The sequence below is a fragment of the Bradyrhizobium sp. NBAIM08 genome (assembly GCF_020193935.1).
GTDB lineage: Bacteria > Pseudomonadota > Alphaproteobacteria > Rhizobiales > Xanthobacteraceae > Bradyrhizobium > Bradyrhizobium yuanmingense.
This window is the reverse complement of sequence record NZ_JADYVR010000003.1, coordinates 733,514-791,184: the sequence shown is the minus strand read 5'-3', so window position 1 is coordinate 791,184 and position 57,671 is coordinate 733,514. Positions and strand designations below refer to the sequence as shown.

The following is a 57,671-nucleotide window of genomic DNA, read 5'->3' as shown; positions in this document are numbered from 1 at the left end:
GCCGGCCGCGAAGTTTCGACGTGGACGCTGCCGTCGAACGCGCGATGGATGTGTTCTGGTCGCGCGGCTATCACGCCACGGCGCTGCCCGATCTCCTTCGCGCGACCAGGCTGTCGCGGGGCAGTCTCTACGCCGCTTTCGGCGACAAGCATTCGCTCTTCTTGCGCGCGCTCGATCGCTACATCGCGGATGCCTTGGCGCGGATGGATGTCGAATTCGATCCCCGGAACGATCCGGTCGACGGCCTGCGGGCCTACCTGGCCGGCTACGTCGAGCGCACCAGCGGAAGCAACGGCCGGCGCGGATGTCTCCTGGTGGCCACGGCGATGGAATTAGCTGGCGGAGATGCCGACGTCGGTCGACGCGTTGCGGGCTTCTTCAAGGCGATGGAGGCCAAAGTGACCGATGCACTGTCCCGCGCGAAAGCGGCGGGCAGGTTGGCCGATGGTGTTGAGCCCGCAACGGCCGCCCGGGTTCTCGTCTGTTTCGTTGAAGGGCTGCGCGTGGTCGGCAAGACGGCACCGGCACGGACCACATCGCAAGCGGCCGTCGACGCTCTCATCGGTCGTTTCGTCAGGTAAGCAACCCCGTGACGCCTCCGCTGATGGTGCGCCGATATTTGGACTGATCGGTCTTTAAAAAGGAGATCCGCCATGTCTGCCATCCAGATCGTGTGCGCGATCGCCGTTCCCCTGATCTGGGGTTATCAGTTCGTGGCCATCAAAGTGGGCGTTGCGGAGTTTCCACCGCTCTTCTTCCTCGCACTGCGCTTTCTGGCCATTGCGCTGCTGCTTGTTCCGTTCGTGGACAGGCCCACGCGTCAACAGCTCGGCCCTGTCGCAGCTATTTCGCTCTTCCTTGGTGGACTGAATTTCGGGCTCTTCTACGTTGGCCTCGGGCTCGGCTCGGGAAGCATATCGGCCGTCGCATACCAACTCGCCACGCCCTTCACGGTTCTGTTGGCCTGGCCGCTGCTGGCGGAGAGACCGTCACTTGCCACCTGCGCCGGAGTGATCCTTGCATTCGTCGGCGTGACCGTGCTGGCGGCGGAGCCGGGCCAGTCCACCAACCCGCTTCCGCTGCTGCTTGTAGTCGGAGCAGCTTTCGCCTTCGCGGTGTCCAACGTCTTGACGAAGCGTTATGGCCCCTTCGATCCCTTGATGTTGATGGGGTGGTCCTCGCTGCTCACGGTACCGCAGGTCATGTTGATGTCGCTGCTCCTTGAACATGGACAAGCGGCGAGCCTTGTGACGGCGGGCGAACTTGGCTGGCTGGCGCTCGCCTACACGATCTTCGCCGGGGGAATTGTCGGGTTTGGCCTCTGGTTCTGGCTGATCGCCCGTTGCTCGATGGTGCGCGTCGCGCCCTTCGGTCTGCTACTTCCGGTGTTTGCCTTGCTTTCGAGCGTACTGTTTCTCGGCGACCGGCTTACGCCCAAGCTGATCGTCGGCGGACTGCTCGCGATCTCCGGGGTCGCCATCACCCAGCTGAGACCGCGCCCCCGCCCCGTTTGATGTCCGGCCTGTCGGGCATTTGTATCGATTTGTTATCGATACTGCGTGAAGAGCACGCAGTAGTGGTCGCGGCCGGCGCGGCAAGCGGGGATAATTCATAGTTCGTCAAAGGTTTACGGCGAATTCTCCGGATCGAGCCGAAAAGAACGGCCCGTGCTGCTAGGCTATTGAATGCGGACTCAAACGACCAGCTATGTCGCACGGCTGTTCGCCGGCGATCTGTCGGCCTTCGGCGGCCCCGCAACGGACGAGGCCGTGGCCGGGCATATCCGCGCCGAGCAGATGTCGCTGGTGCTCGGCTATTCGGTCGGCATCATGCTGGCCAATGCCTGCAACGCCATCGTGCTCGCCATCGCGCTGTGGCAGTCGCCGGACAGGATGCCCGCCCTGATCTGGGCGGCGGCTGTCGCCGCCGCCGCGATCGGATTTGGCCTGCAATCCCACGTCGCGCGCCGCATCACCAAGCCGCAATTCGTCTCGCGTCGCGCGATGTACCGGCTGGTGCGCAACGCCTTCATCCTCGGAGCCGCCTGGGGCATCGTCCCGGTCGCCTTCTTCGCCGACGCTTCCAGCGGCGGCCAGCTCGTCATTACCTGCCTGTGCGCGGGCATGCTGGCCGGCGGCGCGCTCGCCTTCGCCACCATTCCGATCGCGGCGATCGCCTTCACGGCGCCGATCTTCCTCGGCATCGCCATCTGCCTCGGCCAGAACGGCGATCTCGCCTTTCTCCTCATCGCCTTTCTCGTCGTGGTCTACGGCAGCGTCCTTTTGCGCGGCGTGTTCGTCAATTCGTTCTCGTTCGCCCGGCGCATGATGCGGCAGATCGAGGCCGAGCGCACGGTGCGGCTCGATCCCCTGACCCACCTGCCCAACCGCGTCGCCTTCAACGAAACGCTCGATGCCGCGCTCAAGCGGCTGGCGCTATCGGGCGAGGAATTCGCGGTGCTCCTGCTCGATCTCGACCGCTTCAAGGAGGTCAACGACCAGTTCGGCCATCCCGCCGGCGACGAATTCCTGGTCCAGGTCGCCAGCCGCCTGCAACGCTGCACGCGCGCCGCCGAGCACGTCGCGCGGATCGGCGGCGACGAGTTCGCGCTGGTGATGGCCAATCTGACACGGCCCGAGGATGCGCTCGAGATCGCCGAACGCTTCGTCGCGGCCTTCAGCGAGGCGTTCCAGATCGAGGGTCGCCAGATCGTCGGCGCGATCAGCGTCGGCATCGTGCTGGCGCCACGCGACGGCAACACGCCGCTCGACCTCATGAAGAATGCCGATACCGCGCTCTACCGCGCCAAGAAGGTGGGGCCGGGCACAGTCTGCTTCTTCGAACAGGCCGACGACAAATCGTCCCGCGAGCGCAAGGCGCTGCAAGCGGACCTCGCAGGCGCGATTGCGCGCAACGAGCTGTTCCTGGTGTTCCAGCCGTTCCTCGATCTCGGCACCAACCGGATCACCGGCTTCGAGGCGCTATTGCGCTGGCAGCATCCTTCGCGCGGGCTGGTTCCGCCGAGTGAATTCATACCAGTCGCCGAAGAGACCGGGCTGATCCACGAGATCGGCGAATGGGTCATCCGCCGCGCCTGCGCGACGCTGGCGAATTGGCCCGAAGACATCAGGGTTGCCGTGAATTTCTCGGCCGCGCAATTTCACAACACGGCCATCCTCCAGACCATCGTGCAGGCGCTCGCCGAGGCCAGGATCGCCCCGCATCGGCTCGAGATCGAGATCACGGAATCGATGCTGCTGGCGAAATACGGTTCGGCCGCGACGGTCCTGAACGCGCTGCTGGAGCTCGGCGTCACCCTCGCGCTCGACGATTTCGGCACCGGCTTCTCCTCGCTGACTTACCTGCGCAAGCTGCCGTTCAGCCGCATCAAGATCGACCAGTCCTTCATCCGCGACATGCTGGTGCAGCCGGACTGCGCGGCCATCGTGAAATCGGTGATCTCGCTTGCGCGCGATTTGCGGATCGGCGTCGTGGCGGAGGGGGTCGAGACCGCCGACCAGCTCGAATATCTCAGGCAGATCAGTTGCGACGAGGTGCAGGGCTATCTCATCAGCCGGCCGGTGGCCGCGGACGGGGTGATGGCGCTGCTGGAGACGAAGAAGTACCGGGCGATTTACGCGGCGTAGGGCTCTACCGATTGGTCCTTGGTAGCCCGGATGGAGCGGAGCGCAATCCGGGACGAGTGTGCGCCGGAGCAACACCGCCCCGGATTTCGCTCCGCTCCATCCGGGCTACAGGGATTCCCCAGAGGAGAGAACCCTCACCCGCGCCTTCGGCGCGACCTCTCCCGCAAGCGGGAGAGGTGGAGCCCGCGGCGCCGTCTACTTGCTCCTAGGAGAGTCCCGCTCCGGCCTCCTTCAAACCGCATCCGCCCGCAGCAGCGTGTCCACCGTGATGGTGCCCCGCGCGCGGGAGACGCAGGCGCAGATCTTCTGGTTGCTCTGTTTCTGATGGTCGCTGAAGAAGACGTCGCGATGGTCGATCTCACCGTCGACATCGACCACGTCGATGGCGCAGAGGCCGCATTCGCCGCGCTTGCAATCGGATATCACCTCAAAGCCGCTGGCATTGAGCACGTCGAGCATCGAGCGCTCGCGCGGGATCTCGAGCTCGACACCGGAGTCTTTCAGGCGCACCCTGAACGTTTCGGTGGGCAGCGTGCCGCTGGAGCCGAAGGTCTCGTAGCGGAGATCGGGGAGCGGATGGCCGGCGCCGATCCAGGCATGGCGTGCGGCGTCGAGCATGCGCATCGGGCCGCAGAACAGCGCTAGCGTGCCTTGCGGCAATGAGGCGAACAGGGCGTCCATATCGAGCCGGCTGCCTTCGTCGCTGGCATGAACGACGAGGCGATCGCCAAGCATCGCGGCGAGATCGTCGAGATAGGCGGCCTCGCGGCGCGAGCGTACGGCATAATGCAGCGTGAGATCCGCCCCGCGCCGCGCCAGCACCTGCGCGGCGCCGAGGATCGGGGTGATGCCGATGCCGCCGGCAATCAGGCAGTAGTTCTCGCGCGCCCAGTCCACCGCAAGCAGCGAGGCGGGCTGGGTGATGTCGAGCCGCGCGCCCGGCTGCAAGGACCACATGTAGCGGGAGCCGCCGCGGGAATCATCGGCACGGCGCACAGCAATTCGGAGGCCGTGCGACGAGGCCTCGCCGACCAGCGAATAGGACCGCGTCTCCGGCAGGCCGTCGATGGTGACGCTGACATTGATGTGGCTGCCGACCGGATAGGCCGCGGCCTCGAACTGATCCGGCTTGATCAGGAATTCGCGGACGTTCGGGGTGAGATCGCGGGTGGCGATGAGCGTTGCGGGAGTCCAGGTCTCGATGAAGCGCATGGTGACTGCCCTCAATCGGTTGCGGTCTTGATCAGCGCGAGCGCCGGCAAGAGGTCGAGATGGGTGCGGTTGCGCAGCGCGAGCCGCAGGTTTCGCACCGCCAGCCGGGCATGCTCGCGCATGACGGCCTCGGCGCGCGCGCCTTCGCGGTTCTCGATGGCGTCGATCACGACGCGATGGTGCTCCTGGGCGATGATCAGGATCTGCTGTGCCTCCGGCAGCGCCGATTGCGCCATCACGAAGCCGCTTGGCGAGGCAAACGGCAGCGCCGAGGCGCGGTCGATCTGCCGGATCAGCGGGGGGCTGCGCGACAGTTCCGTGAGCTGGGCGTGGAAGCGCGCATTCAGCGCGACGTAGGACGAGAAGGCATCGACCGAGATCGGCACCTGCCCCAGCAGCTCGTCGATCGCAGCAAGGCACTCCTTCAGCGGCTCGAGCTCGCGCGCAGAGACGCCGCGCTCGGCGGCAAAGCGCGCCGCCAGGCCTTCCAGCGTGCCGCGCAGCTCGATGGAATCGGAGATGTCGCGCTCGGAAAACGCCTTCACCATGAAGCCGCCGGAGGGGATCGCCTCCAAGAGCCCCTCCTCCTCCAGCCGCACCAGCGCCATGCGCACCGGCGTGCGCGAGGCGCCTGTGGTCTCCACCGCCTGAAGCTCGGAGATGCGCTCGCCCGGCCGCAAGGCGCCCGACAGGATCTGGTCGCGCAGCGCGAGCTGCGCCTTCACGGTCTGCGAGATGGAGCGGTCGACCTCACGCTCGGCCATGTTCTACTCCGCGGCTTGAAGGTGCTTTGGGGCGTTCTCCTTCGCCACCATCCGATCGATCAGCTTGCGCGACCACATCGCGCCGGCGTCGATGTTGAGGTTGTAGAAGATGCGGTCGGGGTTTTCGTCCATCGCGCGCTGCTGCGCTTCGAGGATCAGCTCGTCCTCGCGGAAGATGCCGGAGACGCCCTCGCGGATCTCGGTGGTGAGGCGCTGCTCACCGAGACGATAGTTGCGGACGAAGGACCAGAAGTAATGACAGGTCTTCTCGGTCTCCGGCGTGATCGTGTTGAGCACGAAGCCGTTGACGCCCTGCGAGCGGTCGCCTTCCGGCGCACCGGTGCCCGTCGGCGCGACGCCGACGTCGATCGCGATGGTGCACGGCGCCTCGAAGCGGATGATCTGCCAGCGGTCGACGAGGCCGGGCTTGCCGAGCTGCTTGGCCCAGAACGGCGGCGGCTCGATGCCCCGCATCCAGCGCGTCACCGTCACCGTCTTCTCGCCATGGGTGACGTCGAACGGCGCCTCGGCGACGGCATCATTGCCGATGGAGGAGCCGTGCACGAAGGTCTCGTGGGTGAGATCCATGAGATTGTCGAGCACGAGGCGGTAGTCGCATTTGACGTGGATGGTCTTGCCGTCGCCGGCCCAGGCCGGGTCGTGATTCCAGTGCATGTCGGGGACGAGCGCGGGATCGGCGAGTGCGGGATCGCCCATCCAGAGCCAGACGTAGCGGTGACGCTCGACCACGGGATAGGCACGCACGCAGGCCGAGGGGTTGATGGTCTCCTGCGAGGGCATGAAGGTGCAGCGGCCCTGCGCGTTGTATTTGAGGCCATGATAGCCGCAGACGACGGTGTCGCCTTCGAGCCGGCCCTTGGACAGCGGCACCAGGCGATGCCAGCAGGCATCCTCCAGCGCGGTCACCGCGCCGTCGGCCTTGCGATACATCACGACATGCTTTCCGCAGATGGTCCGCGGCAGCAGCGCCGCCTTGACGTCGGCGTCCCACGCCGCGGCGTACCAGGCGTTCATGGGGAAGGGTTTTGTCATGTCTCACTCCCACGGCTTATGAATACGTTATGTATACAATAGCTGAGGGATGGAATTGTTCAAGATGGAATCAGCTCTACCTTAATACCTTTATCCTCGTGATTGTATACATAACGGGGGAATGACCGCGTCCGGCTCCGGCTCCGCTTACCCTCCCCTGGGGAGGGTAAGACAGCGGCGACCTCTCGGAACAACTTACGCCGCGAACACCTTGGCTAGGCCCGCCTGGGCTTCCTCCTGGATCCGTTTCAGGTGCTCGGGGCTGCGGAAGCTTTCGGCGTAGATCTTGTAGACGTCCTCGGTGCCGGACGGCCGCGCGGCGAACCAGCCGAAATCGGTTTCGACCTTGATGCCGCCGAAGGGCTGGCCGTTGCCGGGCGCCTTGCTCAGCGTCGCGCGAACGGGATCGCTGGCGAGGTCCTTGAGGCCGAGCTGCTCCGGCGTGAGGGACTTCAGGATGTTCTTCTGCGGCCCGGTGGCGGCGACGTCGATGCGCGCGTAATGCGGCATGCCGAATTCGGCGGTGAGATCATTGAAGATCTGGCTGGGATCGCGGCCGGTCTTGGCCATGATCTCGGCAGCGAGCAGGCCGAGGATGACGCCGTCCTTGTCGGTGGTCCACACCGCGCCGTCGCGGCGCAGGAACGAGGCCCCTGCACTCTCCTCGCCGCCGAAGCCGAAACCGCCGGTGACGAGGCCGTCGACGAACCATTTGAAGCCGACCGGCGTCTCCACCAGCTTGCGGCCGAGCTTCTTGGCGACGCGGTCGATGATCGAGCTCGACACCACGGTCTTGCCGATCGCGGCATCCCTGCCCCAATCAGGTCGGTGCGCGAACAGGTAGGAGATCGCGGTCGCCAGGTAATGGTTCGGATTCATCAACCCGCCGGTGCGCGTGACGATGCCGTGGCGGTCGGCGTCGGTGTCGTTGGCAAAGGCGACGTCGAAGCGGTCGCGCATGCCGATCAGGCTCGCCATCGCGTAGGGCGAGGAGCAGTCCATGCGGATCTTGCCGTCCCAGTCCACCGTCATGAAACGGAAGGTCGGATCGATCGCCTCGTTCACGACATTCGCGTTGAGGCCATAGCGCTCGATGATCGGATGCCAGTAATGCACGGCGGCGCCGCCGAGCGGATCGATGCCGATTTTGACGCCGGCGGATCTGACGAGGTCGAGATCGACGACATTGCCGAGATCGGCGACGTAAGGCGTGACGAAGTCGTAGGCGTGGACATTCGCGGCCTTGCGCGCCTTGGCATAGTCGATGCGCTTCACGTCCTCGAGCTCGCCGGCGAGATAGGCGTTGGCGCACTTCTCGACGGCAGCGGTCACGTCCGTATCGGCCGGGCCGCCATGAGGCGGATTGTATTTGTAGCCGCCGTCCTCGGGGGGATTGTGTGACGGCGTGATGACGACGCCGTCAGCAAGACCAGAGGTGCGGCCCTTGTTATAGGTGAGGATCGCATGCGAGATGACGGGCGTCGGCGTGTAGCCGCCATCCTTGTCGATCATGACCTCGACGCCGTTGGCTGCGAACACCTCGACGGCGCTTGTAAGCGCCGGCTCGGCCAGCGCATGGGTGTCGATGCCGATGAAGAGCGGGCCGGTGAGGCCCTTCTCCTTGCGGTAGTCGCAAATCGCCTGCGTGGTCGCGAGGATGTGGCCTTCGTTGAACGTGTTCTTGAACGAGGTGCCGCGATGGCCCGACGTGCCGAACGCCACGCGCTGTGCCGGATCGGACGCGTCCGGCTTGCCGGCGAAATAGGCCGTCACCAGCCGCGGAATATTGGTGAGCGCGTCCGGCGAGGCCTGCTTGCCCGCCGCGGGATGAACATCAGCCACTGGAATACCCTCGTCCTGTCGTGAGTGCGGGACACCATAGCATCGGCTAAGCCCCCGCCAAGGCCACAACACGCGCGAGGGGGAAGGCGTTCCTTGGAGGCGCTGCAGTCCCCATGAGCGGCCTTCGTGCTATGCTCGGCAGCACCGCCCTTTCGAATCGTCTGATGATCCCATCGCGCAAGCTGCTCGTACTGATCGCCAGCCTCATCCTGGCCGGTGCACCGGCGCGCGCCGCGGAGTTCTACACCGAGGACCTGCGCATCCCGATGGCGGAGGCCGGACCGCAGGGGCTGGAGGCCTTTCTGGTCCGACCAGTCGGGACCAAGCGCTATCCGCTGGCGCTGCTCAGCCATGGCTCGCCGCGCAAGTTCGAGGACCGCGCGACCATGTCGGCACACAAATACTATGGCATCGCGCTGGAATACGCCCGGCGCGGCTTTGCGGCGCTGGTGGTGATGCGGCGCGGCTACGGCACCTCGCCGGGCGGGCGCGTCGACAGCGTCGGCGGTTGCGCAAAGGCCGCGTACCTGCCGGCGGCGGCCGTCGCGGTTGCCGATCTGCGCGCCGCGATCGATGCGATGGCGCACCGGGGCGACGTGACGACATCGGGCATGATCGCGGCCGGCCATTCCGCAGGCGGCCTTGCAACGGTGGCGCTGAGCGCACAGGCGCCGGCGGGCCTCGTCGCCGCGATCAATTTTGCCGGCGGCCGCGGCTCGCGCAACCACGACGACGTCTGCAATCCGGATGGGCTGATGCAGGCCTTTGCCACCTTCGGCAAGACCTCGCGCGTGCCGATGCTGTGGGTCTATGCCAGCAACGATTCCTATTTCGGTCCCGACCTCGCGCGCCGGCTCCATGACGGGTTTCGCGCCGGCGGCGGCAATGCGAGGTTCGTGGCGGCACCGGCTTACGGCGAAGACGGGCATTATCTCTATTCGGTCGCGGGTCGGCCACAATGGACGCCGTATCTCGACGCCTTCCTGCGCGAGCGCGGACTCGGCCATGACCTCCTGAGCCTGCCCGATCCGCTGCCGCCGCCACGCCAGCTCAACGAGGCCGCGCGGGCCGAGTTCGCGCGCTATCTCGCCAGCCTGCTGCCGCACAAGGCCTTTGCGGTGTCGCCGAACGGCGGCTACGGCTGGCGCGCCGGACGTGCTACGACTGAGGAGGCCCGGCGCGACTCGCTGGCAGCCTGCATGAAATGGTCGCCCAGCTGCACGCTCTATGCGGTCGATGACCAGCTGGCGGAGCCGTCGCAGGCCAGATCCACCGACCAGAGCGCCCGCGCGCGACCGTGACGCACACACGCCTGAGGCCGGTTTGTTAACTCCGGCGCTCTATGACAAGCCCATGCTGCGGGATTGGGCACGCTTCATTCTCGGCGCGACGTGGAGGCACGTCGCGGTCGTCCTGCTCGTGTCGGCTCCGATCGGCGCACATGCGGCCGACGGCAGCAGCGAGCTCGGCGCCGGCGAAACGCCGTCGTCGCGGACCACGATTCGGAAGATCATCGAGAGGGAAACCAAGAGCACCAATCTGCCGGCCGATATCGCCGAGGCGGTCGTCTTCGTCGAAAGCGGCTACAACCCGGCGGTCATCGGCAGCGCGGGCGAAATCGGCCTGATGCAGGTGCGCCCCGAGACCGCGGCGATGCTGGGCTTCCGCGGCAGCAGCGCGGAGCTGGCCGAACCCGACGTCAACATCCATTACGGGGTGCTCTATCTCAGCCAAGCCTGGCGGCTTTCGGGCGGGGACCTCTGCCGCGCGCTGATGAAATACCGGGCGGGTCATGGCGAAGTGGAGATGAGCGCGCGGTCGCAGGTCTATTGCAACCGGGCCCGCAACCGGCTTGTCGCGATGAGCGCGATGCCGGGAGAGCGCGAAGCTGCGGCTGCTCCGGATCCGGCGTCCACGGTTGCAGCTGCCGTTGCGGTTGCGGCTGCGGCGCCCGTGAAACCGGCGAGCCGCCCGAAGATGCCGGTGCAGCCGAAGGCGGTCTATGCCCGCTATCGTCAAGGCACCGCGGCCGCCAGCCGCGCCTATTGGGCGGCCCATGAGGCCAGGGTCAGCCGGATCAAGGCGCGCATCGAAGCACGTTGGAAGCGCGTCGCATCGCGCTGACGGCGATGTTGCTATTGTCTGAGCATGATCTTGCCGGAAAACCGCTGCACGCTTTTCCGGATCTTGCGCTACAGCCGCTCGCTGAGCGCGAGCTTGTAGCCGACGCCGGTGACGGTCGCGATCACGGGCGTGCCGCTGCCGACGAGCTTGCGGCGCAGCCGCGCCACCAGCGCATCGACGGTGCGGATGTCGACTTCGGCCTGGCGGTTGCTGACCACCTCGATCAGATAGTCGCGGCTGAGCGGCCTGCCGTCGGCGCCGACGAGCGCCGCCAGCAGGTCGAATTCGGCGCGCGTCAGCGCCACCGGCTTGCCGTCGTTGCCGAGCAATTCGCGCCGGGTCAGGTCGATGATCCAGTCGCCGAACGCGATCGAATTGTGGTTGCGCGCCGCCTTGCGGTCGATCGAGCGACGCCGCAGCACGCTGCGCGCACGCGCGAGCAGATCGCGCAGGTTGATCGGCTTGGTGACGTAATGGTCGCCGGCGACCTCGAGGCCGAGGATGCGGTCGACGTCGGTGTCGCGCCGCGTCACGAAGATGATGCCCGCGTTGCTGGTGGCCTGGATCTCCTTGGCGAGCTCGAAGCCGTCCCCGTCAGGCAGTTGCACGTCGAGGAAGACGAGATCGGTGCGCGCGCGCAGCGCCTGACGGCACTCCGTGCAGGTGCCGGCGCCGACCACGTCGAAATTGTTGTCGCTGAAATAGTCGACCAGCATGGTCCGCGTCACCGGATCGTCCTCGACGACGATCAGCCGCTCGCGGCCGGGCGGACGAGCGGAAGCTACCGCCGTCCTGGCGGTCCCATGTGCCTGCGTCCCGACCTGCAGATTCAAGTCGCCGCGCAACGCGCCGTCATGTGAACGGGCATTCACAGCCTGTTCGAGCCCCCGAAATTGCCTGCCGCGATACTAGGCGCGTTGTGATGCGCAAACAATATTGGTCATGCTCTTGGCACATTAAGTATGAATTGGCCCACAATTCTCATTCCGCGCACCGTCGCGCCGGCAGTCTCCCGGTTTTCGGAAAAGCAGATCGTACTTCGGGCGGCGCTCTGCGGCTTGCTCCCCTGTGAGCTTCGCATCTACTGTGCCTCCAAAAGCCTGCACTCGGAGGTGGCGCATGGAGGTCATACTGCTCGGCACCGGCGGCCCGCGCCCGGACCCGCGCCGCATGGCGACGACCACGCTAATCAGGCTTGGCGAGGAGAACATCCTGTTCGACGCCGGCCGTGGCGTCATGGTGCAGCTTCACAAGGCCGGCGTGCCGCTCGGCGCCATCAACACGGTCTTCCTCACCCATCACCATTTCGACCACATCGGCGATCTCTACGATGTGATGTTGAATTCGTGGATGCACGGGCGCAAGGACGATCTCCGCATCTATGGGCCGCCGGACACTGAGCGGCTCGTCAACACGCTCATCATGCAGGTCTACGACAAGGACATCATCTGGCGGGACCAGGGCGAGCCGAGCTCGGCGGCTGGAAGCCGGTCGCCGCAACGGACATCATCCCAGGCCCCGTGCTCGACACCGGTCGCTGGAAGATCAGTGCCGAACTGGTCTCGCATGGCGATGGCCTCGACATGCCGCCGGCCTTTCTGGCGCGCTGGATCTGTCTCGGCTATCGCTTCGAAGCGGAAGGCAAGGTCATTGCTATTTCCGGCGACACCGTCCCCTGCCCCGGGCTCGAGCGGCTGGCCGAGGGAGCCGACCTGCTGGTGCAGTGCTGCTTCCTCGCCACGCCGGAGATCAACAACGAGCATTTGCGCCGGCTTGCGAAATACACGATCGCCTGCGGCGACACGGTCGGGAAGATCGCGGCCAGAGCCGGCGTCAAGAAGCTCGCGCTGACCATCACCGTCCGCGCACCGACGATGCCATGCTGAACGCATTGCTTGATGACGTCAGGCGGGACTATGCAGGACCGGTCGTGCTCGGCGAGGATCTCACGCGCATCGAGGTCTGATCATCATCGATCAACTCACCGCCTCAGGACGATCCGACCTCGATGCGGAACGACAATTGCTCTTCCGCGCCGGCTGCGATGTGCATCAGCCCCGGCTTGTCGGCGAACTCGCCATGGAAGCCGGCGGGACTTGCGTAGCCGCGCCAGGGCTCGATGCAGAGGAACGGCGCGCCTGACGGTTTCGACCAGACGCCGAGCTCGCGAAATCCGCGCCAGGACATTTTCAGCCATGGCCCGGTCGATCCACCGCCCGCCGCGGCATAGCGGACCGAAGTGCTCTCGATGCGGTCGAAGATGATGGCGTCGTCGACGAACAGGGAGTCCGACAAGGGAAGCGAGGTGCCTTTGACCGGGCTCGGCTCCGCTGCCGGCCGCAGCAATCCACCTTCGAGACGGCGGACCGGAGACGGTTCGGCGCTCGCGAAAGTCAGCGCATGGCTCTCCTTCGCCGCGCCGGGCTGCAGCGGCCAATTGAAGGCGGGATGACCGCCGAGCGAGGCCGGCAACGTCTCCTTGCCGGTGTTGGCGATCGTGAGCGTCAGATCGAGGCCGGACTCATCGATCGCATAGGCTGCCGTCAGCCGGAACGGGAACGGATAGAGCGCGCGCGTCGTCTCATTATCATCGAGCACCAGGGTGCAGCGGCTCTCGCCGCGTTCTGCCCACACGAAGCGGCTGTCGCGGGCGAAGCCGTGCTGCGTCATCCGATACGTCTTGCCCTGATGCCGCAATTCGTCGTTGGCAAGGCGCCCGACGATCGGAAACAGCAGCGGCGCGTGACGCGGCCATTCCGGCCCCGCCTGCCAAAGGAATTCGGTGCCGCCGCCCTTCAGCGAGCAGAGCTCGGCGCCGTGCGCCTTGACGGTCGCGGTGAGCGAGCCGCAGCGGAAGGAGTGGGTGTCATCGGTCATGGCCGACCTCTACACCCCGGCCTGGCACGCAGCAAGGCGACCGCCGGGCCATGCAGGCGGCGCCTCCGAGCCATGCCCGGCTGCGTCATATTTCTGTACCTAACGATTGCTCACGTGCGGCTCCTCCACCGCGAGCTCCCCGCGAACCCGGCCGGAACTCCATGAACCATCGTGGTCCCCAATTGAAATTCTTCATCAACGGCCGCTTTCTGTCGCAAAAGCTCACGGGCGTGCAGCGTTATGCCGCTGAAATGGTCAAGGCGATCGACGTGCTGCTCGCGTCGGAGCAGATTCCGGCCTCGCTGCGCAACGCAGACTGGCAATTGTTGAAGCCCGCGGATGCAAGCGAGGAACTTGATCTCGACCGGATCAAGATTCGCGCTGTCGGCCGGCTGCATGGGCACGCGTGGGATCAAATCGATCTCGCCCGCGCTGCCGCCGGAGGCCGCTTGATCAGCCTGGCCAATTCCGGACCCGTCTTCCATCGCGACCACATCGTCGTGATTCACGACGCCCAGGTCTTTCGCAGGCCCGACTTCTTCAACTGGCGCTATCTGACCGTCCATCGCACGATGGGGCGGATGCTCGCCCGGCACGCAAGCATCGCAACGGTGTCGGGATTTTCCCGCAAGGAGCTTGCGGACGTGCTGAATCTCTCGGCATCGCGCATTCCCGTCTTCCCCAACAGCGCCGAGCACTTTGCAGCCACGAAGCCCGATCCCGGCATCCTGGCCCGACTTGGCGTTCAGCCGCAGAAGTTCTTCCTCTTCGTGGGCTCGAAAACCAAGAACAAGAATCTGTCCGTCGCGATCCGCGCCATCCAGCTGCTCGACCGGGCAGACGTTCCCCTGGTCATCGTCGGCGGCGACAACAGCAAGGTCTTTCAGGATAATTCGGGCGAAGGGGCTTCCGGCCTGGTGCTGGCCGGCCGTCTGACCGACAGCGAGATTGCCGCGCTCTATGCGCACGCATCGGCCTTCGTGTTTCCCTCGCTCTACGAGGGGTTCGGCGTGCCGCCGCTCGAAGCCATGATCTTCGGCTGCCCGGTCATCGCCTCGAGGGCCGACGCCGTCGTGGAGACGTGCGGCGACGCGGCTGCGTATTTTGACGCCACGGATGCCGAGGCGTTGAAGCAGCTCATGCTCGAAAGATTGGCAATCGGCGCGATCTCGGACCAGGAACGCCGGCGGCAACAGGATCGCCTCGCACTCTATTCGTGGAAGAAATCGGCGAAGACGTTGCTCGATCACCTCGCAGTGCCGGCGAACGTCGCCAGCGCCGCGTGAAACACCACGCAGTTCGCCTATCGCGCGCATTGGTTTTTGCACAAACGATTTGCAACTCGCGGCTCTTTGCCTGGTTCCATGAAATTTCTTCTTCGTTCTTGCGATGATCGCAAGCACGAGCGCCTTGGCGCAACATCACCACATCGCTGCCCCAATATCGCTACGTATTCGAGGAACTGTATTTCGCACTAGCGAACACAGAACAGGGATACAGATGTCCGGCTCTCCAACGCGGCCCTACGCAAGGCAAACGATGAAAGTGCTGCACATCGCCGAAACGATCCGTGGCGGGATCGCGAGCTATCTGAACGAGTTGCATCCTCAGCAGCAGGCCAGCTTCGGTGCCGAGAACGTGCACTATGTTGTGCCGTCGGATCATCGGGGCGACCTTGGCGCGATCGATGACAACCAGATTACAACATTCGAACGATCCGGCCGCAGCGTCGCCGGCCTATTCCAGATGCTGCGTGCCAGCATGCAAGCGCTGGATGCCTTCAGACCGGACGTGGTGCATCTGCATTCTTCCTTTGCAGGGCTCGTGCTCCGACCCGCGCTGGCAGCCCGCTCGGGCGGACCGCGCGTCGTCTATTGTCCGCACGGCTGGGCATTTTCGCGCGAGACCGGCCGCTTCAGTCATAAGCTGACGAAGGCGGCGGAGAACCTGCTTGCGCGCACCTCGGACCGAATCATCTGCATCTCCGGCGACGAGTATAGCGAGGCCGTGCGCGCGGGAATTCCCGCCGACCGCCTCACCGTGGTCCACAACGGCATCTCGAAGAGCCGCACGCCGCAGCCCGTCGCGGCTGACTGGACCTCCAAGAAGGTCAAGGTGCTGTTCATCGGACGCCTGGACCGGCAGAAGGGGTTCGATCTGCTGATCGAAGCGGCACGCGCGCTCGAGGATGTGCTGGACGTCCGCATGATCGGCGCCTCCGTCGTCAACAAGTACGAAGGTCCGACCGTCCCGTCCAACGTGTCCCTGCTGGGCTGGCTCGACCGACCGACCATCGAGACCCAGCTCGAGGCCGCCGACCTCGTCGTGATTCCGTCACGTTGGGAAGCCTTTGGCCTCGTTGCGCTCGAAGCGATGCGCGCGGCCAAGCCCATCCTGGCATTCCGCAGCGGCGCTTTGCCCGAGATCGTCGTCGATGGCGTCACCGGTGTGCTCTGCGAGCCCGTCGCGGTTCAGCCGCTCATCGACGGCTTCCGGCGAGCGCTGGATCTCGACCTCAAGGTGCTGGGGCAGCGCGGCTACGACCGGTTCAAGCAGCTCTATGACGTCGAGAAGACGCATGCGCAGTTGCAGCAGGTCTATGTCGAGCTGCTTCAGGACGACCGGACGCCCGTCGAAGCGAAGGCGGCGCTGCAGTCGGATCTCTCCAAGAATTTCTGATGGCTGCACCGCTCCCACGCACCTTGGTTCGCGACAGTCTCCGCCTCGCGAGCCTCATCGCATCCATTCTCCTTCCGGTCTCGGTCTGCGCACAGCAGTCGCAACCGCTCGATGCCCGATTCCTGCTCGGGGTCGGCACGCATCAGGGGCTGGGCGGCCCGGTGAGCGCGCGCGGATACGTGCCTTCGGAAAACGTCGCCCAGATCAAGCAACTCGGTCTCAATTCCTTTCGCGATGATTTTCCCTGGTCCGAGTTCGAGGTTGGGGGACGCCGGATGGGCTTCACACCCCGACTTGGCAGGCTCGAAGCGCAGGTCAAGTCCGGCGTCGCGCGCCCGCTCCTGATCCTCGCCTTCGGCCATCATCTCGTTCCGAATTCCTCGCCACCGACGACCGACGAGGCGCGGCAGCGGTTCGCCGATTATGCGGCGGCGGCGGCGCAATCGGTGGTGGCGCAGCATCCGCTGTTCGAGCTCTGGAACGAATGGAACCTGGCGGCGAAGAAAGATCCTGCGTTCTCGCCGGAAAACTATCGGGCGCTTGCCGAGGTCACGCGGCCGGTAGTCAAGCGGGTGGCGCCAAATGCGCCGTTTTTGGTCGGCGCGCTTGGCGACGATCTGGGCTGGACATGGACCGAGAAGATGCTGCGGACCGGCATTCTTCAATATGCGGACGGCGCATCGATCCACCTCTACAATTTCTGCATGGGCCCGAGCAAACGCACCTCGGCCGAAATCATAGAGCGGCTCACGGCGTTTCACCGGCTCGTCGGCCAGGCCAGCGGAAATCCCGATTTTCCGATCTATGTCACCGAGACCGGGTGGACCACGGCTGCCACCAATAAATGCGGCGTCAGCGAACAAGCCCAGTCCGACAATACAGCACAGCTCATCTTGTGGGCATCGACCGCGGCGCGCTGGCTCAAAGGAATGTGGTTCTACGAACTCAAGGACAGTGGAAAGGACGCATCGGACCTGGAGCACAATTTCGGGCTCTACCGTTTCGACAACTCCCCGAAGCCGGTCGCCTGCGCGGCTCAGGGCGCCTGGGCTTTCATCCGCTCCAGCCTGAGCGCCGAGAAACGCGAGCTCGCCAGCGGCGTCGTGTCGATCAATGCAACGACGACGTCCGGCGCCAGAGTTGCGGTGTGGTCCGAGACTCCCGAGCGGCGTTACGAGGTCAGGATCAAGGGCGATCAGGACGGCGCAACCTTTGCGATGCCGTGCGACTCGGCCGCAAGACCTGCGTCCGGTGCCTGGATTCCGGTTTCGACCACGCCGATCCTCATTGCAGCGAGCAACGGTGCCATGCCCGCTTTGGAGATAAGGCCGGCGCGGTAAGCGCGATTTTGCAAAACATGAGGTTCAGTGATGAAAGTTCTTTTGACGTCCACGCTTTATCCCACGCCTCAGGCCCCGAAGATCGTCGGCGGTGCGGAGGTCTTCGCGCGGCGCTTCGCCGAAGGCTTGGTGCAGCGCGGAGATGAGGTCGAGGTGATCCGCAGCGCATCCGCGCCCGAGCAGGTTCGTGAAAGCTGCAACGGCATCAACGTCTATTCTGCGCCGGTGCGCAACTTCCATCTGCCCTTCTCGCTGCCGAAGAACATCGTTAAGCGCAGCATCTGGCATGCGGTCGACGACTGGCAGATGCAGGCCCCGCTGATCGCGGAACGTATCCGGGCCTTCAAGCCGGACGTGCTGCACTCCAACAATCTGTCCGGTCTCACCACCGCGATCTGGCGCGTTGCCGCTCAGCTCGGCGTCCCGGTGCTGCATACGCTTCACGACTATTATCTGACCTGCCCGCGCTGCTCGCGCTTCGACAAGGGACGCTCATGCGAGCACACCTGCACGAGCTGCGGGATCCTGACCTTCCATCGCAAGCGGGCGACGCACTGGCTGAGCGCCGTGGTCGGCGTGAGCGAGCGCGTGCTGTCCATTCACACCGACATGGGCATGTTCGCGGAGACGCCGATCCGAACCGTGATCCGCAACGCCTCGACCGAGCCGCCGCGCGAGCCCTACCCTCGCCCGGTCTGCACCACGGAAGTGACGTTCGGGTTCATCGGTCGGCTCACCGAGGAGAAGGGCATCGACAACCTGATGCATGCTCTCGCCATGCTGCCTCCCGACCGCATCCGGATGATGATCGCCGGCCGGGTCAGCGAGGAGGAGCAGCGTCGCCTCAGGGCGCTCGCGCCGCATGCGCGCATCGAGTTCATGGGCTTCGTGGCGCCGGACGATTTCTACCAGCAGGTCGACGTGGTGGTCGCGCCATCGATCTGGCACGACCCCGGTCCACTCGTCGTCGCAGATGCCAAGGCGGCCGGCAGGCCGCTGCTCGGAACGCGTTTCGGCGGCATGCCCGAAGTGATCGAGCACGGCGTGACCGGCTGGCTGACCGAAGCCGATCCGCGATCCCTGGCCGACAGCATGCTTGCAGTTGCCTCCGATCCGCACAAGATCGACGAGATCAGCCGGCGCCTGATCGCGGATACCAACAAATGGATATTTGCCGACGTGCTGTCATCCTACAAGAATCTGTACGAGCAATTGCGCGAGCAGCGGATGTCGCGCGTGCGCGCAGCAACGACTGAAGCGCCGCGGGCCGTCGGCAAGGAGCGCCTCATTCCGAGATGACACGCCTCTTCGCGATGGCGGGCTACCTCTATCAGAGCGCCGCGGCGATCATCCTGATCTTCGCGATCAGTCATCTGTTGCCCGCCGCCGACTACACCAATTTCTCGCTGGCACTGGCCTCGAGCCAGTTGCTCTGCGTCCTGATGTTCGAGTGGCTGCAGCTCGCCGGATTGCGTTTCCTGGCAGCAGCCGGGGAGAACGAGGCGGCGCGGCTGAGGTGGTCGCTTTTTGCCGCGGGCCTGTCGAGCGCGGGCGCGCTCGTCGTGGTCGGCGGCTGCGCATCTCTGGCCAGCGTGCTCCCGGCCGGGATCATCGCGCTGGGCCTCGGCATCTCCGTGCTTCAGGGCCTGACCGACCTCTATTTGCTGTCGGTCCGCCTGTCCGACCGGCTGGGTGTCGCCTCCTCTCTCCTGGCGTTTCGCGCCACCGCCCTTCTGACCGGAGCCGCCGCGGGTGCGGCGATTTGGGGAACGGCGGAAGCGGCGCTGCTCGGCGTCAGTGCGGGCCACGCCCTGGGCCTGCTCGCGGGGCTGGTGGCCTATCGCACCCCCCTGGAGCGCGTTCCGCTGCGGACGATGCTGGCCGACTGGAAGGATTTCTCCCGCTACGGCATGCTGGCCGCGGGTGCGTCCGTCATCCATCTCTCGGTGCCGGTGCTGCTCCGGTTCATCGTCATCGGCCGGCTGGGCGCGACGGGCGCCGGCGCCGGATTTTCGATCGCGCTCGACCTGCTGCAGCGCCCGTTCTGGGTCCTCAATGCAGCGATCCACACCGTGAGCTATCCCGATGTCGTGAAGGATTTCGAGCACGGAACCGTCATGAAGTCGGTGCAATCGACGCGGCGGATGTTCGAGTTCATGGTCTGCACGACCCTCGTGCTGCTCGGCGGTCTCGTCGGCTTCATTCCGGATGCAGCCCGTATCCTGGTGCCGCGTGAGAGCCTTGATGGCTTCCTGACGACGGCACCTGTTGTGGCCGTCTTCTATTTCCTGCACACGCATCTCCAGGCGACCGTCGCGGTCGTTCCGCACCTGGAGAAGCTCGCGACCAGGCTCGTAGTCGTTGCGGCCGGCCAGCTCGCGATCGTCGCGGCCGTCGCGCTGGCTGCGGCATGGGCCGGCCTGTCGCCGCAACAGGCGGTCGGCTGCGCTTGCCTCGCCACGCTCGCGACGATCGTGGTTGCGCTCGGTCCGACCCTGCGGTTCGAGGCATTCCCGCGCTGGTCACTGGTCGCGCAGGCGCTGGTGGCCGCCGTCCTGATCGGATCACTCGGGGCGATGCCGACCGAGCCCGCGACATGGCTTGCCGGCAAGATCTTGATCGCCGGAATCGCGACAGCCGTCATCGGTTGGCGCGGAGATTTTCTGATGTTGGCCCGCCGCGACTAATTCGCCGCACCGGCATGGATCGGAACGCAGCGTGCGAGCAACTGAGCCGTTGGGCCACCGCGCTGATTCAGTTCCTGGACGGAACCATTGCGCCTCCCCGGTCCAACCAAATGGCTATATCCGGGAAAATACGGACGCAACCAACGCGATAGAATATGTCAAATTACTCGCCCGTGAAAATGGCATCTGCCGACTCCCTGTGCAATCCGATGACGCAGACGAAGAGTCGCACCCCAGCGCCGCGTTCGTATGACACGCTCTCAAGCCGAAGCGTTGGATCGAACTCGCACCGCTTGCGCATATATTTAGCAGCGTGAATCGTGGAAATCTTGAAAGCGCCTTTCTCACGCCATCCTGCACGGGCACCGCATCAGCATTCTGCTGCAACACGAGTCGAGCTGTTCCTGCGCAAGGAACCGCATTTCACTCGCGATTTGTAGCTTCGATTTTTATCTGAAATTCACACTCGACAGAGAAGCTTCGACGCAAATCCCTGCGAGCAATTTCGTTCGCGCTGAAACTCGAGTTTGCAATGCCTGATCAAACCATCCTGTCCGCCAGCGGCTTCATCAACTCCATCGGCGTCAACACGCACGCCGGTTTCGGATGGACCGGCTACAACAACCTCGCGCTGATGGCCGACAGCCTCGAATATATCGGCGTCACCCATCTCCGCGACGCGATGGGGACGAACCCCGCTGCGCAGCCGGTCGTCGAGGGCCTGGCCGCCGCCGGCTACAAGTTCGACTTTCTGGTATCGTCTGCGCTGCCCCAGTCCGGTACGGTCGGGTTGCAGAACTACATCGCCTCGCTCCAGAAATTCGCGACGAGCTATTCGGGCAGCATCACCGCCATCGAGGGGCTCAACGAGGCCAATCACCAGCCCTTCAGCTACAATGGCAGCTCCAGCCTTTCGGCCGCGGCCCAGTTCCAGAGTGCGCTCTATCAGGCCGTCAATGCCAACGCGACGCTCGCCAGCATCCCCGTCTACAATCTGTCACTGGCCTACAACGATCCGCAAGGCTACAGCCAGCTCGGCAACATGTCGGGATCGGTCGACTATGCCAACGCCCACGCTTATGTCAGCACCGGCCTCAATCCGAGCAGCTCCATTGCGGCGACGCTGAGCGCCGTCATGGCCGCGGCTCCGGGAAAGCCTGTCGTCATCACGGAAACCGGCTACACCACGCAAAACAATACCCAGTATCTCGGCGCCAACGAGACAGTGCAGGCCAAATCGATCCTGAACACGCTGGTCGTCGCCTACAAGGCCGGCGTGAGTGCAACTTACCTCTACGAGCTGTTTGACCGCGACTCGTCTGCAGCCAACACCAATCCCGAAGCCAATTTCGGCCTGTTCAACTCCGACGGCACGCCCAAGCTCGCCGCGACGGCGATACACAACCTGACGACAATTCTGGCCGACGACGGCAAGGGCGGCCTGCAGCCGACTGACCCATTGAACTACACGTTGAGCAACATGCCGGCCACCGGCAACAGCATGGTGCTCGGCAAGAGCAATGGCGCCTACGAACTCGTCGTCTGGGCCGAGCCGAAGCTCTGGAACGATGCCACCGATACCGAGCTGTCCAATGCGGCCCAGACGGTCACCGTGAACCTCGGCGCGGTCCATCACACCGTGAAGGTGTACGACACGCTGACCGGCACCACTGCGATCGCCAGCTACACCGACGTCAGCACCATCACCATTCCGGTCAGCGATCACCCTGTGATCATCGAGATCGACGCGCCCCCGACCACGCCGCCCGCCCCGGACACAAGGACCAGCGTCACCGGAACGGCTGCGGAGATCGTGCCGCAACTGTCCGATCTGAGCGACTCGACGGCGCTGCAGTCAATCACCCTGACCGACTCCCACGTCCTGCAGGTCGCGTCGAAGGCGACCATGGACTACATGATCGCCCATTACGGCAATGCGCTCTCGAAGATCCAGGGCGGATATTCGTTCTCGGTGACAAACTCGGCGGCGACCTGGACCAGCACGAGGACTTACGATTCGAGCGGCAAGCTGCTCTCGAAATCCGACACCGGCCTCAATTCAAGCGGACAGCCGACCTCGACCACCATCGTCCACAGCGACGGCTCCAAGGACGTGATCAGCTACACCGGCGGCGTGCAGACGAAGTTCGTTCATGTCGGAACCGACGCAACCCGGACAACCGACACCTACAACACGGCCGGCACCCTGCTGAGCGAAGTCGTCCAGAAGTCCGACGGCTATTACTCCACCACGCTCTACACGAACGGCGTGAAGACAGCCGCCTACGTCAAGAACGCGGACCGCTCGCAGGACAACTATACTTACAATATCACGGGCAAGAGCTTCACCACCCAGGTGCAGCATCTCGACGCTTCGGGGAAGGTCACTTCGGTGATCCGCAGCCATGCCGACGGCTCGCTGGACTCGACCCAGGTCTACAATAGTGACGGCAGCAGCGTGATCACGTTGTACAGCGCCACGGGAGTGAAACTGATCGAGACCGCCTACCATGCCGATCGCAGCAAGGATGTCTGGACGTACAACATCAAGGACCAGAACTATACGACCCAGCACGACGTCTACGACTCGACCGGATTCCTCACTACCCTGACGCGCCTGCATGCCGATGGCAGCCTGGCGTTCGAGCTGATGCAGACTGCCGACGGCACCAAGACGACCAACTGGTACAATGCCGCCGGCAGCCTCACCAGCGAGGTGGTCCAAAAGGCCGACGGCTTCGCCTCGACAACCCTCTACAGCAACGGCGTCAAGACGAAAGTTTACATCAAGAACGCCGACGGTAGTCTGGACAACTATGCCTATGGCATCACCGGCCAGAGCTACACCACGCTGATCCAGCACATCGATCCGTCCGGCAAGGTCACGTCCGTCACCCGCAAGCACGCGGATGGCACGCTCGACTATACCCAGGTCGTCAACAACGACGGGAGCAGCGTCGTCACCATCTATGACTCGACGGGAGTAAGGACGAAACAATCCGAGTACCACGCTGATGGCAGCAAGGACGTCTTCCTCTACAACATCACCGGCCAGAACTACACGACCGAACACAATGTCTACGATGCAACCGGCTTCCTTACGACGCTGATCCGGAAGCACGCGGACGGCAGCATGGCGTTCAAGCTGGTGCAGAGCAAGGACGGAACCAAGACGACGGACTGGTACGATGCAAAGGGGGTCCTCACCAGCGAGGTGATCACGAAGGCCGACGGTTACAGCTCGACAACGGTCTATACCAACGGCCTGAAAACTGCGGCCTACATCACCAATGCCGACCTGAGCCAAGACAATTACACCTACAACATCACCGGGCAGAGCTATGCCACGCAGCACCAGCATCTCGATCCGACCGGCAAGACGACGGAGGTGACCCGCTGGCACGCCGACGGCACGCTCGATTATACCCAGGTCGTCGGCAGCGACGGTGGCAGCGTCGTGACCAATTACGACGCTTCAGGCCTCAAGAAGACACAAACCGACTATCACTCCGACGGCTCGAGGGATGTCTATCTCTTCAACGTCATCGGTCAGAACTACACGAAAGAGCACGATACCTACGATACCACCGGTTTCCTTACGCACATCGTGCGGACCCACGCCGACGACAGCCTGGCATTCACCCTTGTGCAGAGCGCCGACGGCACCAAGACCTCGGGCTGGTATGATGCTAAAGGAATTATCACCAGCGAGGTGACGACCAAGAGCGACGGATACAGTTCCACCACAGTCTACGCCGGCGGTATCAAGACCGCTGCCTATATCAAGAACGCCGACGGCACGTCGGACAACTGGAACTACAACATCACAGGCCAGTCCTACACGACGCAGCACCAGCACCTTGATGCCTCGGGCAATATCGTCGAGATCACAAGGACCCACGCCGACGGCACTCTGGACTATACCCAGGTCATCAACAATGACGGCAGCAAGCTGACCGACATCTATAACAGCGCCGGCATCAAGACACAGGAGATCGCCAGCCACGCCGACGGCTCGAGGGACGTCTTCCTGTTCAACTTCAACGGACAGGCCGGCGTCACGCAGCACGAGAGCTACAACACCGCCAAGGCGCTCGAGTTCATCGATCAGACCAAGTCCGATGGCACCCACAACGTCACGGCCGTCGCCAGCGGCGTGACGATCCAGGGCGGGGCCGGCAATGACGTGTTCTCGGCGGCGCCAAACTCGACGACCATCGCGTACGACCACGGCCAGGACCAGATCCTCAACTTCCAGGCCGGCAGCGGGACGACGCACGACACGATCGCGATCTCGAAACTGCTGGCGGAGGACTACAGCCAGCTCCAGATCACGCAGTCCGGCACGAACGCGCTCATCACGTTCTCGGCGACCGACTCGATTCTGCTGAAGAACGTCTACGTCTCCAGCCTGACGAGCCACGACTTCGTGTTCGTTTGAGCCGGTGAGACCTGCCCAAACGGGCGCCAACGTCGCTGGGGGCCGGGACCATGTCCCGGCCCCTGATCGCTCGTTGGTCGGGCGCCTGCCTCATCGATGAGCAAAGGGCTCTCTGCCATCCGCAATTGGATGAGCCCCATGAATTCGGAAAGATCGTCGGGTTGTGCCGCATCGGCCGCCGCGCTTGCGAACTTGCGTCACAATTCGTCTTTAGAAAAGCGACGGACCGTGAAAGGAAACCGAGCCCCGATGGAAGCCAGTGAAGCAAGACGTTTTGTCGTTCTCGACTTCTACCGCTTCGTCGCCGCGCTCGGGGTCTTCATCTTCCACCTGAAGCTGATCGACAAGGGCATCTCACCGGCCTGGAACGGGTCCTATGGCCTGTTCGTGGACATGTTCTTCATCCTGTCCGGGTTCGTGATTTCCTACTCCTATCCTTCAACCTCGACAGGCCCGCGCTCCTATGCGCGCTTCCTCATTAGGCGGATCGCGCGAATCTACCCCTTGCATCTGCTCACATTGTTGATATTCGCCGTCCTTGCTCTCATGGGCATATCCGGTCCGACCTCGCACGCGAGCTTGACGGATTTCATTCAAAACCTCTTCCTCGTACAGGCGTGGGGTATTACAGATCATCTCAGCTTCAACTCGCCGGCTTGGTCCATCAGCGCCGAGCTGTTCTGTTACCTATTATTCCCATTGTTCATGCTGCTGGCCGGGAGGATCTCGCCGCTGATGCTGGCGATCATCGTCGCGCTCTCTTACGGCATCCTTGCCCATGCTCACCTGCCGATCTGGCAGGAACGCTCTCAGATGTACGGGGCAACTTTCGATTTCGGGATGTTACGGGCGCTTCCGAGCTTCCTAAACGGGATTCTCCTAACCGTCCTGTTCAGGCTCTCGAGCGACTATCGCAAGAAGCCGGTTGCATTCGCCGGAATAGCGCTGTTTGCCGTCTCGGTTCTGGTTCTCAACTTCTTTGCCAAGCCCGACCTTGCAATCATACTGTTCTCTCTCGCGATCCTCGTCACAGCCACGGGAGAAAGCGCCTTCGCGCGGTTTCCCGGCTCCGATTGGCTCGGCCGCCTCGGCAACACGTCATATGCCATCTACATGATGCACGAAGTGCTGTTGATCCTGCTCTTCAAGCCGGCCTGGCACTATTTCGGACTTCAGCCAAGCATGTTTCCGGTGTTTGCATTGGTCTGCTGCATCGTTCTGACAGTCGTTGCCGACGTGACATATCGCTACGTCGAAGATCCCGCTAGAAGATTGATCAACCGGCTTGCGCCTGGCGGGGCAAGATCAGCCCGCGTCCCGAAGCCCGAGCCGCTCGATCTTGCCGAGGCCAGACAGGCGGCCAACGCAAGCTAGCTGGTGCGTGCAGGCCGAATTCTGGCTAGGTCTTAGACGATCGCCGCACACGACCCCAGACTTCCTGGCATATCCGCACCACGGCCGGCCGGGCGACCGCCATGACAACGGCAAGATAGACCGAAGAACCAAGCAGCACGAGCGCGGAGAGACGCAGCCATGGCGACGTGGCCGGCATGGTAATGGAGGCAGCAACCACCGCGCATGCCATCACTGCGGAGCCCGCAAGTGCCGGCATCAGCGCCGCGGCATAGGGCCTGATGCGGAGCGACAAGATCCGCATCGAGGCTCCGGCGGACAGCGGATACAGCAACAAGGCGCGAACGACGTAGCCGACAGCGATGGCGATAAGGCCAAATGGCGCAGCGAGGATGAAGATCGTTATGTTCGAAACCGCGTATATCAGCGTCAGCCAAGTCTGCCAGTGCGGTTTGCCGAACGCCAGGATCACCGAGTGATTGTAGAGGCCGATCGTGGTCAAGAACCCGGTGATCGACATGATCGCGAGTAGAGGGGCGGCCTCGCCCCACTTGGATCCGAAGAAACCGACGATGAGATCCGGTGCCAGAGCCGCTATCCCCGCGAAAAGCGGGGCTGTCAGCAGTGACGTGTATTTGACGAAGTCCACCAGCGTCGAACGCGATGCTTCCCGGTCATGCTGGAGGCCAGCGATGGTCGAAAAGAACACGCGGTTCAACGCATTCCCGATCACGGTACTCACGGCGTTGACCAGGCGCTTGGCGAGGCTGTAGAAGCCCGCGCCGGCGGCGCCGGTATACCAAGTGACGAAAATCAGATCGGAATTGGCATTGGCAAAGTTCGTGATTCCCGTCAGCGCCACGTAGCGCGCATAGCTCAGGAGATCGATAACAGCCTGCCGGCTGACCCGGAGCCGAGGGCGCCAGGGCGTCAGGATCCAAAGGCTGACCAGCGAGATCAACGAAGTCGAGACAAGCTGTCCGACCAGCGCAACGACCCCGTATCCCTGTATCGCCAGCGCGATCCCTACCGCCCCGCCGATAGAGATTGAAGAAAGCGAACGGATGGCGAGGGATCGAAAGAGTTGATTGCGCGTCAGCCAGGCTTCGTGCGTCCGTGACAGGCCTTGCACGGCCACCACGATGCAAAATCCCTTGAGAACGATGGCAAGATCCGAAAGACCGGAGAATCGTTCGATGGCGCCGCTCGAGGCGAACAGTGCGAGTGCTGCAAACAAGGAGAGGCCCGCGATGAGCCAAAACGAGGCAGTGTAATCCTCATCCTTCGGATCGGGACGCGCCTGGACGGCAATCGCGATGCTCTCGATCAGGACTGCCCGGCAGAACTCGAGCGCCAGCGCTCCCGTTGCCACGATGCCGAGAATCTGCGGCGACAGCAGCCGCGCCATGATCATGTAGATTGCGAGCGTGAGCGCCTGCCCGACCGCGGAATCGAGCGCCGACCAAATGACGCCCGAAACGATCGAGCGCGGCTTGATAATCTCGTGGCGCAATTGGAAGCCTGTCACAATTCGGGGTTAGGTCGACATTCGTCGAGAGCCATTGGCTGCTATGGTCCAATAGTCGCCTTGTTTACGAGGACACTACGGCAAGAAAGCAGCTACATCCGAGGCAGCATGAATTTTCGAGGCAATCTACGACGGCTGATCAACGAGGTCGGCTGCGACTTTATTCATCAACTGCCCTATCCGCACGTGGACTTGTTCTTCTGGCGTCCCGACGATGGAACGATCAATTTCGGTGATCATCTTTCGATCGTTGTCGTTGACCATCTCTTGCGGCAATTCGGCTATACCCTCGCCGATGAGGTGCCGCGGCAAGCGCGCTTGTTCGCGATCGGGTCCGTGCTCCACTACGCGCGAAATGGCGATGTGATCTGGGGAAGCGGCGTAAACGGACGCCCCGGCCAAGGTGACCTCAACCATCGCGTGCAGAATTTGGACGTGCGAGCGGTGCGCGGCCCCCGTACCCGGGAAGTTCTGCAGCGCCGGGGCATCGCGGTTCCCGAAGTGTTCGGAGATCCTGCGTTGCTGCTCCCTCAGCTGTTTCCAAATCGTTTTCGCCCGACTGCCAAGAAGCCGTGGGTGTTTGTTCCGAATTTGCACGATTTGAGCCTCGTCGACCCTGCCGCCGATACGGTGGTCTCACCGCTGGGATCCTGGAACCGGCGAATTGACGCCATTCTCGAAGCTGAACTGGTTCTGGCCAGCTCGCTCCACGGCATCATCGTCGCCGAGGCATTCGGGATACCGGCTCGATACGTACGGCTGAGCAGCGGAGAGGCCGAGTTCAAGTATCATGACTATTATGAGGGCACCGGCCGGTTCGCCGTCGAGTTTGCGACGAGTATTGACGAAGGTCGCGAGATGGGGGGAGCTGCGCGCCTCAACTTTGATCATCGTGCCTTGATGAGTGCATTCCCGATCGACCTCTGGAGCGGAAAGCACTAACATGGCCAAGCGCCTCCGCGTGGCCATCTACGCGCCGCATTTTGCGGAATATTCCTACCGCCTCGCATCGGGATTGGCGCATCATTGCGACGTTCGGCTTGTGCTCAACCGCAAAGACGCGAACCAGCAATGGGAGCTTGCCGATATCGCTGTGACGGCGCCGTTCGAGACACGCATTCGCGACCTCAGTCTGCGGCGCGGCGGCGCAATCGGCATCCCTGCCTCGTTCATCGACATAATTTCCTTCCGCCCGGACGTGATCCATTGTCACGAAGTTCCCGAGATCTACACGTCCAAGCTGATTCAGCTCCTGCGTCCGCTCGGCATTCCCCTGGTACTGACCGTTCACGATGCTATCCCGCACTCGGAGGGCGGCTCCGGCACCGCGCCCCGTGAAGATGCCTGGCGCGGACGCATGCGTGCGGCCGCCTCGATCGTCACGACGCACGGCGAGAGCTGCATTGCAGATTTTCATCGCGCCTCGCCCGACTTCAAGGGCGAGACGGTTTCCAGCATGCACGGCGTGCTGATGGTTCCGCCGGACAAAAGCTCGTTCACCGAGCCCGAATCCGGACGCATCCTATTTTTTGGACGAATGTGGGCTTACAAGGGCCTCGACGTCTTCATCGACGCGATCGACATGTTGGCCCAGCGCGGCGTCACGCATGAAGCGATCGTCGCCGGGCGCGGCCCCGAGATGACACGGCTCGGCGCCCGGATGGAGGCAATGCCGACGGTCAAGACCATCAATGCCTACATTTCGCCTGCGGATACCGGACGTCTATTTCAATCTGCTACGGTGGTTGCCTTGCCCTACAAGGATGCATCACAAAGCGGGGTGCTCGCATCCGCCTATGGGAATGCGCGTCCCGTCGTCGCCAGCGCCACCGGTGGCATTCCCGACGTCGTGACCGACGGCGTCAATGGTCTCCTGGTCCCTCCCGGCGATGCCACTGCGCTCGCCGATGCACTCGAGCGCGTGCTGACGTCGAATTCACTCGCCGCAACGTTGGCTGACGGCGCGCGGCAGACCGCGGCCGGCCCTCTGAACTGGGACCACATTGCCGAACGGTTGCTTGGATCCTATCACAGGCTCGCCGGTCGTACCGTGAAGTGAGCGCGACACGCGCTTTCTCAAGCCGATTGCCCCACTTTCAGCGGTCGAAAGAACGTGCTGCGGAACGCGCCGTCCAGCAAGCGCCTCAGCCGGACCTCGATCAGTTCATAGCTGATCGCACTTGCAGCCAGTGACATCACCAGCCCGAGTCCGATGAAAGCCGCCCATAGCAGCCAGCGGTCGACGCCGGCGGCAACCAGCTTCAGGCCAACCACTTGCAAGGGGAAGAGCACGAAGGGGTGCACGAGATAGAGGCTGTAGCTGATCTTGCCGATATATTGGAGCGCCGGCGTGCTCAGGGCCTTCCCGAGGCCTGATTCCGGGGCGAGCACCATGGCGAACAGCAGAAATCCGGGAATGAGGCCCACGAACGGATGAAACAGCACCAGGCTCGCATACAGCGCGGCCCCGCAGACGAGCCCTGCGACCAGACCGAGCCGTCCGGGAATGGAAATGCGAAATCCCGTCGCGCTGAACAGCATCCCGATGCAGAAGAACGCGGTGATTGGCCAGCGCATCAGGCAGGCCACGCCGAGCAGGATCAGAGGTGCCGCCAGCAGCCTGCCGCCGGCGCGCCACATCGAGAATGTCAGCGCAAACCAGATGTAGAACGCCCACTCATAGGTCAGCGTCCAGGCATTCTGCTGGGCAATGGGCAACCCGAGCGCGTCCTGCACGAAGAACAGGTTGGCCGCAAAGATCCCGAGATAGCTGGTGAGATCAATCCCGCGGAAGAATTTGTAGGCCACGATCGGCCCGATCGCGAACAGCGCAAGATGCAGCACGACGAACACCGGCATGATGCGCAGGACGCGGTCGAAGAAGAACCGCGACAGCGAACCGTGACGTATCAGACTGGCCGGGATCAGGAAGCCGCTGATCATGAAGAACAGCTCGACACCGTGCCCGCCGACATTGATCACCGACTGCAGCCAGGGCCAGAGCGGCGGCAGAAAACCGGGATTTGGGATGTCGTACATGCCTGCCTTCGGCATGTCGTAGAAATGATCCATCAGCACGCTCAGCGCCGCGATGGCACGAAGGCCCTGGACCGAAGGAAGGAACGATCCATCATAGGCGGCGCCCGGCTGGTGAGGTGCCTTGATCACTCTGCGGCACCCTGGGTGCTGAGCACTGGCTCGAGGACGACAGGCTTTCTTCGCGCGGAGCGGAATCTTTGCCCGAAGGAAATGCTGGGCTTCTCGATGAACGTGTATGTCATCCAACTGACGAGGATCGACAATGCCAGGATGACGACCAGGAAGATCGACCATCCGAGGGGTCCGTCGCCGAACCATACCAGGCGATGGACGTAGACAATCGCGAACGGCGACATCAGATAGACCGAATAGCTGATCACGCCGACGAATGCCATCGGGCGCCAGGCCATCCGTTCGCCGAACACGGCAAAGCCGATGAAGACAACCGCCGCGCATATATACGCCGATCCGATCGAATAACTGTAGAAGAAATTCTCCTGATACACGCCACCGAACCGGCGGTCGGATAGGGTGGCGGCGAAGACCGCATACAGAAGCGTGCAGACGGTCACATGCGTCCACCGGAGCTTGCCGCCAATGACGGTGTCGCGGATGATCTTGCCCAGGAACATCGCCGAGAGGTTCAAGCCGACCTCCATCACCGAGGAGACTGCCCTGCTCTCAACGAAAAGTGCAGCTGTGGTTCCCACCAGCGCGGCGGCAATGACGATGGTCACCGCCGTGAAGCGCCGGTTGAGCAGCCCCATCGCAAAGAGAATGGTGCATCCGACGTAGAACAAGAGCTCGATCGCTAGCGTCCAATAGAACACCCAGAGATTCGGGACGTTCACGAAAGTCTGCAACATCGTCACGTTAGCGGCGATCTGCCCCAGCGGAAAACTCTTCGAATCCAGCAGCTGCACCGACACGAGCCCGACAACGATCGAAGTCCAATAAGCCGGATAGAGCCGGAAGAAGCGGCTGATCGTAAAATCGCGCACAGGCGTGGCGCTGTCCGGGAAGCTGAACGGAATGACGAAGCCGCTCACGAAGAAGAACAACACGACGCCGAACCGGCCAAAGTTCATGTAGTAGCCGAATATGTCGTGGAGGGGCCCGTAATAGACACCCGTCGGGTGCTTTTCCAGGATGACCTCGAATACGTGCTGGACCAGGACGGCCAGCACGGCAATGCCGCGCAGTGTGTCGATGAATGCGAGCCGTTTATGCATTGTTCGTTCTCACCTGCTTCCGCTCGCCGCCGGTACATCCGGGCGGAAGCCTTCTAATGACGGCATCGGTGGCCGTACGATGATTGGCACGGCGTCGCCCGCCCGCGCGGTGGTCGCGCGCCGCGAGAACACCTCGCTGAAGCTCAACGCGATGATCAGCAGGCCGGACGCCGGGCCGTAATTCAGAACGGTGATCGTGAACAAGTTGACGACGAAGATCAGCGTCAGCTTGTAGACGTCGGTCGTGCCGAACGTCGCCCGGAATACCATCACCATGAATGCGACGAACGGGAGTCCGAACATCAGATACGTGCCGATGTAAAAATTGTCGACGGGAACCCAGAAGGGGGCGAGCGGCGAGAACAGCTTCTGCGGATAGTTGAAGCAGCCCACGCCGCAGCCGGTCACGAGACCAACGGGCATGAGCTGGCTCAGGTAGACGAACGGCAGTTGCCAGCTGTTGTTGATGCGGTCGACGATGCTGAACAGGGTCGTGTGCGGCACCGCGGCGGTACCCGAAGCGAGCACGATCATGAAGAACGGCACCAGGATCGCGGCAAACGACCACAATGCAATGTTCCGTATCGCGGTGAAGCGCGACTTCTCCGGGAGCATCCGCACGAACACCAGCAGAATCAAGTAGAGCACGAGGACGATCATGGTCGTCTTGCTGGTCGTCAGACGGATGATGTAGACCGCAAGAGAGCCGTACAGAAGGCACCAAATCGTGCTCTTACGGATCGACGTAATTGCGAAGGACACGAGTATGAAGAAGGCCGCCATGGTACTTTCGGCAGCAAAGCCCGTGAGACGCTGATCGTCACCGCCATAGGCCCACCATAAGCGACCCGCCTCACGAACGGCGCCGAAGGACTCATATTTGTATCCGACCCAGGGCATGAAGTAGAATTTCGTCAGCAGCACGCCGATCAGCGAGAGGTAGAACGTCGCGGCGATGACCGACAGCAACTTCTTGTAGGAGCCGAGACTGGCGTCGCAGAAACAAAATCCGACGAACACCGGGAGCATCATCTTAAACGACGACATCGCCGCGTTGACCGTCCCCAGCATGAAGTAGCCGAGCACCAGCGACAGCATGATCTGCACGAGGACAACTGCAGCCATGATACTGCGATTGCGCAAGATGCAATGCACGATGAACTGGACCAGGCACAGAAGCGCAATGCCATCCGGCACGAACCAAAGCGCGTCCAAATGCATGATGCTGGTGTAGTATCGCATCATACCGCCGAAGGCATCCCGGACCAGATAGGCTGCGAGCGCGATCGCCTCGATATTGAGGCTGATCAGCATCATCCTGCGGGGTTGCAGCGCGAAGGTGCTCATGCGCGGCTCAGTTGCTCAGCCGCGCCGATTGGGTGGGGGATGGCGCAAAATCCGGGGGGCTTCCGAATGCATTTCGCAGGAACCTGCCGCCGGGAATTTCGACATAGAGATAGGTGAGGTGCGAAACCGCGAGCACGGCGGCCAGTGAAACGACGAGATTCAGCGTCGCCGGCAGGCCTGCCCAGATCGAATCCAGGGCGGCGATTCGCCCCGCCCCCACGCCCCGCACGAAGTATTCAGCCAGCAGCACCACGAGCGCGTGCACCATATAGATCGAGTACGAACGACGCCCCAACCAGATCAGCGGCTTGGCCACCAGAATCCGCGGCACCAGCAGCGCATCCGGAAAGGCCAGCAGGCTGCCGAGGAAGATCGCGAACATCACTGGCGCGAGGAAGGTCGCGGCAGGATTGGCCTCCGCCAGGGACACCAGGACGATGCTCGCGATCATGGCGACGAATTGCAATGCGCCCTGCACGGCAGGCCCCGGCTTGGCCGGCAGGCGATCGACGATCCTCACCATCAAGACGCCCAGGAAAAAGCCGACGAAGCAGCGTAGCAAGCCGAAATCCGTCTGAAGCTCGATGCTCTTCTTTTCGAGCACGAAGATGATTAAGACGAGACTTCCGACCGCGAGCAGCCCGGAGAGGACATAGAACCACGGCAGCGAGCGCATGCGCAGCGCAGTGAGAACGAGCAGACCAAACACCAGGTAGGTGTAGAACTCAACGCTGATGCTCCAGCTCGGCGCATTCCAGCTGAGATAGTCGATGAACCCCATCGAGTGGAGAAGCAGGACGTTGAGGCCGAAGGAATAGGCATTGTTCACTTCGAACGCCGCAGGCGCGGCGACGACCACCCCCGCCATGACCAGGCCGATGCGCAGCAGGCGAAAGACGAGGTTTGCCAGCAGCATGACGATATGCAGCGGGTAGACTCGCGCCAGGCGCCGTACCATAAATTCGCGCAGCGAGAAGCGCGTGAAGTCGTTCTCGACATAGCTGAGCGCCATGACCATTCCGCTGAGAACGAAGAACAGATCGACCAGCAGCCATGCACTCCTGAAGAAGGAGCAGTTGATCCAGGCGTTGTGCGGGAATGCCGCGAGAAAGGTTGGCATCAGCAGCAGATGGTGGATCACCACGGAAGTCGCGGCGATCCCCCGGATGCTGTCGAGCGGCAGGACGTGCGCCTTCTCACGATGAACCAACTCCGTCACATCAACATTCCGTAGCTGTTGCACCGCAGCAGTGTGTATCAGGTCTCAACGCGTGATCAATCTCTGCAATCACGGAGCCGCATTCGATGCATGACGACCGACTATAATTTCAAAGCTTGCAGATCATTCGGACATGCGAGCGCCAAGTTCATGCCACTTTTCATCCGACGTGCGCCTGCTTCGGCGCGCAAGCCAATCGGCATGGGATGATTGCGAGTATTTGCGCGCAAAGTGTGCGCGAAATTCGGCACTGTTGCGATCGAGGCCCTGGCAGCACATTGATTGCTGCGTGCCAATGTCGCACGAAAAATTCTTTCGCCAACGGGGAACAATAAACGCGCCTCGTGACTTGTGTCGGCTTTGCGACGAGCGGCTGCGCGAGTGCCCGATATGTTTTCAGGTTGCAACATTCATGGGCGTGATTTGCCGATCTCGCAGGCATTGTAGAACTTGTTTTTGCAACCGGCGAACAAGCGGGCTTTGTCGCCAGTTTGCACCAGCTTTTGCGTCGCACAAAAAGATGACACAGTTACCTGTCAAGTTTCACCTGTTCTCCTATTGCAACAGAAGCAAGGAACACGGATGGGCCGCGGACTAACACGTCGTCATGCGCAGCCGCGATGGCTAGCGATTGTCTTGATTGGTTCTGCGCTGATCGTGTCGAGCGCCGGCGCTTGCCGCGCGCAGTGCGTCGAATTCTCGGACCGCGCCTCGCAACTCGAACTCGACACCTTCGTGAAGTCGCCATCCTCGCTCCTCGAGCGGTTGCGCAATGACAAGGAGAAGTTGCGGTATTGGCTCGCGCGCTATGTCGCGACGAATCCGTCGGTGCTGCCGTCCGTCCAGACGCTCATCTCGGCGTCGGCTTCAGCCGATCGCTCGTCCATCGGCGCTGCGCTGCGCCTTGCCGAAGCACGTTGCACGTCGACCAAGCCGGACGCCGCGCGCAAGATCAGGGATTTCGTGCAGCGGATCGGCGATCTCAACGTGCAGGCCGGTTATTCCGGCGCCGGAGAGGACGGCTCAGGCGTCCAGGCCCAATCGCAAATCAAGACCTCGCCGCAGCCGGGCCGTGGCGGAGCACTGCTCGAAGGCGAGTGGAGAACCAAGCTGGCCAATCCATTCAAGCCCGTCCCCCTTCCGAATTGATCCATGATCGTCAAAGGCAGCGAATTAGCACATGTACCAGCCTAGGGAACATTTCCAGTCGGGGCACCGATTCGGCATCGAATTCGGCGGGGCGGTCCTCAGCTTCGAGCGGGTGGCCGACGTCCTTCGCCGCCAATGGCCGATCATCGCGATCTGTACGGGAGCTTCGCTGGCCCTGGTGATCGTCTACCTGGCCATGGCGCAGCCCATGTATACGGCAAATGCCCGCATCATGATGGATACGCGGCAGACGCAAGTTCTGGACAAGGACAGCAACGCCAGCAGCGCCCTGATCGACACGGGCTACGTCGACAGCCAGGTGGAGATCATCAACTCGGACGACCTCATTCTGTCCGTCGTCCGCCGCCTGAAGCTGACAGAAGACCCGGAGTTCAACGGCTCCAAGCCCGGCCTGCTCTCTATCATCATCGGCAAGCTGACATCGCTATTCGGCTCCGGCGAACCAGCAAGCCAGGAGCGAATCGAACATGCGGTCGTCCAGCAGATTCAGAAGAATCTGCGTACGGAGCGCGTGCTGACGACATATGTGCTGTCGCTGAGCTATAAAGCGCGGAGCCCCGACAAAGCCGCCAAGATCGCCAACGCGATCGCCAATGCCTATCTCGTCGGCGCCCTGGAGGCCAAATATCAGTCCACCAAGCGGGCCACCGAATGGCTGCAGCAGCGCAGCCTCGAGCTGAGCGAGCAGGCATCGGCCAGCGATCGCGCCGTCCAGACCTTCAAGGCCGAGAACAACATCGTCGGAACCAGCCGCGGCCTGATGTCCGAGCAGCAATTGTCGGACCTCAACACGCAGCTAGTTCAGGCGCGGGCTGCGACCGCCGAAGCCAAGGCCCGGCTTGACCGGATCGACACGATCTCCGATCAGGATGTTGCGCAATCAACCGTGACGGACGCCCTCAACAACTCGGTGATCACCCGTCTGCGCGCTCAATATCTCGACCTACAGGCCCAATATTCCGACTGGTCCAGGCGCTACGGCAAGACCCACCTTGCGGCGGTCAATCTGGCCAACAAGATGGACGAGCTGCGCAAGAACATCGCCGACGAGGTGCGTCGGATCGCAGACGCCTATCGCAGCGACTACGAGATCGCGAAGAGCCGGGAGGCCTCGCTCGAGAAGAACGTGAAGGAGCTCGTCGCCCAGGCCGGCAACAAGGGCCAGGCCGAGGTCAAGCTGCGCGATCTCGAAAGTGCCGCCGACACCTACCGCAATCTCTACAACAACTTCCTGGAAAAGCTGCAGAGCGCGACGCAGAACCAGAGCTTTCCCCTCAGCGAGGCCCGCCTCATCAGCACCGCCACCAAGCCGGACCGCAAGAGCTCGCCGCGAACGGTCCTCGCCCTCGTGGGCGGCCTGGTCGGCGGCCTCTGCCTCGGCTTCGGCGCGGCATTTGCGCGTGAACTGCTGAGCGACGTGCTGCGGACCCCCGGCGAGGTCGAGGATGAGCTCGGCGTGAAATGCCTCGGCGTGCTGCCGGACATAAGTCCGCCGACGAAGGCCGGCGCGTTGCTCTCGACGTCAGCGAAGACCGGCCCTCCCGATCTCTCCCGCTACGTCGTCGATCATCCGTTCTCACGCTTTGCCGAGACCTTGCGCAACATCAAGGTTTCGATCGACGTCGCGCGTCTGACCCGCGAGATCAAGGTGATCGGCATCGTCTCCTCGCTTCCAAAGGAGGGCAAGACGACGGTGGCCGCCAATTTCGCGCAGCTGATCGCCCTCACCGGGCATCGCACGGTTCTAATCGACGGTGATCTGCACACGCGCTCGCTGACGCGGGAGCTCGCGCCCAACGCCAAGACCGGCCTCGTGGAGGCTCTCAACGATCCCGCGAACCTCGGCTACCACGTGCAGCGAAGCAAGGAGACGGGACTGGATTTCCTGCCCTCCGTAGTGGCCTCGCGCATGGTCAATTCGGCCGACGTCATCGGATCCAAGGCAATGGCCGAGCTGCTCAAGGTGCTGAGGGAGCACTACGAGTACATCGTGATCGATCTCGCCCCGGTGATGCCGGTGGCCGATTCCAAGGCCGTTAGCTTCCTGATCGACGCCATGGTCTACGTGATCGAATGGGGCCAGACCACGCGAACCGCTCTGCAGGAGTCGGTTTCGGGTTCGGAAGTCCTCCAGAAGAAGCTGATCGGCGCTGTGCTCAACCGCGCGAACCCGAAGATGCTCAAGCGCATCGAGGCCTACAAGGGCAAGCACCACAACAGCTATTACGTCGAGCACGCCTAGGCGGAGGCGAGGCGCCGCTCCCACTGAACAACTGGAATGAGCTCGGGCCCGTTGCCGATTGGCAGCGGGCCTTATTCGTGCTTGGCGGTCGCTTGAAGGGCATCCCGTGCGCCCTCGCGCACGGACCGAGATGCGGCAAGCGCTCCGGACCTGCTCGCGGGCTCCGTATTCGTCCGGAATCCACAACTTGCAGTTATTGCTCTAGCCAAAAGCAAGGATTGACGGATACGGTGGTCGCCGGGAAAGTTGTGCCGGTGCCATCAGCTGTCAATAAGACGAGACGATCCGAGCCTTGATGCCTGAAAATGCCGAAACTTTAGGCATCTTTCTTTCTCGGTTCCCCGGGGCTAATCTCGGTTCATTACTCGCAGTTATTTTTCCGGTAGGCTCGGATGCTGATCGTCCTGACGATTTTGACTATTTGGGTCCTGCTCAACATTCTGTTCGTGTTGATCGTGGTCCCTCCACGCAAGCCGCACCGCCACCCCATGGCGACGACGCTCTCACCCGCGCCCATCGACCCGAGCCGGCGCCAGATCGAGCAGGACGAGCCTTTCTCGATCCGCCATGTCATCGTCTCCGTCGCAATGGGAGCCTTCTTCGTGCTCGTGCCGCCGCTGCTCGCGCTGCGCGATGCGATCATGCGGCTCTTCCGCAGGCCGCCGCGAAATGGAACCTGAAGCCCGGGCCTGAGGCTTCCGGCGACTGAGAGATCGAGCGGCTAAAGCGCGATGCGATTAGGACGAATCGCCATCGCGCCTTGAGGAGCATGATTTTTTCGGAAAACCGCTACGCGCTTTTCCGGATCATGCTCTAATAGGCCTCCTGGAACATCACTGCGGACGCGGTGCGGGCCATGATCTTCAGGTCGAGCCAGATGCTCCAATTGCTGACGTACCAGACGTCGTACTCGACCCGCTTTTCCATCAGATCAATCGTTGGCGTTTCGCCCCTGAATCCGTTCACCTGAGCCCAGCCCGTCAGGCCCGGCTTCATGTGATGGCGGTAGACATACTTGCTGATCAGCTCGTCGTAGTAATTGTCATGGGCGAGCGCGTGTGGACGCGGTCCCACCAGCGACATGTCCCCACGCAGCACGTTCCAGAGCTGCGGCAGCTCGTCGATGCTGGTCATGCGCAGGAAGCGCCCGATCTTGGTGACCCGAGCATCCCCCTTGGTCGCCTGGGTCACCGTCTCGCCGTTCTCGGACACCGTCATGGTGCGGAACTTCCAGATCTCGAACGGCTTGCCGTTGAAGCCGCGGCGCGACTGCCGGAATATGACGCTTCCCGGCGAATCCAGCTTGATCAGCACGGCTACCGTCAGCAGCAGCGGCGTCAGCAGCACGAGCGCGAACAGAGCGACGCCGACGTCGAGACAGCGCTTCTGCAGCCGCTCGAGAATGGTGAGCGGCGGCCGCTGGATCTCGACCGCGACGGTTCCGCTGACCGGCAGGAACGGACGGGTCACGAGGTCGGCAACGGAATCGTCCGGCAGCAGGCGAATGGGCTGCGGAACGGCGCGCAAATATGGCCCGAGCTTGCGCAGCATCGGCAATTCGTTCCAGTCGATCGCGAGCAGATATTCGTCGACATCGGCCGCGCGCGACTGACGGATGACGTCGCGAATCTGCCGCTCCCATTGGCCGTCATCTCGGTCCTCTCCGAGCACGAAATGGCGCATGACGTCGAAGCCGTTCCTGCGCAAATCCTTGAAGCGGCTCGAGGTGAAGTCGAGCGGCTTCAGGCTGAGCAGGATCACCTTGCGGTCGACCAGGCGGCTTCTCGCAAAGCTCGTGCCGAACACGGCCTGCCAGACGAAGCGCAGGCTGATCAAGCCGAGCCCGCCGATCACGGCAAAGACGATGACGGTGCCGCGCGACAGATTGTCCGTCGATTTCAGCAGGAAGGCCGCAACGGCGAGGATCGTGAGCGACGTCAGCCAGATAAAGGCCGCCATTCGAAGCTGCCAAACCAGATTGAGCAGGCGATGCGTGGAATAGACGTCCCGGAAATAGGCGATCCCGACGAACACCACACCGACAAACAATCCGGCTCCCACCGATGCACCGTCGGGTGGCGATGCGACCACCACGCCATACAGCGAAGCTCCCGCCGCGTAGCTCAGCAGGATCAACAGAAAGTCAGCAGCGATGACGACGACCTGAAAGGGCCTCTGAAGCGCACTGCCGCGCGCAGATGACAGCGCATGAGCGCTTTCAGAACCGTAAGTTGCAACAGCCATTCGAACCTCTGCGTATCGAGAGAGTGCCTGACGCTCATCGTGATGCTGAAGACTCGTCAATTCCCCGCACGGAAAGTGTTGGTCGATCGCAGCGACATTGTGGCGCTGCACGCGAAACTTTTGCGGCGCACGGACGATGTGTCGCGTTGAGATGCGCGGCGAAATTCGGTGCGCTGAAAATGTCGTCACAGTGCTGACATACGAGCGAACGAACTGCCCTATTTTGAATCAAGTTCCGCATCTCATGCGATGCTATCGTTGCACGAGACGCTGTTCGCTCAAGTTTGAGGCGCTGCCTGCTGCCGACGAACGCAATCTCGGATCACTCGCGAGAGCTTCCTCGAATTTCTATCTGGGGGTGTATGCGAGAATTTGCGGCGGGTCATGCAGACTTGCCGCGCACTTCGGCGCAGCGATGCAATTCCCGCGGTCCCATCTCGTTCCTGCCGCCATTAAAAACAATTCGGCAAAAAAAGCCGTGCCCTTCTTTTGGCGTGATCGGGACCGACAACGAGCTGCGGCCCCACGGAACTCGCGTTGTTCGCGTTGGATGGACGCTCTCCGGTGCCGGTGACTTGGGGATATTTTTCCGACCACCCGATCGATGAGCGCCATGAAATCTTTCGCGCGATCCCACCCGTCGCTTCCCAAACCGCAATTGCCGGACGGCGTCCGCATTTACGCGATCTCGGATATCCACGGCTGCGCGCATCTGCTCGAGCCCATGCTGCGGGTGATCGACGCCGACGTTGCGCGCAGCCGGCCGCGCTATGCCGTCGAAATCTTCATGGGTGACTACATCGATCGCGGCCCGGATACGCGTTCCACCCTCGACATCCTGGTCGAGCGGAGCCGCCGGGGGAATGCGGTCTTCCTCAAGGGCAACCACGAGGCCTTTCTGGTGAGGGTGTTCGAAGATCCTTCCCTGTTCGAGGACTGGATCGCCTTCGGCGGGACCCAGACATTGATGTCCTACGGGCTTGCTCCGCCCGATCTCAGGCGCGACGAGCCGGCATCGATCCTGCGCGACTTGATTCGCGCCATGCCGACCGAGCATCTGGAATTCCTGGACAATCTGCGGCTGAGCTTCAGTTGCGGAGACTTCTTCTTCGTCCACGCCGGCGTTCGCCCGGGCGTGCCGCTCGCCGAGCAGACCGAGCGCGATCTGCTCTGGATTCGCGAGGAATTCCTGCAGAGCGAGGAGCAGTTCGGAAAATATATCGTCCACGGCCATACGCCGGTCCGCAGCGCCGAACTACTGGCCAACCGCGCCAATATCGACACCGGCGCCTATGCGACCGGCAATCTCACCCTGATGAGCATCCAGGGAAGCCGCATGCTCGCGGTGTGATGAGCTTCAGCCACCGATGCGCGAGACCGTCTCAGGGAGGGAATGGACGTTCGCGATTTCTAGTTGAGCAACGGCGGCTGCGCCGGCCGCGCACGCGTCTGGGCCATCCAATCGCTCCAGGCTCGCTCGTGCTTGACGTAGAGCTCCACCCAACGTTCGCCATGCCTGGCCTCTCGGACGCGCGCCGCCTCCCCGAGCAGCTCGGCGCCGGGACGGGTGTCCGGCTTGTCCAGCGCTTCGAACTCGATCGTTTCCGAGATCGTCAGACCGACAAGCACGCGCTGTCCGGCGCCATCCACGATGTAGCGTCGCGGCGCATCCTTCTTGGGCTCATTCATGTCGTCATGTCCCACCGGGTTCAGTGTGAAGCTGGATACCGTCATCGAATGGGACGATGCCTAGAAGGCTCGCCGGGCGTGGCCGAACGTCGAGGTGGGAGCGGGCCGCGAGGCCCGGCGCGAGGCGCTGCTGGATGAGCTCACGGTTCTTCGTTGGACGCGCCAGGCGCGTAGCGCGTATCCGAGAATGAGACCAGCGCCGAAAAGGGAAGCAGAGACAAACGCAGAAGTCATGAGAGTCGTCCTGGGAGTCGTCCTGGATCGTGCGCGTCCTATCAAGAGTGAGCAGTGTGTCGACATCATGGTTCTCGAGGATTCACGAGCGCCGAAAAAATGTTCAAGGTTCGGTCTCCTTTGCATGCATGCCGCGCGCGGCAACGCTCCCAGCCTCTGTCTGATCTCGTCTCGGCCGGAGGTGATCATCGAACACTCTCTATATATATGACGACCACATATCTAAGAGACGTTCTCGCAGCCCAATGCATCAAGGCCCGTCGCGGTCGATCCGACGCGCCTTGGGGAGACCATGCGCCCCTGCAACCGGAAAGTCGGCGTCAGCCGGCCTGCCCGTACCCTTGCAACCATCCGGAACCCGTCGCATTATTACCCATCGCATTTGATGAGGGATTCAATCCAATGAACTTCCGCGCCCTTATTCCAACCATTGCCCTGGCCGCTCTCGGCCTCACTTTGGCAGCATCCGCGACATCAGCCGCCGAGCTCGCGCTTGCCCCGTCACAGCGGGCGGCCGCCGTCCAGGGCGGGCTTGTGTTCTGGGACGACGTCTACCCGCCGGCGGTCTATGGCCCGCAGCTTCGCCCGGCCGCAGAAGTCGCAGCGATGAAGGCGCAGGCACGGCCGGTGTCCCAGCGCTGGTGGGGATATTGGTACGTGCGGTAACGCACCGAAGCGGCAGTCTAATCGCAACCCAGACGTCCGCAATCATCAGCCGCCGCGCCGAGCAAACGGTAGCGGCGGTTTTTGTTTGACTCACTTTGAGCCCTTTTTGGGAGAGCGGTCGAACAAGCGTGGCCGACGGGCGTAGCTTGGGCTATGGGCGCGCCGAGGCGCGAGTTTCCCTGTGCACCCGACATTAAAAGCGCCTGCCCAAGAGTGCAAAAGGCGCCGGCGATCAATTCCCTGCTTACAGGGAATTTTGCAGGGAAAAGTGCCCGTCGCAGGGGCGCCAACGGGCGTAGAATGCGAAATGAGGGTTGAAATCGCAGGCATTGCGTCGCGATGCATCAAGATCCTAACAGGGAAATTCCGCCGACGATCAGGGAATGTGCTCGCGTCAATCAGGCAAGACCTCTTGCCGCCTCATGTTGGAAGGGATTGGGTTTGGCTCTGGGGTATTGAGGTCCGCAAGGAGAGGCTCTCCCACGAGCGCACCATGGCCCAGCATGCAGTTGCCAATAAAGCAGGATCAGGTCTCGAAGTGACAATATCTCGGACGGGTTAGATGCAGCAGCGCATGCGATCATGGATCGCGACCGCTCTTCACCGACGGCCAACACTACCACTTGCTGAGGCCCGTCACACATGCCGGCGTGACTCAGTCTGAGTTGGCCATTGCTGCGGTTCGTTGCGGGACCTCTCCCCGACGTGGCCGCCATGGTTCGCAAGCAACCCCATCCCCGTCGCGATCGTGGTGCTGCCAATAGCCGGGCTCTCCGCGCCGCGCGGGTGCTAAGCCGACCAAGCGGGCAAAATCGCAATTGGAGGCGGACGCGATGTGTTTCAGCGTGATCGTGACCGACCACGGGCTCGAAACAAGGAGCCAAATTGCTGGATATGCGACCAACACGGCAGCGATTGCGATCAATGCCGTGATGGCCCACCGCAGCCTAGTAGAGCGCAGCTTGGTGGTACGATCATAGCGCGCCGATACCGCACGGAAACGACGCTGCAAATTGCGCAGTCGCTGTTCATGACCGGGACCGGGACGAATGGGATTGGGGTCGGGAAGGTGGGGCATGACATGATCAAAGTAACGTCACTGAAATCTTCTATCATGAACCAGGATCGCGCCCGACCTGCTCCGTCACGCCCGGCTCAGTGAGGGCGAATGGGCGCAACGGGACTGATCCTAGCGGCCGCAGCTTCGGCCAGTCTCCTGCATAAGCTCGAGCGCGGCGTCAGCATTGCGGCATAGAAGAACATGATTGGGCCTGATCCGGAAAGTTTCGCGGCTTGGCTTCATCCCGCATCTAGCCTACCATTGGCTAGTTTTACGGCGAAACCGCATCGGCCAGCGACCTTCATGAGCGGTGGGGCTTATCGCGGCCACGATGTCGTTTCGCGGATCCACTTGCTTTGTATGGCCGCGGCAGTTGCGATGCGCCTTCAAAACCTCAGTTTTGATGATTGGCTGGAGCACGCATTTGGACGCGAGGTTCGCTTTCAGCAAGCACCGTGGTACTTCGATCCCGAGCATGATTGGTGGGATCCGCCGGCGGCTGACGCCGTGTCTTATCTCACCCGACTGTTTGAAGACCCGGAGCCAGCGTTACAGGGATTTGCTGACAGCCAAATCGCGCAGGGCCTAACCTACCTCGTCAATACCAGTGCCGGCGGCGATAGCCGGTGGCTTTGTTCAACTGATGTTCCGGTCGAAGACCGTGTTCGCTGCGTCACGTCTGTCGCGGCTCTATTTACGAAATTGTTCGAGCCTCGTTGCGATCCTAGCCTGTCCCACCTGAGCGAAGCCGCTAGCAACGCCCTAAACGGTGTTTGCTACATGTGGTGGGATGCGTTTCCGAGCTTGGCTCTACCCGGCGACCCCGACCTGCCAACGCTCCACGATTGCGCGCTGCAGACCATGGACCGCATCCTTCAGCTTAAATCGATCGCCTGTCAGGAAAGCGCTCTACACGGACTTGGACACTGGCGCCGCGACTACAGAGATAAAGTCAGCCAGATCATAGACTGCTTCTGCGAGGCGCATGCCGGGATCGACCCGCGCCTTTCGGCCTATGCCCAATCAGCTCGGTGCGGATGCGTCCTGTGATCCCGCGGCAGTGGCGGCATGGTTGCGTCCTGCATTGAGGACATCATCGAGACCTCGTATCAGCGAGTCGGCGGCGCCCGAACAGGGAACGGCCGTGAGTCCGAGCGTCGGAAGTGTCTATTGTCGCGCACCTACTCGAGGGTCCGAGTAATTAATCCACGGCGGCGACGTAATCGATTATAAAGCTAAATTACGCAAGCGCCCGGAATTTCGTGCTATGTAGCGAATTCCTCTTGCCGCTCGATTAAATTGGTTATTAAATATATATTTAATTAGCGACTGAGCATCAACCGTTCCGGCAACTCACAGCGAGTCACGCACGAGGCCTCGACGATGCACCGACCGTACGTTGCCGCCGTTCTGCAGAAGGCAAGCACGTTCCGTTCGAATGTGGTTCGCGGTTTCTGAGCCAGAGCGTTGCGCACGGATCTTGGGACCGCAGCAACTCGGAGGAGAGAGGGGTTATGGCATCCAGATCGTAATGCACCAACGTGGCGACAGCCGTCGGAATTCGACCCCGGCGACATAGAGGAAGTGACGAATGCGGAGCAGCGGTTTTACGAGCTGACGAAATTGGTTGTCACTTTGCGCTGCTTCGACATGCTCGCGATTCTAAGCCAGATCGGCGCAAAAGTGCGGTTGCTCTTTTTTAAATTGATGATGGCCGGGGCATGTCTGTTTCCACCAGAGCTTTGCTTGAAACAGTCGATCAGATCTACCAGGCGGGCTGTGATCCTGCACACTGGCCGGAGGCGGTCGCGAGCTGCCACAGTCTGTTTCCAGGGACAGCCTTCAGTCTGTTCATCTGTATGGACGGCATTGGCCATCTTCCGCCGACAACGACAGCCGGCTGGGATCCGGACTCGATCAGGCAATACGTCGCGCACTATTATAAGCTGAACCCGTACAACGACCTGTTGCGATGCGTTGCGCCGGGACAGGTGGCGCGAGCGTCCCAGATGCTCGGCCGGCAATGGCTTGACCGGCAGCCCTTCTATCACGAATGGCTGAAACCGGCCGGCGACTATACGCACGGCGCCAACCTGACGTTCAAGCGATCGCCCGGCTCCTTGACGCGGCTCAGCTGCGATATCCCCGAGCGCCTGTCGCATCTCGAAGCGCCCGCCGCGCAATTCTTGCACAGCGTCGGTCGGCACTTTGCGCGGGCGCTGGAAGTGACCTCCCGCCTGCGCGCGGCGCGGGCTACCGAGGGGGGATTGCAAGGGCTGCTCGATCGAATCTCCGGGGCCGCGTTCTTGGTGCGCCCGCCGCGCAAGGTGGTGGCTGCCAATCGACGGGCCGTCGTTTTTCTGGAGCAACGTCGGCTCGTGCGCATGTCGCTGGCATCGGAGCTGACGTTCGTCGCGTGTCGGGCCGACGAAGCGTTTCATCGCGCGCTCCAGAGTGGTTTCGTGACGGCGAAGGCGCCGCCTCAGGCGAGCTTTATGGTGACGAATGAGGGCAACGGGCGCTATCAGGTTCTCGTGTTGCCGTTCAGGATCTCGAAGACGCTCGCGACTCTGGGCGCGGATCCAGGGTTTGCCCTCGTATTGATCAACGACCGGCGACGTGCGCCAAGTCCCCCGAGCGAGGTGCTCAAGAACCTCTATAGGCTGTCGCAAGCCGAAGCGAGTGTAGTCCTGAGTATCACCGAGGGTGACAGCCTGCAGACAACTGCCGATCGGCTTGGCATATGCCGCGCCACCGCGCGCAACCAGCTGGCAGCCGCGATGGCCAAGCTCGGTGTTCACCGGCAAGCGGAGCTGGTTGGCGTCGTGACGGCGCTGGCGCCATGTCTGGACCTCGGTCCGGACGAGTGACCGGAGGGGGCGGCGCCATGCGTATCTTCTACGAGAAAGAGTTCCCCCGACTGCTAGATATGCTCTACGACTCGGCGCTCGATCCCGAACGATGGCAGGCGTTCCTCAATGCGCTGCCGGGCCCCTTTGGCGGCGCGCGCGGCATCTTGCATTTCTATGATGTGGCTACGGCAACCACACCTGTATTCCGACATTTCGGCGACGATCCCGGACTCAACTCGTCTTATGCCAAGCATTTCCACAGCATCAATCCGTATCCACCGGCACGCCTCGAAACCATCCCTGTCGGCAAGGTAATTTACGCAAGCGATCTTCTTGACCCTGAGATCGCTGAACGCACCGAGTTTTACGCCGATTTCATGAGACCGCAGGGCATCACCACCGATCATCTGGGTGTATCGCTCCACAATGACGGTTATGGCGTGACGCTGCTAAGCATCGCTCCGCACGAGTCCGTGTACCGCAGCAACAGAGAGACCTACAGACGTCAATTGGCGCTGCTGGTGCCGCACCTGATGCGCGCCATCGAGATCAATCGCGTTACGACGGCTGCGCGCACAGCCCAGCGAGCGCTCGGAACCGGTCTTGATGCGCTGAGGCTGGCCGCGTTCCTGGTTGATGGGACCGGGCGGCTCCTGCTCGCCAATCAAAAGGCGGAAGACCTGTTACGGCGAGACAGCGTGCTATGCACCGATCGCTCCAAGCGGCTGCGCGCCGCCAATTGCGCCGACAACGCTGCATTCGAGGTCGCCATGATGCGCGCCTTGCGCCCGCCGACGGCGCTCGCAACCCAGCCCGTGCGTTTGACCTCAAGCGCCTCCGGACGGGCGTTCGTTGCCTGGGCCGTGCCCATGCGGTCGGAGCGGCCAAACGGACCGAACCATCGCTCGGAATTCATGCTCGGTCTCCGCGCCGAGGCGACCGCGCTTGTGCTGGTTGTCGCGGCCGAGTGTGCGTTATCTATTCCCCCAGAGGCGATCCAGGCGGCATTCAAATTGTCCGCCGCCGAGGCGCGGCTCGTCAGCGCGCTGATCGCGGGCCGGACGCTGGCGGAGTATGCGCGCGCCAGCGGCCACTCGCGCAACACCGTGCGCAACCAGCTCGCATCAGCGCTCGAGAAGACCGACACGCGGCGGCAAGCCGAGCTCGTGACCGCGATCGTCGGAACGCTGGGCATATTCGGATCTCGGTGAGACGCCGGCGACGCATCTGGACCTGGAGCCGAACGAGTGATGAGAACGTGCGATGCGCAACCGCCACGAGCCAGAGTTTACGGCAACCGAGGCGATCTACGACGCTGCTCCCTTTCCCAGCTCGCTGGCCTGCAGCGCTTCCAAAGGAGCCGGCCGAGAAGCTCGGAATCGCGAACGAGACCGTACGAAATGTGCTCAAGCGAGTGTTCTCCACGGTTCGCGGACTTGTGGCGTTTCGCGTCATGCTGAGTAACCGGGGCAGTTGGCCTGGTGATTTCACGGGACCTTGTGCCTGTTGATCGTCGTGGTTCGTCCCGACGTTCAATCGCGGTTGCCCCTTCCAAGCAAACCTCTGGGACATCGAGATCGGAAGGGTATGCGGGATTTACAGGGTTACGCGATCCTCGCTAGACCCACTTGGGCTACGGCAGTCCGTCGCAACGTCGCTAGGGTGGAGCAGAGGCTTAGCGACAGCAAGCATCCCCTACCTCGAACGAGGTACATGGCGATTGGTACATTTGCATCATTCGCGCCGCTCGCAGCCTGTTCAGAATTCGAGCGCCCAGGCGCTCAAGAAAAGAAGAAATAAGGCGCGGCCACGGAGGGGAGACGGCAATGACTATTCAGGCCATCGGATCTGAATTCCTCGTCAACGCCACGACGGCAAACAATCAGTCCCAGCCAATCATCACCGGGCTGGCCGACGGGCGTTTTGTCGTCGCGTGGGCTGATTTCAGTCAGACGGGCGGCGACACGTCCTCGTGGGCGGTGCGGGCGCAGGTGTTCAACGCCGATGGCACGCCGGCCGGCTCCGAGTTCCTGGTCAACACGACGACGGCAAGCGATCAGATCGAACCCACCATTACCGCCCTGGCCGACGGGCGTTTTGTCGTCGCGTGGACTGATGACAGTCCGACGAGCGGCGCTGCCGTGCGAGCGCAGGTCTTCAACGCCGACGGCACGCCGTCCGGGTCCGAGTTCCTGGTCAACACCGTGACGACTAGCCAGGTCAGGCCCGCCATAACCGCTCTGGCCCACGGGCGTTTCGTGATCGCGTGGGACGATTTCGACGTGGGCGAGTACGAAGTGCGGGCACAGATATTCAACGCCGATGGCACGCCGGCCGGCTCCGAGTTCCTGGTCAACACCACAACGGCAAGTAACCAAGTTGAGCCCGTAGTCACCGCCCTGGCCGACGGGCGTTTCGTCGTCGCGTGGATGGATGTCAGTGAGACGGGCGGCGACACGTCCTCGTGGGCGGTGCGGGCGCAGGTGTTCAACGCCGATGGCACGCCGGCCGGCTCCGAGTTCCTGGTCAACACCACGACGGCAAGCTTTCAGTACCTGCCAACCATCACCGCGTTGACCGACGGGCGCTTTGTCGTCGCGTGGACCGACGACAGCCGGACGGGCGGCGACACGTCCGGGCTCGCCGTGCGGGCGCAGATACTCAACGCCGATGGCGCGCGGTCCGGATTCGAGCTCCTGGTCAACAGCACGGCGGCAGGCAATCAGTCCGACCCAACCATCACCGCGTTGGCCGACGGGCATTTTGTGATCGCGTGGGCCGATGACAGCCAGACGAGCGGCGACACGTCCTCGTGGGCCGTGCGGGCGCAGGTGTTCGACGCCGATGGCGTGCCGTCCGGCTCCGAGTTGCTGGTCAACACCACAACGGCAGGTAACCAAGTTGAGCCGGCAATCACCGCCCTGCCCGATGGGCGTTTTGTCGTCACGTGGACTGATGCCAGCCAGACGGGCAGCGACACTTCCGGCAACGCCGTGCGCGCACAAATCTTCGAGGTCGTGCCCGACAACCAGGCACCAGCCATCACCTCGAACGGCGGCGGCGACACGGCGGGCGTCTCGGTTGCGGAAAACATGACGGCGGTCACGACGGTGACAGCCACCGACCCGGACGCCGGGCAGACCCTGACTTATGCGATCGCCGGTGGAGTGGATGCGAGCCTTTTCGACGTCGATCACAGCACGGGGGCACTTTCCTTCAACACTGCGCCGGACTTCGAGGCGCCGATCGACGCTGGCAACGATAACGTCTACGACGTCACGGTGCAAGTCTCCGACGGCAACGGTGGAACGGATACGCAGGCGATTGCCGTGACGGTCGGCAACGTCAATGAGGCGCCGACGTTCGTCGGCGATGGCATGACGACGACGACCATCGGTCCGGCTGATGACTTTGGTCGAGGCGTAGCCGTGCAGCCTGACGGGAAGATCTTGGTGGCTGGCAGTAGCTTCAACGGCACGGGTGTCGACTTCGCCGTGGTTCGCTATGACGTAGATGGCCGCCTTGACACGAGTTTTGGCAGTAATGGAAAGGTAGTCACCGATTTCGGCGGTGCCGATGACAATGGCTATAGTGTTGTCGTAGACCCTAACGGCAAAATTCTGGTTGCAGGCTATACCGAGTCGGGCGCGGACTTCGATTTTGCCATCGTGCGATTCGACGCCGACGGCAGTCTGGACACCGGTTTCGGCGACGGCGGCAAGGTCATTACAGATCTGCTGGTCGATGACTTTGGCCAGAGTGTAGCGCTGCAATCCGACGGAAGCATCGTCCTTTCAGGTTACAGCTTTAATGGCTCGAGCTTCGACTTCGCGATCGTGCGATACAACGCCGATGGCAGCCTCGACACCACCTTCAATGGCGATGGAAGAGTTACCACGGCGGTCGCGTTCCACGACGCGAGCTACAGCGTCGCCTTGCAACCGGACGGCAAGATCATCGCCGCGGGCCATAGTTTTACCGGGAACGGGCCGAACGACTTCGCAATCGTTCGCTACAACCCGGACGGCAGTCTCGACACGAGCTTCGGTGGCGACGGCACGGTCACCACGGACTTTGGCGATACCAATGATGTTGGTCAGAGCGTCGCCGTTCAGGCCGACGGCAAGATCGTAGTTGCGGGCATTAGCCAAACGAGCCCGAATGCCGACATCGCCGTCGTGCGGTACAACGCCGACGGCAGCCTCGATACGTCGTTTGCCGGCGACGGCACGGTCAGGACCAGCGTCGTGGCGGGCAGCGACGTCGGGAGCAGCGTCACGATCCAGCCTGACGGCAAGATTCTGGTGGCAGGAAACAGCTTCAATGGGTCGAACACGGATTTTACCCTTGTCCGCTACAACACGGACGGCAACCTCGATACGACCTTTGGCATTGGCGGCACGATCACGACGCAGATCGGCGCCGGCTCGGACGAGGGGTATAGCGTAAAGTTGCAGCCCGACGGCAAGATTCTGGTTTCGGGATATAGCAGCAACGGGTCGAATGCCGATTTCGCGCTCCTTCGCTACAACGCTGACGGCAGCCTCGACACCACTTTCGGCGCGCCCGCCCTGCTGTCGATCTCGATTGCGGAAAATACCACGGCCGTGGCGACCCTCGCCGCAACCGATCCGGAGGCTGGGCAAGCCCTCACCTATGCGATCACAGGCGGTGAAGACGCCAGCAAGTTCGTGATCAATGCCGATACTGGCGCGCTCTCTTTTGCCTCCGCCCCAAACTTCGAGGCCCCCACCGACGCCGATGGCGACAACGTATACAGGGTGACCGTGCAGGTTTCCGACGGTAGTGGTGCAACGAATACGCAGGCAGTTGCAGTGACCGTGACCGATGTCGACGACATCGCGCCGACGGTCATGAGCGTCACGCGCAGCGACGATACGCCGACGAATGCGCAAACAGTGCACTACACCGTCACGTTCTCCGAGGCCGTGACCGGCGTGGATGCGAGCCAGTTTTCTCTGACGACGACTGGCGCCGTGATCGGCGCCAGCATTGCCAGCGTGACGCCCGTCACGGGCAGCGATGGCGCACAATACGTAGTGACCGTCGATACGGGCACTGGTGATGGCACGGTGGCACTCGGTGTCACCGGCGCGGAGGTGCGCGACCCCGCCGGCAATCCCCTGGCGGGAGGCGCCTTCCAGGTCATTTCGTCCATCTCAGGGATCGCTGGGCATGTCGCGAGCGGTGACTTGAGCGGCGATGGCAAGCAAGACCTCGTGTCCGAATCCACCTCGGGCGAGATTTCGGTCATGCTGGGCAATGGTGACGGCACCTTCCAGGAGCCGGTGAATTACGCTGCAGGCCATGATCTCAACGGCGTTTCGATCGCCGATGTCGACAACGACGGCCTGCTCGATCTCGCTATATCGAACGCAGGCGCCAACGGAGCCATTGCCGTACTCCTGGGCAATGGCGACGGAACATTCCAATCGGCGATTTCGTCCCCGACTAACCGCGCCCACTCATCGGATTCCGCGCTGGCGGACCTCAATGGAGACGGTCGACTCGACGTTCTCGTTGCGAACACCGGCGAGAATGGCGGCGTTTCCGTGCTCCTTGGAAACGGAGACGGTAGTTTCAGTCTCTCTACCGTGCTGGCCTCGAACGCGGATCCACTCGGCGTTGCGGCCGCCGATCTCAATGGCGACGGCATCGAAGATGTCGCCTTCTCAAACGTTCCAGGGGCATTCGGCATTCAAATCTACCTCGGGACCGGAGCTGGCACGTTCACGGCGGCTCCCGATGTTCCCGCCACCACACACACAGCTTCCGTCGCGCTCGAGGACCTCGACGGCGATGCCGATACGGACTTGGTGTTCAGTAGCTACGACGGAACCGTATCGGTGGCGTTAGGAAATGGCGATGGAAGTTTCCGGGCGCCGTTCTCCTATACACTCGGCATAGCAAGTGACGGTGTTGCACCTGGCACCGTGACACTCGCCAATGTCAATGGCGATACCGCATTGGATCTTGTGTACGCCAACCCGTTGTTGAATTCCGTTTCGGTTCTGTTCGGCAATGGTGATGGTACGTTCCAGAGCCAACAGCTATTTGCGACTGCCGGGACCCAACCCGGCTGGGCAGCAGTCGGCGACTTCACCGGTGATGGGCGGCTAGATATTGCAGTCGCAAACTTCGGCTCGAATTCGATCTCCATTCTGCAAGCCAGCCCGCCGACCATTGTGGGGGATGCCTATGTCATCGACAAGAATGATACGCCAGCCATAACCTCCGATGGCGGGGGGGCGGCGGCAGGTATTGCGATCGCCGAGAATACGACGGCAGTCACGACTGTGACCGCCGCCGATCCTGACGCGGGACAGACGCTCACCTATACGATCGCTGGCGGATCAGACGCGAACCTCTTCGCGATTGATGCCAACACTGGCGTGCTGTCTTTCAACGCCGCACCTGACTTTGAGACGCCAATCGACGTCGACGCGAACAACGTCTACGACGTCATCGTCCAGGTCTCCGACGGCAATGGCGGCACAGATACGCAAGCCATTGCGGCTACGGTCCAGAATGTGGCCGGCATATCCCTGATCGGCAACGGTGCCGCCAATACTCTGAACGGGACCGGTGAGGAAGATACGCTCAGCGGCCAGGGCGGCGGTGATACGCTGCTGGGGCTCGCGGGCAATGACGCGCTTGATGGCGGCGCTGGTGGCGACCTGCTCGATGGCGGTACGGGCAACGACAGGATGGCCGGCGGCGCGGGTAACGACGCTTACGTCGTGGACAGTTCTGAGGACGTCGTCGTCGAGAATACCAGCGAAGGGACCGACACGATCCGGACGGCACTCGCCGTATTCACGCTTTCCGGAATCGCCAATGTCGAGAATCTCACATTCGTCGGCACCGACCATTTCGCAGGCACCGGCAACGCGCTGGCCAATATTATCACGGGCGGCGCCGACAATGACACGCTCGATGGCGCAGGAGGCGTCGACCGGCTGGTCGGCCTGGCCGGCAACGACACCTATCTTGTCGACAACTCGTCGGACGTAATCGTGGAAGCCGCGAATGCTGGCACGGACACCGTCGTGGCGACCAGCACGACCTATTCTTTGTCCGCAGATATCGAGAACCTGGCCTATGGCGGCACCGGCAGCTTCAATGGTACCGGTAACGGTTTGGCCAACACGATCACCGGCGGCAGCGGTGCTGACACGCTGTCTGGCGCCGGCGGCAACGACACGATCATTGGCGCCGGTGGGAATGACACGATCAGCGGAGGAGCGGGCGATGACATGTTCGTTGCCACGGCAGGCGATGGCAATGATAACTATACCGGCAATGGCGGGAACGACACCTACAGCCTCGCCGGACTCAGCGCCGATGCAGTCATCAACCTGACTGCAGGGACGGCAACGAGCAGCGAGATCGGCACCGATAGTCTGACATCCGTTGAGAACGTGGTGGGGGGCTCCGGCCAAGACACGATCACGGCCAGCAATGCGAGGAGCGAGCTTTTTGGCGGAGCAGGCAACGACACATTCACATTCGCGAGCACCGCGGCCGCAGGTTTTGGCACCAATCGAGATCTGATAATCGATTTTACGGCGGCAGCAGATCGCATCGATGTCGGTGGGATCGACGCAAACGGAGGCCAAGCTGGCAATCCCGAGTTCGTGTTTGTTGGCGAAATCACCAACGTGGTCGGCGGCGTGGGCAAACTCGGGCGTGGCCAACTCGGCTACCACTATGAGACCGACGCAACCGGCACCGAGCATACCATCGTGGAGGGGAGTGTCGACTCTGACCCGAGCGCGGAATTCCAGATCGACCTGGTCGGCCGGCACACGCTCTCGGTAAGTGACTTCGTACTCTGACGTGCGCCGTTGTCGTTCGTGGCTAAAGGAAACGAAGGGGGTCTCCTAGAAACGGGAACGGGCTTGGTAGTTATTGGCCGAGAGCCGATCATCGATGAACAACAAGGATGTCGGCGGCAGCGTGTACGAAGAGGAACTGGTCAGTACTTGCCCATCCCAAACCCGCGACCGCGCGATCGATGTTGCTAAGGAGGACGGAGGCCGGCCTCGTCTCCATCCCCTATTCGAGGGAGGCATCAACAGTAGGGAGTAACACTCATGCGCACATTCGGAGCTGTATGTCTTTCACTGTTGCTATCAACGATTCCTGCGACTGCATCAGATCAAAATCTCAGGGAAGAATTCGGCAGGTTGACGACAGCGTACGAGCAGCACTTCAACAAGAAGGATGCTGCAGGGATCACGTCGCTTTTCACCAAGAACTACCTGCGAGTGACCCAGAATGGAATTGAGCCGGATAACACCAAATATTATGAAGGCGCGTTCAAGAGAGGGGCGGATCATCTGGCAATCACGACCAACGCTATTCAGACTTTATCAGAGAACATGGTCATCCGCACCGGCGAAGCGCACGTCACCGGCAAGACCGAGAAGGGTGATCCTATCAACTTGAATATTGTCTGGACGACCCTTGATGTTCGTGAGAACGGGCAATGGAAGATCCGTATGCTGACATCGGTTCCTAAGCCGCAGCCGCCACAAGCAGCAAGGTAACTCGAGGAGAATTTGGGAGCGGGCGATCAAAGCGGCGGTGGCTAACCAACACCGCCGTTTTGCAATCAGCCGTTAGATTGCTTGAAGGAAGCGACTTTAGGAAAGCCCCAAGCAGCCGTCGAACAAGGTCCAAGGCGAAGCGGGAGGGCGCGTCGCGTAAGATCAGTGACGACTTTACCCTTACAGCCCAGAGCCTCGGCCGATCTCCCGCATCAACCTGAACGCGGGGTCAGTATACGCAACCGAAAGCTCTCGGCGAGAGCGAAGTGGCGCCGTTTAGCAAGCCTTAGACGAAAGGCTTGAGCTCACCGTCCCTGCGCTCAGCATCAAGTCCAAAATGCTCGCTTCAGGTTTCGCGGAACGCGCGGGAGAAGCTGTCGAGGACAGGTTTCATGATGTACTCGAAAAACGTACGCTCTCCGGTCTTGATGTAAACGTCCGCGGGCATCCCAGGCGTCGGGATGAATTCAGGCATTCGCCTGAGAATATCGTCCTGGTCCAGGCGCAGCCGAACAACATAGAATTCCCGACGCGTGTCGCCGTCGGGACGGGCTTCGGTCTTTCCCTGTACTTGCTCCGCCAAGGCGTCCGCTGACACGTAGATGACGCTCGCCCCGACCATGGGCGTGATGCGCTGGTTGAGCGCCGACAGCCGCACCAGCGCCTCCTGGCCGACACTCACGTGCGAAATGTCCTTGGGATTCACATGTGCCTCGATAATGCGCTCCTCGCCAATCGGCAGGAGCTCAAGGATCACGACACCAGGAGAGACCACGCCGCCCGGTGTATGAAAATTGTTCTTCACCACGATACCTCGGACCGGCGACCGGACATCGACCCGATCGACCACATCCTGAGCGGCGCGAATCTGCTCCTCTCCGTCGTCCAGATCCGCCTCGGTCTCGCGCAGCTCCTTGATCGCGTCGCGGAGCGTCGTGGCGTGGAGCTGCGCTATTCTTTCGTTTGCCTGAGCGATCCGCTCCTTCGCATCGGCGATGCGGCCGAGATATTCGCCGAGGTCACCCCCGAGACTCGCCTCTGAGCGTCGCAACGCCAGTACATCCGACTTGCGGACCAGCTGTTGGCCAAGAAGCGAATTCTTGTCCTTCAGCTCTTCGGCGAACAAGGCAATACGCTCTTTGGTGGACTGAACTTGCGCCTGATATCCGCGGATGCTTTCCTCCAGCGCAGCGACCTGCTTCACAAGTACGCTTTCCTCGGTCACCAGACTAGCCCGGCGTGCCTGAAGCTCGGCACGTTGCCGCTCAAGAATCGCTTTGATTTCTGGATCACGTGCGCTCTCGCTGAATGCGGCCGGAGTTTTGATAGTATCCGAAGAGCTCATTTCAGCTTCTAGACGCGCCTTCATGGCGAGCAGTCGATACTTCTTCAAAACCAGCCGTCTCAGTTTGGCATTGGCAGCGGTGTCGTCCATGCGAACGAGGACCTGGTTGGCCTCGACGACATCCCCATCCTTAACCGCAATCTCGCGGATGATGCCGCCCTCGAAGTGCTGGACTAGCTTGTTTTGCCCGGTAGCCACAAACGTGCCCGAGGCCACGACCGCACTGTTGAGGGGGGCAACTGCGGCCCAAACGCCGAAACACCCGAGCCAAACAACCAGGATGGCAAGGCCGGCAAAGATGGGCCATTTGGCGCTCAGCGGAACGCCGCGGTACCACTCACCGATGTCGTCCTTTACCCTCATGCTATCCTCCCGCGCTGGTCACCCGCCCGAGGATTCGATGCGTTGCGGCTGCTCCGGCGCATCTCCGCCGACCCTGGCGGGCGACCGAACCAAGCGATGCAACACCTCGCTCGGAGAGCCGAACGCTTCCGCGCGTCCGGCCCGCAGTATGAGCACCTTGTCAACACTGTTCAGGAGCGCCGGGCGCAGGGTTACAACGACCGCGGTGACCCCCCGCCTCTTGGCGCGCTCCAGGGTCTCGGTCAAAGCCTGCTCGCCCGCCGCATCGAGATTCGAGTTGGGCTCGTCGAGCACGACAAGCGACGGATTTCCGAAGAAAGCCCGGGCGAGCGCGATGCGCTGCTTCTGTCCTCCCGAGAGCGGCCCGCCACTGCGGTCGAGCACGGTCTCGTATCCTTGCTTCAACTGGCAGACCATGTCGTGAATGCCCGACAACATCGCCGCCTCATAGATGCTCTCGTCGGGCAAATCGTCGCGCATGCGGCAGATGTTCTGCTTGATGGTACCGGGAAATAGCTCGACCTCCTGGGGCAAGTAGCCGGTATATTCCCCGAACTGGCGGCGATCCCAGTTGCGCAGCTCTGTTCCGTCCAGCCTGACCTTTCCGGCTGTCGGCACCAGACATCCCACCAGAATGCGCGCGAGAGTCGACTTGCCCGATCCGGACGGTCCGACAATGGCCAAAGACTCTCCGGGCGCGAGCTCGAGCGACACACCATTGAGTACCGGCTCCTTCGAGCCGGGCGGAAGATACAAGACCCGATCAACGCTCAGGCGCCCTTGCGGTCTTGGCAAGCGCAGCTTGGGCGTCTCGCGCTGGAATGACTCGACCGCCTGCTTGACGTGGGC

41 protein-coding genes and 1 pseudogene (2 of these 42 running past the window's edge) are annotated in these 57,671 nt (G+C 62.3%); 26 read left to right on the top strand and 16 right to left on the bottom strand.

All coding sequences use genetic code 11. From position 1 onward, the window contains the following. From I6F37_RS14425 to I6F37_RS14415, 3 genes are all read left to right on the top strand, one after another. Positions 1 to 581: the 3' portion of a TetR/AcrR family transcriptional regulator gene (locus tag I6F37_RS14425; protein ID WP_109145035.1), read on the top strand. The gene continues 34 nt to the left of window position 1, outside the view; 581 of the gene's 615 nt are visible here — the last part of the coding sequence; its start codon lies beyond the left edge, outside the window; its stop codon occupies positions 579 to 581. 72 nt (positions 582 to 653) lie between these two features. Then, positions 654 to 1,514 (top strand): DMT family transporter, encoded by an 861-nt coding sequence (locus I6F37_RS14420; protein ID WP_225151676.1) that lies wholly within the window; start codon positions 654 to 656, stop codon positions 1,512 to 1,514. Positions 1,515 to 1,685: 171 nt separating this feature from the next. Continuing rightward, positions 1,686 to 3,647, top strand: a complete 1,962-nt coding sequence (locus I6F37_RS14415) for a bifunctional diguanylate cyclase/phosphodiesterase (RefSeq protein ID WP_225151674.1) — start codon at positions 1,686 to 1,688, stop codon at positions 3,645 to 3,647. A gap of 231 nt (positions 3,648 to 3,878) precedes the next feature. Here the strand turns inward: I6F37_RS14415 and I6F37_RS14410 are convergent, their stop codons facing one another. The 4 genes from I6F37_RS14410 to pgm form a co-directional block, all read right to left on the bottom strand. Continuing rightward, positions 3,879 to 4,859: a PDR/VanB family oxidoreductase gene (locus I6F37_RS14410; RefSeq protein ID WP_225151672.1), complete on the bottom strand. Its 981-nt coding sequence runs from the start codon at positions 4,857 to 4,859 to the stop codon at positions 3,879 to 3,881. 11 nt (positions 4,860 to 4,870) lie between these two features. Next, positions 4,871 to 5,623 carry a GntR family transcriptional regulator gene (locus tag I6F37_RS14405; RefSeq protein WP_225151671.1) on the bottom strand — a complete coding sequence of 251 codons (753 nt, stop codon included), beginning with the start codon at positions 5,621 to 5,623 and terminating at the stop codon, positions 4,871 to 4,873. A 3-nt stretch (positions 5,624 to 5,626) separates the two neighbouring features. Then, positions 5,627 to 6,676 carry an aromatic ring-hydroxylating dioxygenase subunit alpha gene (locus I6F37_RS14400; protein WP_225151668.1) on the bottom strand — a complete coding sequence of 350 codons (1,050 nt, stop codon included), beginning with the start codon at positions 6,674 to 6,676 and terminating at the stop codon, positions 5,627 to 5,629. 195 nt (positions 6,677 to 6,871) lie between these two features. Then, positions 6,872 to 8,518 (bottom strand): phosphoglucomutase (alpha-D-glucose-1,6-bisphosphate-dependent), encoded by a 1,647-nt coding sequence (gene pgm / locus I6F37_RS14395; RefSeq protein ID WP_225151666.1) that lies wholly within the window; start codon positions 8,516 to 8,518, stop codon positions 6,872 to 6,874. Between the two features lie 164 nt (positions 8,519 to 8,682). On the opposite strand from pgm, the gene I6F37_RS14390 reads away from it, so the two are divergent. Both I6F37_RS14390 and I6F37_RS14385 read left to right on the top strand, forming a co-directional pair. Continuing rightward, a complete protein-coding gene (locus I6F37_RS14390; RefSeq protein ID WP_225151664.1) occupies positions 8,683 to 9,819 on the top strand; it encodes a S9 family peptidase in 1,137 nt (378 codons plus the stop codon). Between the two features lie 52 nt (positions 9,820 to 9,871). Further along, positions 9,872 to 10,642, top strand: coding sequence for a transglycosylase SLT domain-containing protein (locus I6F37_RS14385; RefSeq protein WP_074448115.1), 771 nt, complete (start codon positions 9,872 to 9,874; stop codon positions 10,640 to 10,642). Between the two features lie 68 nt (positions 10,643 to 10,710). Here the strand turns inward: I6F37_RS14385 and I6F37_RS14380 are convergent, their stop codons facing one another. Next, positions 10,711 to 11,514, bottom strand: coding sequence for a response regulator transcription factor (locus tag I6F37_RS14380; protein ID WP_036024738.1), 804 nt, complete (start codon positions 11,512 to 11,514; stop codon positions 10,711 to 10,713). 247 nt (positions 11,515 to 11,761) lie between these two features. Here I6F37_RS14380 and I6F37_RS45910 point away from each other — a divergent pair. Together I6F37_RS45910 and I6F37_RS45905 are read left to right on the top strand one after the other, a co-directional pair. After that, positions 11,762 to 12,001 (top strand): annotated as a pseudogene (locus I6F37_RS45910) (MBL fold metallo-hydrolase); the annotation flags it as partial. 161 nt (positions 12,002 to 12,162) lie between these two features. Then, a complete protein-coding gene (locus I6F37_RS45905) occupies positions 12,163 to 12,528 on the top strand; it encodes a hypothetical protein (RefSeq protein WP_225151733.1) in 366 nt (121 codons plus the stop codon). A gap of 103 nt (positions 12,529 to 12,631) precedes the next feature. Here the strand turns inward: I6F37_RS45905 and I6F37_RS14365 are convergent, their stop codons facing one another. Next, entirely contained in the window at positions 12,632 to 13,519 is an 888-nt protein-coding gene (locus I6F37_RS14365) for an aldose 1-epimerase family protein (RefSeq protein WP_225151662.1), read from the bottom strand. A gap of 182 nt (positions 13,520 to 13,701) precedes the next feature. On the opposite strand from I6F37_RS14365, the gene I6F37_RS14360 reads away from it, so the two are divergent. The 7 genes from I6F37_RS14360 to I6F37_RS14330 all read left to right on the top strand — a co-directional run bounded on the left by I6F37_RS14360 (position 13,702) and on the right by I6F37_RS14330 (position 26,040). Further along, entirely contained in the window at positions 13,702 to 14,805 is a 1,104-nt protein-coding gene (locus I6F37_RS14360) for a glycosyltransferase family 1 protein (protein WP_036013934.1), read from the top strand. 253 nt (positions 14,806 to 15,058) lie between these two features. Next, positions 15,059 to 16,198 carry a glycosyltransferase gene (locus I6F37_RS14355; protein WP_225147035.1) on the top strand — a complete coding sequence of 380 codons (1,140 nt, stop codon included), beginning with the start codon at positions 15,059 to 15,061 and terminating at the stop codon, positions 16,196 to 16,198. Then, positions 16,198 to 17,538 carry a hypothetical protein gene (locus tag I6F37_RS14350; protein ID WP_225151659.1) on the top strand — a complete coding sequence of 447 codons (1,341 nt, stop codon included), beginning with the start codon at positions 16,198 to 16,200 and terminating at the stop codon, positions 17,536 to 17,538. The genes I6F37_RS14355 and I6F37_RS14350 overlap by 1 nt, the downstream gene beginning before the upstream one ends. Before the next feature lie 30 nt (positions 17,539 to 17,568). Continuing rightward, positions 17,569 to 18,837: a glycosyltransferase family 4 protein gene (locus tag I6F37_RS14345; RefSeq protein ID WP_225151657.1), complete on the top strand. Its 1,269-nt coding sequence runs from the start codon at positions 17,569 to 17,571 to the stop codon at positions 18,835 to 18,837. Then, positions 18,834 to 20,225, top strand: coding sequence for a hypothetical protein (locus tag I6F37_RS14340; RefSeq protein ID WP_225151655.1), 1,392 nt, complete (start codon positions 18,834 to 18,836; stop codon positions 20,223 to 20,225). The genes I6F37_RS14345 and I6F37_RS14340 overlap by 4 nt, the downstream gene beginning before the upstream one ends. A gap of 532 nt (positions 20,226 to 20,757) precedes the next feature. Next, positions 20,758 to 24,666 carry an RHS repeat protein gene (locus tag I6F37_RS14335; RefSeq protein ID WP_225151653.1) on the top strand — a complete coding sequence of 1,303 codons (3,909 nt, stop codon included), beginning with the start codon at positions 20,758 to 20,760 and terminating at the stop codon, positions 24,664 to 24,666. A gap of 249 nt (positions 24,667 to 24,915) precedes the next feature. After that, entirely contained in the window at positions 24,916 to 26,040 is a 1,125-nt protein-coding gene (locus tag I6F37_RS14330) for an acyltransferase (protein WP_051057155.1), read from the top strand. A 25-nt stretch (positions 26,041 to 26,065) separates the two neighbouring features. Here I6F37_RS14330 and I6F37_RS14325 read toward each other — a convergent pair whose 3' ends face one another. Then, positions 26,066 to 27,532 carry a lipopolysaccharide biosynthesis protein gene (locus I6F37_RS14325; RefSeq protein ID WP_225151651.1) on the bottom strand — a complete coding sequence of 489 codons (1,467 nt, stop codon included), beginning with the start codon at positions 27,530 to 27,532 and terminating at the stop codon, positions 26,066 to 26,068. 123 nt (positions 27,533 to 27,655) lie between these two features. Here I6F37_RS14325 and I6F37_RS14320 point away from each other — a divergent pair, with 123 nt between their 5' ends. After that, positions 27,656 to 28,489, top strand: coding sequence for a polysaccharide pyruvyl transferase family protein (locus tag I6F37_RS14320; protein WP_225151650.1), 834 nt, complete (start codon positions 27,656 to 27,658; stop codon positions 28,487 to 28,489). A gap of 1 nt (position 28,490) precedes the next feature. Further along, positions 28,491 to 29,606 carry a glycosyltransferase family 4 protein gene (locus I6F37_RS14315; protein WP_225151648.1) on the top strand — a complete coding sequence of 372 codons (1,116 nt, stop codon included), beginning with the start codon at positions 28,491 to 28,493 and terminating at the stop codon, positions 29,604 to 29,606. A 17-nt stretch (positions 29,607 to 29,623) separates the two neighbouring features. Here I6F37_RS14315 and I6F37_RS14310 read toward each other — a convergent pair whose 3' ends face one another. The 4 genes from I6F37_RS14310 to I6F37_RS14295 are packed head-to-tail and all read right to left on the bottom strand — an operon-like array spanning position 29,624 to position 34,408. Continuing rightward, positions 29,624 to 30,715 carry an acyltransferase gene (locus I6F37_RS14310; protein ID WP_225151646.1) on the bottom strand — a complete coding sequence of 364 codons (1,092 nt, stop codon included), beginning with the start codon at positions 30,713 to 30,715 and terminating at the stop codon, positions 29,624 to 29,626. Next, on the bottom strand, positions 30,712 to 31,818 hold the full coding sequence (locus tag I6F37_RS14305; RefSeq protein ID WP_225151644.1) for an acyltransferase: 1,107 nt from the start codon (positions 31,816 to 31,818) through the stop codon (positions 30,712 to 30,714). Before I6F37_RS14305 ends, I6F37_RS14310 begins: the two co-directional genes overlap by 4 nt. A gap of 9 nt (positions 31,819 to 31,827) precedes the next feature. After that, on the bottom strand, positions 31,828 to 33,165 hold the full coding sequence (locus I6F37_RS14300) for a hypothetical protein (protein WP_225151643.1): 1,338 nt from the start codon (positions 33,163 to 33,165) through the stop codon (positions 31,828 to 31,830). Positions 33,166 to 33,172: 7 nt separating this feature from the next. After that, positions 33,173 to 34,408: an acyltransferase gene (locus I6F37_RS14295; RefSeq protein WP_225151641.1), complete on the bottom strand. Its 1,236-nt coding sequence runs from the start codon at positions 34,406 to 34,408 to the stop codon at positions 33,173 to 33,175. A gap of 426 nt (positions 34,409 to 34,834) precedes the next feature. On the opposite strand from I6F37_RS14295, the gene I6F37_RS14290 reads away from it, so the two are divergent. The 3 genes from I6F37_RS14290 (at position 34,835) to I6F37_RS14280 (ending at position 38,476) form a co-directional block, all read left to right on the top strand. Next, positions 34,835 to 35,533, top strand: coding sequence for a hypothetical protein (locus tag I6F37_RS14290; protein WP_225151639.1), 699 nt, complete (start codon positions 34,835 to 34,837; stop codon positions 35,531 to 35,533). 31 nt (positions 35,534 to 35,564) lie between these two features. After that, the gene (locus tag I6F37_RS14285) at positions 35,565 to 37,796 is read left to right on the top strand and encodes a Wzz/FepE/Etk N-terminal domain-containing protein (RefSeq protein WP_225151637.1); all 2,232 of its coding nucleotides are present in this window, start codon (positions 35,565 to 35,567) and stop codon (positions 37,794 to 37,796) included. Between the two features lie 392 nt (positions 37,797 to 38,188). After that, positions 38,189 to 38,476, top strand: a complete 288-nt coding sequence (locus tag I6F37_RS14280; RefSeq protein WP_225151635.1) for a hypothetical protein — start codon at positions 38,189 to 38,191, stop codon at positions 38,474 to 38,476. 133 nt (positions 38,477 to 38,609) lie between these two features. Here the strand turns inward: I6F37_RS14280 and I6F37_RS14275 are convergent, their stop codons facing one another. Next, positions 38,610 to 40,040 carry an undecaprenyl-phosphate glucose phosphotransferase gene (locus I6F37_RS14275; protein WP_225151633.1) on the bottom strand — a complete coding sequence of 477 codons (1,431 nt, stop codon included), beginning with the start codon at positions 40,038 to 40,040 and terminating at the stop codon, positions 38,610 to 38,612. 613 nt (positions 40,041 to 40,653) lie between these two features. On the opposite strand from I6F37_RS14275, the gene I6F37_RS14270 reads away from it, so the two are divergent. Beyond that, positions 40,654 to 41,391, top strand: a complete 738-nt coding sequence (locus I6F37_RS14270) for a metallophosphoesterase (protein ID WP_225151632.1) — start codon at positions 40,654 to 40,656, stop codon at positions 41,389 to 41,391. Positions 41,392 to 41,450: 59 nt separating this feature from the next. On the opposite strand, the gene I6F37_RS14265 is transcribed toward I6F37_RS14270, so the two are convergent. After that, a complete protein-coding gene (locus I6F37_RS14265; protein WP_225151630.1) occupies positions 41,451 to 41,729 on the bottom strand; it encodes a hypothetical protein in 279 nt (92 codons plus the stop codon). Between the two features lie 636 nt (positions 41,730 to 42,365). On the opposite strand from I6F37_RS14265, the gene I6F37_RS14260 reads away from it, so the two are divergent. Further along, positions 42,366 to 42,629, top strand: a complete 264-nt coding sequence (locus tag I6F37_RS14260) for a hypothetical protein (protein ID WP_225151628.1) — start codon at positions 42,366 to 42,368, stop codon at positions 42,627 to 42,629. Between the two features lie 655 nt (positions 42,630 to 43,284). Here the strand turns inward: I6F37_RS14260 and I6F37_RS14255 are convergent. Next, a complete protein-coding gene (locus I6F37_RS14255; protein WP_225138988.1) occupies positions 43,285 to 43,707 on the bottom strand; it encodes an excalibur calcium-binding domain-containing protein in 423 nt (140 codons plus the stop codon). 285 nt (positions 43,708 to 43,992) lie between these two features. Between I6F37_RS14255 and I6F37_RS14250 the strand changes: the two genes are divergently transcribed. The 5 genes from I6F37_RS14250 (at position 43,993) to I6F37_RS14230 (ending at position 55,114) form a co-directional block, all read left to right on the top strand. Then, complete coding sequence (locus I6F37_RS14250; RefSeq protein WP_225138989.1) at positions 43,993 to 44,739, top strand: hypothetical protein; 747 nt, start codon at positions 43,993 to 43,995, stop codon at positions 44,737 to 44,739. A gap of 671 nt (positions 44,740 to 45,410) precedes the next feature. Next, positions 45,411 to 46,559, top strand: coding sequence for a LuxR C-terminal-related transcriptional regulator (locus I6F37_RS14245; protein WP_225151626.1), 1,149 nt, complete (start codon positions 45,411 to 45,413; stop codon positions 46,557 to 46,559). Positions 46,560 to 46,576: 17 nt separating this feature from the next. Beyond that, entirely contained in the window at positions 46,577 to 47,752 is a 1,176-nt protein-coding gene (locus tag I6F37_RS14240) for a helix-turn-helix transcriptional regulator (protein WP_225151624.1), read from the top strand. Between the two features lie 615 nt (positions 47,753 to 48,367). Then, the gene (locus I6F37_RS14235) at positions 48,368 to 54,400 is read left to right on the top strand and encodes an S-layer family protein (protein WP_225151621.1); all 6,033 of its coding nucleotides are present in this window, start codon (positions 48,368 to 48,370) and stop codon (positions 54,398 to 54,400) included. A gap of 258 nt (positions 54,401 to 54,658) precedes the next feature. Beyond that, positions 54,659 to 55,114 carry a nuclear transport factor 2 family protein gene (locus I6F37_RS14230; RefSeq protein WP_225151619.1) on the top strand — a complete coding sequence of 152 codons (456 nt, stop codon included), beginning with the start codon at positions 54,659 to 54,661 and terminating at the stop codon, positions 55,112 to 55,114. 346 nt (positions 55,115 to 55,460) lie between these two features. Here the strand turns inward: I6F37_RS14230 and I6F37_RS14225 are convergent, their stop codons facing one another. Then, positions 55,461 to 56,822 carry an HlyD family type I secretion periplasmic adaptor subunit gene (locus tag I6F37_RS14225; RefSeq protein ID WP_225151617.1) on the bottom strand — a complete coding sequence of 454 codons (1,362 nt, stop codon included), beginning with the start codon at positions 56,820 to 56,822 and terminating at the stop codon, positions 55,461 to 55,463. Positions 56,823 to 56,840: 18 nt separating this feature from the next. Beyond that, positions 56,841 to 57,671, bottom strand: partial view of a type I secretion system permease/ATPase gene (locus tag I6F37_RS14220; protein ID WP_225151615.1) — the end only. It continues 990 nt past the right edge of the window; the window shows 831 of its 1,821 coding nt (coding positions 991-1,821); its start codon lies off the right edge, out of view — the gene reads right to left on this strand; it ends in the stop codon at positions 56,841 to 56,843.

What these genes read in the sequence shown, in the direction of transcription:
- I6F37_RS14420 (WP_225151676.1), top strand. Translation starts at nt 654, where the DNA reads ATGTCTGCCATCCAGATCGTGTGCGCGATCGCCGTTCCCCTGATCTGG.
- I6F37_RS14415 (WP_225151674.1), top strand. Translation starts at nt 1,686, where the DNA reads ATGCGGACTCAAACGACCAGCTATGTCGCACGGCTGTTCGCCGGCGAT.
- I6F37_RS14410 (WP_225151672.1), bottom strand. Translation starts at nt 4,859, where the DNA reads ATGCGCTTCATCGAGACCTGGACTCCCGCAACGCTCATCGCCACCCGC.
- I6F37_RS14405 (WP_225151671.1), bottom strand. Translation starts at nt 5,623, where the DNA reads ATGGCCGAGCGTGAGGTCGACCGCTCCATCTCGCAGACCGTGAAGGCG.
- I6F37_RS14400 (WP_225151668.1), bottom strand. Translation starts at nt 6,676, where the DNA reads ATGACAAAACCCTTCCCCATGAACGCCTGGTACGCCGCGGCGTGGGAC.
- I6F37_RS14390 (WP_225151664.1), top strand. Translation starts at nt 8,683, where the DNA reads ATGATCCCATCGCGCAAGCTGCTCGTACTGATCGCCAGCCTCATCCTG.
- I6F37_RS14385 (WP_074448115.1), top strand. Translation starts at nt 9,872, where the DNA reads ATGCTGCGGGATTGGGCACGCTTCATTCTCGGCGCGACGTGGAGGCAC.
- I6F37_RS14365 (WP_225151662.1), bottom strand. Translation starts at nt 13,519, where the DNA reads ATGACCGATGACACCCACTCCTTCCGCTGCGGCTCGCTCACCGCGACC.
- I6F37_RS14355 (WP_225147035.1), top strand. Translation starts at nt 15,059, where the DNA reads ATGAAAGTGCTGCACATCGCCGAAACGATCCGTGGCGGGATCGCGAGC.
- I6F37_RS14350 (WP_225151659.1), top strand. Translation starts at nt 16,198, where the DNA reads ATGGCTGCACCGCTCCCACGCACCTTGGTTCGCGACAGTCTCCGCCTC.
- I6F37_RS14345 (WP_225151657.1), top strand. Translation starts at nt 17,569, where the DNA reads ATGAAAGTTCTTTTGACGTCCACGCTTTATCCCACGCCTCAGGCCCCG.
- I6F37_RS14340 (WP_225151655.1), top strand. Translation starts at nt 18,834, where the DNA reads ATGACACGCCTCTTCGCGATGGCGGGCTACCTCTATCAGAGCGCCGCG.
- I6F37_RS14335 (WP_225151653.1), top strand. Translation starts at nt 20,758, where the DNA reads ATGCCTGATCAAACCATCCTGTCCGCCAGCGGCTTCATCAACTCCATC.
- I6F37_RS14330 (WP_051057155.1), top strand. Translation starts at nt 24,916, where the DNA reads ATGGAAGCCAGTGAAGCAAGACGTTTTGTCGTTCTCGACTTCTACCGC.
- I6F37_RS14320 (WP_225151650.1), top strand. Translation starts at nt 27,656, where the DNA reads ATGAATTTTCGAGGCAATCTACGACGGCTGATCAACGAGGTCGGCTGC.
- I6F37_RS14315 (WP_225151648.1), top strand. Translation starts at nt 28,491, where the DNA reads ATGGCCAAGCGCCTCCGCGTGGCCATCTACGCGCCGCATTTTGCGGAA.
- I6F37_RS14305 (WP_225151644.1), bottom strand. Translation starts at nt 31,818, where the DNA reads ATGCATAAACGGCTCGCATTCATCGACACACTGCGCGGCATTGCCGTG.
- I6F37_RS14300 (WP_225151643.1), bottom strand. Translation starts at nt 33,165, where the DNA reads ATGAGCACCTTCGCGCTGCAACCCCGCAGGATGATGCTGATCAGCCTC.
- I6F37_RS14285 (WP_225151637.1), top strand. Translation starts at nt 35,565, where the DNA reads ATGTACCAGCCTAGGGAACATTTCCAGTCGGGGCACCGATTCGGCATC.
- I6F37_RS14280 (WP_225151635.1), top strand. Translation starts at nt 38,189, where the DNA reads ATGCTGATCGTCCTGACGATTTTGACTATTTGGGTCCTGCTCAACATT.
- I6F37_RS14275 (WP_225151633.1), bottom strand. Translation starts at nt 40,040, where the DNA reads ATGGCTGTTGCAACTTACGGTTCTGAAAGCGCTCATGCGCTGTCATCT.
- I6F37_RS14270 (WP_225151632.1), top strand. Translation starts at nt 40,654, where the DNA reads ATGAAATCTTTCGCGCGATCCCACCCGTCGCTTCCCAAACCGCAATTG.
- I6F37_RS14265 (WP_225151630.1), bottom strand. Translation starts at nt 41,729, where the DNA reads ATGAATGAGCCCAAGAAGGATGCGCCGCGACGCTACATCGTGGATGGC.
- I6F37_RS14260 (WP_225151628.1), top strand. Translation starts at nt 42,366, where the DNA reads ATGAACTTCCGCGCCCTTATTCCAACCATTGCCCTGGCCGCTCTCGGC.
- I6F37_RS14255 (WP_225138988.1), bottom strand. Translation starts at nt 43,707, where the DNA reads ATGCCCCACCTTCCCGACCCCAATCCCATTCGTCCCGGTCCCGGTCAT.
- I6F37_RS14250 (WP_225138989.1), top strand. Translation starts at nt 43,993, where the DNA reads ATGAGCGGTGGGGCTTATCGCGGCCACGATGTCGTTTCGCGGATCCAC.
- I6F37_RS14245 (WP_225151626.1), top strand. Translation starts at nt 45,411, where the DNA reads ATGTCTGTTTCCACCAGAGCTTTGCTTGAAACAGTCGATCAGATCTAC.
- I6F37_RS14240 (WP_225151624.1), top strand. Translation starts at nt 46,577, where the DNA reads ATGCGTATCTTCTACGAGAAAGAGTTCCCCCGACTGCTAGATATGCTC.
- I6F37_RS14235 (WP_225151621.1), top strand. Translation starts at nt 48,368, where the DNA reads ATGACTATTCAGGCCATCGGATCTGAATTCCTCGTCAACGCCACGACG.
- I6F37_RS14230 (WP_225151619.1), top strand. Translation starts at nt 54,659, where the DNA reads ATGCGCACATTCGGAGCTGTATGTCTTTCACTGTTGCTATCAACGATT.
- I6F37_RS14225 (WP_225151617.1), bottom strand. Translation starts at nt 56,822, where the DNA reads ATGAGGGTAAAGGACGACATCGGTGAGTGGTACCGCGGCGTTCCGCTG.